This is a genomic window from Actinoplanes sp. TBRC 11911, assembly GCF_012933445.1.
Lineage (GTDB): Bacteria > Actinomycetota > Actinomycetes > Mycobacteriales > Micromonosporaceae > Actinoplanes.
The window spans coordinates 1-57671 of sequence record NZ_JABBNC010000040.1; the positions used below are offsets into that span (position 1 = coordinate 1).

Consider the following 57671-nt stretch of genomic DNA (forward strand, 5'->3'; position numbering starts at 1 on the left):
CGCGGGCCGCCTGGGGTGTGGGGTTTTGTGACGCTGGGGGCGGCGTGGCTGCCCACACTGCACGCGGGCCGCCTGGGGTGTGGGGTTTTGTGACGCTGGAGGCGGCGTGGCTGCCCACAGTTCGTGTGCGGGGGCTGGGGTGTGGGGTTTTGTGATGCTGGGGGCGGCGTGGCTGCCCACACTGCACGCGGGCCGCCTGGGGTGTGGGGTTTTGTGATGCTGGGGGCGGCGTGGCTGCCCACAGTTCGTGTGCGGGGCCTGGGGTGTGGGGTTTTGTGATGCTGGGGGCGGCGCGGTTCCCCACACCTCGCGCGCTTGGGGAGGTGGGGCGCCCGGCGGGGGTTGGTCTTTGGGGCTGGCCCTGCCGGTCGTGGGGCAACGGGCGTGAGGGCGCAGCTGGCTGGCTCTCCGAGGCCCGGAGCCCTGGCCGTCGCGTACCGGCGAATGGTTTAGAGGGGTGTTCCTGGCTCGGCTATGCACGCCGTGCCGATGCGGCGGAAGCCGACCTTTGTGTAGAGGCGGGCCGCGTCGTCGTCGCCGGCCGAGAGGAAGATCAGGCTGACGCCCTCGGTCAGGGCGCGGCGGGCTAACGCGGCGGTGATCTGGGACGCGTAACCGCGGCGGCGGGCCGACGGGAGGGTTGCGACGCCGGCGATCTCGGCGACGTCGCCGGAGCGCATCAGACCGCCGGTGGCCAGGATGCCCTCGGTGGCGGAGTCGATCACCGCGGTGGCGTGCGCGCCGGATGCTGCCCGCTTGCGGAACGAGGCCACCAAACCGTCGCTGAGCTCGGCCGTCGCGGCGTCGCGCTGGGCCGGACCGGCGACCTCGACGATCAGTGCGCCGTCCGCGGTCGCGGACACCGGGGCGGGGGTGCCGAACGCCAGGTTCGCCACCGTGCGCGACACGGCCAGGTCGGTAGGGAACGTGTCGGCGCCGGGGTCGAGCACACGGAGTGCGCCGCCGTCGACGGGCAGGTCGGGGACGAGCGCCGCCGGGTCCAGCACCAGCAGCGGCGCGAGCAGGACCTCCAGGCCGGCGGAGCGGGCGACGGCCAGCAGATCGGGGGTCGTCTCGTGGACCCACTCGAACGCCTCGGGTGCGCCCAGATCTCGTTGACGTCGGCGAACGGCAGTAATATCGGCGGCGGACGGGGTGTCCGCGCCGATCACCGGGCGGGCATAGTAGGGCCAGCCCTCGCCCTCGCGGACGAAGAGCACCAGGGGCCCGAAATCCTCGGAGCGTGCCCACGGTCGGGGGAGAGCGTCGTAGAAACGCTCGAGTCTGACGAAGACGTCGTTGTCCGGTTGCGCCACGGCGCGAGAGTACCCAATCACCCCGGGCGTCCGGCGACTCAATTTATGAGCTAAGTGTGATCCATCTGAACGGGCGCCTAAGTGGCGGAGATCGGCACTCCTTAACGTAGACTCTAGGGACTTTGCAGGGCCGACGTCGTCCCGACCTTGATCTGTAACACAGAGACGACAGGAGGCCCGGTGGCATATCCGCACCCTCAGGGGCTTTATGACCCGGCGCAGGAGCGCGACGCCTGCGGGGTGGCCTTCGTGGCCGACCTGCACGGCCGGCGCTCCCACGACGTGGTCGCCCAGGGCCTCTCGGCGCTGATCCGTCTCGACCACCGGGGCGCCCGCGGCGCCGAGTACAACACCGGCGACGGCGCCGGGATCATGATTCAGGTGCCGGACGCGTTCTACCGGTCGCTGCTGACGTTGCCGCCGGCCGGCTCGTACGCCACCGGCCTCGTCTTCCTGCCGCATGAGCCCTCGGCGGCCGCGGCAGCCATCAAGATTATCGAGAAGTACGCCCTGGTCGAGGGCGGCGAGGTGCTCGGCTGGCGCGACCTGCCCGTGCGGCCGGACGGTCTCGGTCAGACCGCCGAGGAGGCGCGTCCCGCGATCCGGCAGCTGTTCCTGGCCGCGCGGCGGCTCAGCGACTCGCCGGCCGGGAAGGCGGGTGAGCCGCTGCGCGACATGGACCTGGACCGGGTCATGTTCACCATCCGCAAGCAGGCCGAGCGGGAAACCTCCCAGCGTGACGTCGCCGCTTACTTCCCGTCGCTGAGCTCGCGCACCATCACCTACAAGGGCATGCTCACCCCGGATCAGCTGCCCGAGTTCTTCCCGGACCTGCTCGACGAGCGAGTATCCAGCGCGATCGCGCTGGTCCACTCCCGCTTCTCGACGAACACGTTCCCGTCCTGGCCGCTCGCGCACCCGTACCGGTTCATCGCGCACAACGGTGAGATCAACACGATCCGCGGCAACAAGAACTGGATGGCCGCCCGCGAGGCGCTGCTGCGCTCGCGGGTGCTGCCCGGCAGCCTCAAGCGGCTGTTCCCGATCAACACGCCCGGCGCGTCCGACTCGGCCAGCTTCGACGAGGTGCTCGAGCTGCTGCACATGGCCGGGCGCAGCCTGCCGCACGCGGTGCTCATGATGATCCCGGAGGCGTGGGAGAACGACCCGGGGATGGAGCCGAAGCGGCGTGCGTTCTACCGCTTCCACGCCAGCCTGATGGAGCCGTGGGACGGGCCGGCGTCGGTCGCGTTCACCGACGGCACGATCATCGGCGCGGTGCTGGACCGCAACGGTCTGCGCCCGGGGCGCTGGTGGCACACGTCGGACGGGCTCGTCGTGATGGGTTCCGAGGCCGGCGTGCTGGACATTTCACCAGAAAAAGTGGTCGCCAAGGGCCGACTACAGCCGGGGAAGATGTTCCTGGTCGACACGGCCGCCGGGCGCATCGTGCACGACGACGAGATCAAGGCGTCGCTGGCGGCCGACCAGCCGTACGAGGACTGGCTGCACGCCGGCCTGATCAACCTGGGTGACCTGCCGCCGCGCGAGCACGTGATCTACACGCACGACTCGGTGACCCGCCGCCAGCAGGTGTTCGGCTACACCGAGGAAGAGCTGAAGATCCTGGTGGCGCCGATGGCCCGTACCGGATCGGAACCGCTCGGCTCGATGGGCACGGACACGCCGATCTCGCCGCTGTCCACCCGGCCGCGGCTGCTGTTCGACTACTTCCATCAGCTGTTCGCGCAGGTCACCAACCCGCCGCTGGACGCGATCCGGGAAGAGCTCGTCACCAGCCTCTCGTCGACGATCGGGCCGGAGAGCAATCTGCTGGAGCCGGGCCCGGCGTCCTGCCGCCAGATCGTCCTGCCCTACCCGATCATCGACAACGACGAGCTGGCCAAGCTGCTGTCCGTGGACGAGGACGGCGACCTGCCCGGGTTCAAGGCGGTCCGGGTCTCCGGCCTCTACCCGCTGCGCGACGGCGGCGCCGGGATCAAGGCACGGCTCACCCAGATCTGCCGGCACGTGTCCGAGGCGATCGAGGACGGCGTGCGGATCCTGGTGCTCTCCGACCGGGACGCCAACGCGGATCTCGCGCCGATCCCGTCGCTGCTGCTGACCGCCGCGGTCCACCAGCATCTCGTACGCGAACAGACCCGCACCCAGGTCGCGCTGGTGGTCGAGTCCGGCGACGCGCGCGAGGTGCACCACGCGGCGGTGCTGATCGGCTTCGGGGCCGCGGCGGTGAACCCGTACCTGGCGTTCGAGACGGTCGACGACCTGATCGCCACCGGGTCGCTGGCCGGGATGGACAGTCAGACCGCGGTGCGCAACTACGTGAAGGCGCTCGGCAAGGGCGTCCTGAAGATCATGTCCAAGATGGGCATCTCGACCGTGTCGTCCTACTGCGGGGCGCAGGTGTTCGAGGCGGTCGGGCTGGACAACCGGTTGCTGCAGCGCTATTTCCACGGGACCAGCGGACGGATCGGTGGGGCCGGGCTCGCGGACATCCACGCCGAGGTGGCGGCGCGGCACGAGAAGGCGTACCCGGCCAATCCCGCCGAGCGCACGCATCGGCGGCTCGAGGTCGGCGGGGAGTATCAGTGGCGCCGGGAAGGGGAGTTGCATCTCTTCAACCCGGAGACGGTTTTCTTGTTGCAGCACGCTACGCGCTCGAAGCAGTATTCCGTTTTCCAGAAATATACGGAAAAAGTGGACATGCTGGCCGCGGCCAGCGGCTCGTTGCGTGGGCTGTTCGAGTTTCGGACAAATCGGGCGCCGGTGCCGCTCGACGAAGTCGAGCCGGTGTCCGCGATCGTGAAGCGCTTCGCCACCGGTGCCATGTCGTACGGGTCGATCTCGGCGGAGTCGCACGAGACGCTCGCGATCGCGATGAACAACCTGGGCGGCCGGTCCAACACCGGCGAGGGCGGCGAGGACACCGAGCGCCTCTACGACCCGTCGCGGCGCTCCGCGGTCAAGCAGATCGCCTCCGGTCGCTTCGGTGTCACCAGCGAATACCTGGTCAACGCCGACGACCTGCAGATCAAGATGGCGCAGGGCGCGAAGCCCGGCGAGGGCGGCCAGCTCCCCGGCAACAAGGTGTGGCCGTGGATCGCGAAGACCCGGCACGCCACCCCCGGCGTCGGCCTGATCTCGCCGCCGCCGCACCACGACATCTACTCCATCGAGGACCTCGCGCAGCTCGTGCACGACCTCAAGATGGTCAACCCGCGCTCGCGTGTGCACGTCAAGCTGGTCAGCGAGATCGGCGTCGGCACCGTTGCGGCCGGCGTCGCAAAGCTCAAGGCCGACGTCATCCTCATCTCCGGCCACGACGGCGGCACCGGCGCGTCCCCGCTGAACTCGCTCAAGCACGCCGGCTCGCCGTGGGAGCTGGGCCTGGCCGAGGCGCAGCAGACGCTGCTGCTGAACAAGCTGCGCGACCGGGTCACCGTGCAGGTCGACGGCCAGCTCAAGACCGGCCGGGACGTGATCGTCGCGGCCCTGCTCGGCGCCGAGGAGTTCGGCTTCGCGACCGCGCCGCTGATCGTCTCCGGTTGCGTCATGATGCGGGTCTGTCACCTCGACACCTGCCCGGTCGGCATCGCCACCCAGAACCCGGTGCTGCGCGAACGCTTCACCGGCAAGCCGGAGTTCGTCGAGAACTTCTTCCTGTTCCTGGCCGAAGAGGTCCGCACATACCTGGCGCAACTCGGCTTCCGCTCGATCGACGAGGCCATCGGGCACGCCGAGGTCCTGGACGTACGCCCGGCCGTGGACCACTGGAAGGCCAAGGGACTCGACCTTTCGTCCGTCCTGTACGTCCCGTCGCTGCCCGACGGCGCCGCCCGCCGCGGGGTCGTCCCGCAGGACCACGGCCTGGAGAAGGCGCTCGACAACAAGCTCATCGAGCTGGCCCAGCCGGCCCTGCAGGACGGCGTGGCGGTCCGCGAGGAACTAGCCGTGCGCAACGACCACCGCAGCGTGGGCGCGATGCTCGGCGGCGAGGTCACCCGCCGCTACGGCGGTGCCGGCCTGCCCGAGGACACCATCTCGTTCACCCTGCGCGGCACCGGCGGCCAGTCGTTCGGCGCGTTCCTGCCGCGCGGCGTCACGCTGCGCCTGATCGGCGACACCAACGACTACGTCGCCAAGGGACTCTCCGGCGGCCGGGTGTCGGTACGCCCCGCCGAGGACGCGCCGTTCGTGGCCGAGGACAACATCATCGCCGGGAACACCATCCTGTACGGGGCTACCAGCGGCGCGCTGTTCCTGCGTGGACGGGTCGGGGAGCGGTTCGCGGTGCGCAATTCCGGCGCGTCCGCGGTCGTCGAGGGCGTGGGCGACCACGGCTGCGAGTACATGACCGGCGGCACCGTCGTGGTGCTCGGCCCGACCGGGCGCAACTTCGCCGCGGGCATGAGCGGCGGCACGGCGTTCGTGCTCGACCTGGTGCCGGCCCGGATCAACCCGGAGCTGGTCGACCTGACCCCGCTCAACGACGAGGAGCAGTCCTCGTTGCGGGCCCTGGTCGAGGAGCACTTCGACCAGACCCGGTCGGTGGTCGCCGAGAAGCTGCTGGCGGACTGGCCCGCGGCGGTGGACCGGTTCACCGCCGTGGTGCCGCGCGACTACAAGCGTGTGATGGAAGTGATCAGGACCGCCGAAGCCGCCGGTCGCAACGTGGACGAGGCGGTCATGGGGGGTATCGGTGCCTGATCCCAACGGTTTCCTGCGCTACGAACGGCAGCTGCCCAAGCGGCGGCCCGTTCCGGTACGCATCCGGGACTGGCGCGAGGTGTATCCGCCGGCCGGCGAGGACCTGATCCGCGACCAGGCCACCCGCTGCATGGACTGCGGCATCCCGTTCTGTCACGAGGGCTGCCCGCTCGGCAACCGCATCCCGGACTGGAACGACCTGGTCCGCACCGGCGCGTGGCAGTCGGCCGCGGAGGCGCTGCACGCGACCAACAACTTCCCCGAGTTCACCGGGCGGTTGTGCCCGGCGCCCTGCGAGGCGGCGTGTGTGCTCGGCATCGCCGACGACCCGGTGACCATCAAGCAGGTCGAGGTGGAGATCGCCAACCACGCGTTCGACCTCGGCTACGTCCGGCCGCAGCCGGCGCCCCTGCTGTCCGGCAAGCGCGTCGCGGTGGTCGGCTCCGGCCCGGCCGGGCTCGCGGCCGCCCAGCAGCTGGCCCGCGCCGGACACGCGGTGACGGTGTACGAGCGCGACGACCGCATCGGCGGGCTGCTGCGCTACGGCATCCCCGACTTCAAGATCGAGAAGTCCGTGGTGGACGCCCGGCTCGCCCAGATGTCCGCCGAGGGCGTCGTCTTCGAGACCGGCGTCGACGTCGGCACCGACATCACCGTCGACGACCTGCGCGAGCGGTTCGACGCGGTGCTGCTGGCCACCGGCGCCCTGGCCAGCCGGGACGTCCCGGCGACTCCCGGACGTTCGTTGAACGGCGTGCACCTGGCGATGGAACACCTCGTACCGGCGAACCGGGTGGTCGCCGGCCTGCAGGCGTCGACGCCGATCGACGCGGCCGGCAAGCACGTGATCATCATCGGCGGCGGCGACACCGGCGCGGACTGCCTCGGCGTCGCCCACCGGCAGGGCGCGGCGTCGGTGGTGCAGCTCGACCAGTACCCGCTGCCGCCGGACGCGCGGGCCGCCGAACAGCACCCGTGGCCCACCTGGCCGGTCATCCTGCGCAACTACCCGGCCCACGAGGAGGGCGGCGAACGCGTCTTCGGCGTGGCCGTCGAGGAGTTCGTCGACGACGGCGCCGGCAACGTGGCGGCCATCCGCATCGCCGATGTGGTCGTCGAGCGAGTCAACGGCGTACGGACGGTCACCGAGACCCCCGGGTCGTCGCGTGAGTTGCGCGCCGACCTGGTGTTGCTGGCGATCGGCTTCGACGGCACCGAGGAGCAGCCCGTGCTGTCCCAGTTCGGGATCTCGCGGAACGCGCGCGGGGTGCTGGACGCGGGGGCCGACTGGCAGACCTCGGCGCCCGGGGTGTTCGTGGCCGGTGACGCGCATCGCGGTGCGTCCCTGATCGTCTGGGCCATCGCCGAGGGGCGCTCGGCCGCGGCGGCAATCCACGACTATCTGGGCGCGGCCGGTGAGCTGCCGGCGCCGGTGCAGGCGTCCGCTCAGCCCCTTTCGGTCTGACCGCGCGTCACAGCCTAGGCAATTCAGCACCACCCTGGTCTCTGACCTGCGGGTTAGCGTGGCCGCATGAATCGAGAGCTGGGTGACTTCCTGCGGTCGCGTCGTGCGCGGCTCACCCCGGCCGAGGTGGGGCTGCCCGAGCGCGGCCCGCGCCGGGTGGCCGGCCTGCGTCGCGAGGAGGTCGCCCAGCTGGCCGGCCTCAGCACCGACTACTACGTGCGTCTGGAGCAGGGCCGCGGCCCGCACGTCAGCGACCAGGTCCTGACCGCGCTGGGCCGGGCGCTGCGGCTGGACCAGGACGAGCTGGCCCACCTGCGCGCCCTGGTGCTGCCGGAACCGGCCACGGTGCGCCGCACCCATCCGGCCGGACCGCGCCCGGTCCGCGCCAGCCTGCGCCGGATGCTCGACGACATGGCCGGCGCGGCGATCATCACGGACTACACGATGACCGTGTGGGCGGAGAACGCGCTGGCCCGCGCCGTCTTTCAGATCACCGATGACCCCCGCACCCGGGACCGGGCCCGGCGGTTCTTTCTCGACGAACCCCGGTCGCGCGAGTTCTACCCGGACTGGGCGCGTGACGCCGAGTCGATGGTGGCCGACCTTCGCGTCCAGGTCGGCAAGCGACCCGGCGACCCGCATCTGACCGAGCTGATCGGTGAGCTCAGCATTCGCAGCGCGCGGTTCCGCGAGCTGTGGGCAAGCCACCCGGTGCGCGACAAGACGCACGGGCCGAAGGTTCTCAACCACCCCCTGGTCGGCCGTCTCGACCTCGCGTTCGACCGCATGACGCTGACCGACGACGTGGACTCCGCGATGTACGTCTTCACCGCCGAACCCGGCTCGCCCACCTCGGACCGGCTGGCGTTACTGGCCAGCTGGTCCGCCGACGCCACGCCGGTCGCCGCCGACGACTTCTCGGACATCAACCCGGAAGGACGGCCATGATGTCTCGCTACCTGGGACCCGGCAAACTGGAAGTAGGACCGATCGGCTTCGGCGCGATGGCCGAACTGGTCGCCGAGGGCCCGCCGCTGCACGCCCGATGAGCGCCGCCATACAACCCGACTGGCACGTCATCGAGGCCGTTTGCACCGAGCTGTACCACGAGTCCGCGGAACTCAGCGCACGGATCGTGGCGCGGATCCACACCGAGATTCCGGGGAACTATCACGAGGTGCTCAGCGACACGGAGCTGCGTTCCGCGGTCTTCCGGGAGTGCCGCAACCTGTTCGGCGGCCTGATCGAGCGCCGCCCGCCGAGCCCCGCCGAGGCCGACGACGGCCGGCTGCTCGGGCGGCTCCGGGCCGAGCAGGGCCTTCGCCTGGAAACCGTGATCGGCGCCTATCACGTCGGCTACCGGATGGTGTGGGAGGAACTGCGCGTACGCCTGCTCGCCGGCGACCACGAGGAGCAACTGCTCCCGGTGACGAGCGTCTTCTGGTCGTGGCTGCGCAGCAGCGTCAGCGCCGTGGCCGACGGCTACGCGACCGCGGGCGACGTTCGCGAGGAGTCGCGGGACGCCCTCGCGCGGACTCTGATCGCCGGGCTGGCGGGTGGGCCGCCCGCCGGGTCTGCCGCCCGCGGCCTCGGCTTCGATCCCGACGGCTGGTTCCAGGTGATCTGCGCCCCGGCCGCCGACTGGCCCGCTGACCGGGTGCGCGGCCTGCGCCGCGAGCTGGGCCACCGGGCGCTGCGGGCGGCCGCCCACACGCACGGCGCTGTCCTGGCTCTGGTGTCCCAGGACGCCCGGCCGGAACCCGCACTCGCCCTACTCGGGGACCATCCGGTCGCCGGGGTGGGACTGCGCCGCGCGGGCCTCGGCGGTGCGGCGGAGAGCCTGACCGACGCCGAACGCGCGCTGGTCCTGGCGCGGGCGCGGGCCGGCCCGGTCCACTTCGAGCGGGACTGGGTGATCGCCACCCTCGTGGCACAACTACCCCGACTGCAGCCGCTGATCACTCCGGGCTCCGGATTGTCACGCGCACATCTGACCGAAAGTGTCGCGGCGTTCGTCGGCAACCGGTTCTCCATCGCCGGCGCCGCCGCCGCATTGCACATCCACCCGAATACCCTGCGATACCGGCTCGACCGCTGGGAAAGGGTCACCGGCTGGGATGTGCACACGCTGGACGGCCTGCTCCGGTCGGCCCTGAACATCGCCATGGAACCCATCGCACAGCCGGGTTGACTCATCCCCGCGCGTGCGCCTCGAGCAGCAGCGCGAGCGACTCGGTCACCCGGTACGCGTAGGCGAGGTTCAACGATTCGTCCCGGGCGTGCGTGTTCGAGTCCGGGCCGGCCGCGCCGGTCACCACGTGACGCGCGTCCGGGTATCGGCGGGCCAGCATGTCCGCCGGCCCGCCGCCCCCGTCGGCGCCGGCCACCCCGCACGGCCTGCCGAACACGCGGGCCCCGATCCCGGCGAGCGCCGGGAGGAGCCACGAGTCCGGCGTGGCCCGTGTGGTCAGCCACCACCGCTCATAGCCGGCCGCGGCCCCGTCCAACCCGATGACCAGGGAAACGTCGCCGAGCCGGCCGGCCAGCGCCGTCAGATAGACGTCGAGATCGGGGCTGCCGGACTCCGCACCCGTCTCCAGCAGCAGCACCGTGCGCTCGTGGTCGCGGCTCACGGCCAGCGCGGTGACCGCGGCATACCCCGCGTAGCCGTCGTCGGCCGCACCACGCCCGTAGAGCCGGCCGTCGCGCAGCACCGCCCGCCACCGGCCGAACCCCGGGGACGGCACGGTGTCAAGGTGTCCGTAGACGACGACGGTGCCCCGGTCGTCGCGGCCACCCGCCTCGGCGACCACCAGCGGCGTACGACCCGGAAGCTGAACGACCTCGGCCACCATGCCGTGGCGCGCGATCCACTCGCGCACGTGATCGGCCGCGTCCCACAGCTCGTCCCTCTCAAACCAATTGCTGTCGTACGCCGGGGAGACCGCCCGAATCCGGATCAGCTCCATCAAGCTCGGCAGCACGTCGTACGCCCAGCGCCGAGCGATGACGCCGCGTACCCGGTTCTCGAACACCACCCGCCGAGAATCCTGCGCCCAGCCTCCCGCGCCTTCGTCGAACAGGAGAAATACGGTTCCGAAATCCGGTGGAGCACACCGTGACCGTCGTCACGCGACTCAGATCACCGCCCGGACAGTCCTACCGGCGTACGGGAGAGGGGTTGCCCCCAACACAGCGTGAGTGACCACTAGTCTGTCTGCGCGGTCACCGAAGCCCGCCTCACGGCGCTGGTCAACCGCCCACGCCGTTCATCCCGCCGACGGGGGTCGGCCATTCGGCCGATGAGGAAGAGAGACTAGCCTGATGGCCGTGACACGCCGCGTAAAAATCGTCTGCACCATGGGCCCGGCCACCGCGTCACCGGAGCGGATGCTCGGTCTCGTCGAGGCGGGGATGGACGTGGCCCGCATGAACTTCAGCCACGGCACCCACGAGGACCACCAGCAGATCTACGAGCTGGTGCGCACCTCCGCCGAGCAGGCCGGTCGCGCCGTCGCCGTCCTCGCCGACCTGCAGGGGCCGAAGATCAGGCTCGGCAAGTTCGCCGACGGGCCGCACGTGTGGAACACCGGCGACCTCGTCACCATCACCGGCGACGACATCCTCGGCACCGCCGACCGCGTCTCCTGCACATATACGCGGCTCCCGCAGGAGGTCAAGGTCGGCGACCGCCTCCTCATCGACGACGGCAAGGTCGCCGTCGAGGTCGCCGCGGTCACCGGCAACGACATCCGCTGCCTGGTCGTCGAGGGCGGCCCGGTCAGCAACAACAAGGGCGTGTCACTGCCCAACGTGGCCGTCAGCGTCCCCGCCCTCAGCGACAAGGACGCCGACGACCTGCGCTTCGCCCTCGGCCTCGGCGTCGACCTGGTCGCGCTCTCGTTCGTCCGCTCGCCCGACGACATCAAGCTCGTCCGCGAGATCATGGCGGAGGAGGGCCGGTTCGTCCCGGTCATCGCCAAAGTGGAGAAGCCCGAGGCGGTCGACCAGCTCGAGGCCATCGTGCTCGCCTTCGACGGCATCATGGTCGCCCGCGGTGACCTCGGCGTCGAGCTGCCCCTCGACCAGGTGCCGCTGGTGCAGAAGCGCGCCGTGCAGCTCTGCCGGGAGAACGCGAAGCCGGTCATCGTCGCGACCCAGATGCTCGACTCCATGATCGAAAACTCGCGCCCGACCCGCGCCGAGGCGTCCGACGTCGCCAACGCGGTCCTCGACGGCACCGACGCGGTCATGCTCTCCGGCGAAACCTCGGTCGGCAAATACCCGGTCCTCACCGTCAGCACCATGGCCAAGATCGTCGCGACCACCGAGGGCGGCTCCATCCCGGTGCCCGCCATGCAGCACGCCCCCCGCACCCACGGCGGCGCGCTCACCATCGCGGCCTCCCAGATCGCCATGAACATCGGCGCCAAGGCCCTGGTCGCCTTCTCCCAGACTGGCGACACCGTGCGGCGTCTCGCACGCCTGCACTGCGAGCTCCCCCTGTACGCCTTCACCCCGGTGCCCGAGGTCCGCGACCAGCTCGCCCTGAGCTGGGGCGTGGAAACGTTCCTCACCGACTTCGTGCAGCACACCGACGACATGTTCAAGCAGGTCGACGGCATGATGCTCGGCCTCGGCCTGGCCCGCCCCGGCGACTTCGTGGTCGTCGTGGCCGGCTCCCCGCCGAACGCGCCCGGCTCGACCAACACCCTGCGCGTGCACCAGCTCGGCTCCCTAGCCAAGATCTAGTGCCACCGCTGAGCGGGCAAGCCGCCGTCGACCAGCTGCTCGAGATCCTCGACCTCGAGCAGCGGGACGACGCGACCTTCGTCGGGCAGAGCCCGCAGACCGGCGCCCAGCGCGTGTTCGGCGGCCAAGCCGCCGCGCAGGCGCTGGTCGCCGCCGGCCGCACCGTCGAACCCGACCGCACCGTCCACTCCCTGCACGGCTACTTCGTGCGCACCGGCGACCCGACCCAGCCCATCGAGTTCCAGGTCGAGACCATCCGAGACGGCAGATCCTTCTCCGTACGCCGGTCCACCGCCCAACAACACGGCAAAACGATCTTCTTCATGTCCGCCTCCTTCCAGGTCCACGAGGAAGGACTCGACCACCACGCGCCGGCCCCCACGGGCGTACCCGGGCCCGAGGAAGTTCCCAGCATCGCCGACTGGATCACCCGGTACCCGTCGCGCGCCAAGTCCTTCGCGGCCGCGCCCCGGGCCGTCGACCTGCGCTACGTCGGCACCCCCGGCTGGGTGCCGCCCGGCGACCGCGCCCCGCGCGAGCAGCAACGCGCCTGGATGCGCATCGACGGCAAGCTGCCCGACGACCCGCTGGTGCACGCCTGCGCCCTGACCTACGCCTCCGACCTGGCACTGCTCGACTCGGTGCTCAACGTGCACGGCGAGGTGTGGGGGCCGGGCGGCATCATCGGCGCCAGCCTGGACCACGCGCTGTGGTTCCACCGCCCGTTCCGGGCCGACGAGTGGTTCTTGTACGACTGCGAGAGCCCGTCGGCCAGTGGTGCCCGGGGGCTGGCGACCGGCCGGATGTTCACCCGGGACGGGCGGCACATCGCGAGCGCGGTGCAGGAGGGATTGTTGCGCCGCGTGGGCGGCTGACCCCGTCCGCTCCGGTGGCTACGGCCGCTGCCGCTCGGTCATCTCCTCCGGCGAATCCGGGACGAGCGGAAGATTCTCCGGCACGCGCGTGGCACCCGCGACGGTGCCGGTCACGCCGGCATCCGCGATCTTGGCATCCAGATCCTTCGTGGTCCGGACCACCTCTTCGTGGAACGACCCCGGCTGATAGACAGGCTTCACTCCGGTCGGCGTTTCCGCACCGTCCGCCTCGTCCAAGCCGCCCGCTCGGTGGCGGGCCCCCTGAGCCACGTCCTCGAGACCCGCCGCATATCCCGCGACCCCCTCGGCCCGCTCCGGCGACAGATCCAGCACGTCATGCCGGGCCGCCGAAACCTCCCGCAGCCGCAACGCCGTCACCAGATCCGCCACGCCCCGCAACAACGCCAGCCCACCCAGCGTCACAATCGTCAGATCCGCCGACCGGAACAACGGCCCGGCCGCGAAATACCCCAGCCCGGCCTGCACGACACCCAGCGACAGCACCAAACCCCAGGTGCGGTCCACCCCCCGGTTCATCGTGGACACCGCGACGTCCAGGGCACCGCGCACCATCAGAAACCAGCCCACCAGCGATGCCGTGGTCGCAAACGTCGCATCGGCATCGACCACCACGATCGTCCCGATACCGGTGAACAGCACCGCCAGCCCCGCGTTCAACCACCACGTCCGCATGCCCGCCAGCGCCCGCACGCCTTCACAGAGCGCCCCGAAAAAGACCATCGCCCCCGCGACGACCACCACATCCGCCGGCTCCAGCCGCAGCACACTCCAGGCGATCGCCAGCCACGCCACCCCCGCGAACAGCAGAAAACCCCAGATCGAGTCACGCAGAGCGGACCTGGACGACGAACCGGACCACAACATGAGCCCTCCAGCCGACAGGGTGTCCCTGCCATGACAACATCCGCGCCGCACGAGGTCCGGCGGTTCGCCCAGATTCACCGCGCCCAGCCACCGTGCCTGGATGGGGAGGGTGGCGGTTCGCGGACGTTCGATCGCGTCGGCACATGATGCTGACCACAAGCACGACTCGCGCCGCACCCCGCACCCTTCGGCCCTCTCATAGCCCATACGCAATTCGGCGAACGGCGCATTCGGGCCTGAATCCGGCACCCCTGCCGGGTTGCGCATTACATCGGCCCGTCGGCGCGGTCCTTATGACCGATCCAGTGAGGACGCTGCCCACGAACTGAGCGACGTCCGCTGTCGGCCGCAACTAGTCATCGAGGTTGCATCACGCTCCGTGATACTCCGTCGCAATCCGTGCGCTGGGCGCAATCACCTAACGTCACCGATTGAACCCGGGTCGACCGGTTCCTTACGGAGCGCTAACCCCGGCCAGGACCGTTCGGGCCACCTGGCGGTGGGCCGACGGGCATAAACCGATCACCACTTCGGCCCGACAAACTCATCCAGCCGCGCCACCGCCTCCCGCCGCGCCACGGACAGCATGTTCGGCCGGCACATCCGCCAGCTGATTCCCAGTCGATCCAAAGATTCTTGACAGAGCCGCATGATGTCGACGGACTCGTTCGAGAAGTTGTATCGCGGATAATCGTATATTTTGGCTCCGTGCCGGACCCGATTTGTCGCACGGCAACCGTCCGAGTGGAATAGGCCGCGGAGCAAACTCTCCGGATGTTCGTGCACGACAATCTGTTGCCAATCGGCAAGAATGATCGGTCGCTCATGCTTCTTACCCGGCCCATGCTGCGGAAAAAAGCAGGGCCAATGAACCGAGGAGCTTCCGACGACCACGCATCCGTTGCGCGTTACACGATGGACCTTTCGCGCCAGCGCCCTCAGCATCGCCTCCTCGCACGCTTCGACCAGCCCTGGCCAAGCCGCGGTGCAGTAGACGCGAAGCACCGGGACCTTCGTCGAAGTAACGAGATGGCCGTCGCCGAGGTAGAGACCGAGGAGATACGCATACGACGCGGCGTCGGGTGGATCGCGCGGTGGATCAGCGCATCGAGCACACCGCGGCTTCGTTGCTTCGCGCTCGGCGCGGCGCCGTGGCCGGTCGCCGTAAAACCAGTTGCCGACGGTTCTTCGCGGCAGGCCAAGAACGCGGCATATCTCGCCGAAGGGAATGCCGTCAGCTCGGAGCTTGAGCGCCCGCTCGCGAAACTCGGGAGGATGCATGACCGAGATTATCGAACACCGGTACGACATTTTCTGTTGTTGTGCCGGGGACGGGATTCGAACCCGCATGTCCTTTCAGACAAAGCATTTTGAGTGCTCCGTGTCAACCGATTGCACCACCCCGGCGCGCCTGGGCCGCCGCCTGACAAGGTCACGCTGGCCCGAGCACGGCACAGCTTACCCACTAGGCTTGGGGAGGCGACACCCACATACCGGGGTGTCGTGACTTCGGGAATGTTGGGGGTAGGGGTTCCGTGGCCGACACGCAGGCTGGTGCCGAGCGCAAGCGGGTTCTCATCGCGGAGGACGAGGCCCTTATTCGGCTCGACCTGGCGGAGATGCTCGTCGAGGAGGGCTACGACGTCGTCGGTGAGGCCGGGGACGGCGAGACCGCCGTACGCCTGGCCGAGGAGCTGCGCCCGGACCTCGTCATTCTCGACATCAAGATGCCGATCATGGATGGGCTGGCGGCCGCGGAGCGGATCGCCGGCGGGCACATCGCGCCGGTGGTGATCCTGACGGCGTTCAGCCAGCGGGATCTGGTGGAGCGGGCGCGCGCCGCGGGGGCGATGGCCTATCTGGTGAAGCCGTTCCAGAAGTCGGACCTGGTTCCGGCGATCGAGGTCGCTTTGTCCCGCTATGCGGAGATTGCGGCTCTGGAGGCCGAGGTGGCCAGCCTGACCGACCGGCTGGAGACGCGGAAGTCCGTCGAGCGCGCCAAGGGCGAGCTGATGACGAAGTACCAGATGACCGAGCCGCAGGCGTTCAAGTGGATTCAGCGGACGGCGATGGACCACCGGATGACGATGCGTGAGGTGGCCGATCGCATCCTGGCGGAGGGTCAGGAGGCGGGGGGCGCGCAGCCCGCCACCAGTTGATCTTCAATACTCAGAGGTTGTAACACCCTCCCGTGTCGTGGCGTCACCGGACGTAACGGTTCGGTCAAAGCCCGATCGAAGGCTTACCGCAGGCAGCGAACCTGGGATAGCGTCCCGGCCCATGACGGGCTCGGCGTCGCCGATTGCGTGCGCAAGCGCCAATCGGCGTCCGGTGGCTCGGTGGGTTCGGTATGGAGGAGGGGTTCCAACCTTGAGGCAGGTTCTCGCACGAGCTATCGGCGGGGTGGCCATCATCGGGCTCATCGCCGGCGCCGCCGCATGTAACAAGTCCTCGGACACGGGCGGCGACACGGCGAGCGGTTCGAACTGCGGCTACAAGCTCGCGTTCTTCGGCGCACTCACCGGCTCGGCCGCCAACCTCGGTGTCAACATCGAGCAGGGCTTCGAGCTGGCTGTCGATCAGTACAACCAGAAGAAGGGGTCGACCTGTATCGAGGTCGCCAAGTTCGACTCGCAGGGTGAGGCTTCGGTCGCCCCTGGTGTCGCGCGTAACCTCGTTGCGGACAAGAAGATCATCGGCATTGTCGGCCCGCCGTTCTCCGGCGAGTCGGAGGCCGCGGACCCGATCTTCGAGTCGGCCGGTATTCCGACTATCACGCCGTCGGCGACGCGGACCTCGCTGTCGACGAAGGGCTGGAAGACGTTCCACCGCGCGGTGGCCAACGACGACTCGCAGGGGCCGGCGGCCGCTGCGTACATCAAGGACAACATGAAGGCGACGAAGGTCTTCGTCGCCGATGACCAGTCCGCGTACGGCGCGGGTCTGGCCGATGTGGTCAAGCAGAAGCTGGGTCCGCTGGTGGTCGGCTCGGACAAGACCGAGGGCGACGGCAAGCAGACCGACTTCTCGGCTCTCGTGCAGAAGGTCAACTCGAGCGGCGCGACCGCGCTGTTCTACGGTGGCTACTACACGAACGGCGGCATCATCCGTAAGCAGCTCACGGCGGCCGGTTGGAAGGGCACGCTGCTGGGCGGCGACGGCATGAAGGACCCGGGCCTGTCGAAGGCGTCGGGTAACGCGGCCGCGATCGGCACCGTGGTGACGTGCCCGTGTTCTCCGCCGGAGCAGGCGGGTGGCACGTTCAACAACGATTACAAGACCAAGTGGGGCGTCGCGGCCGGTACGTACTCGGACGTGGCCTTCGACGCGGCGAACGTGTTCCTGCAGGGCATCGACGCGGGTAACACCACGCCGGACAAGCTGAACACGTTCCTCTCGACGGTCAACTACAAGGGCATCGCGAACACCTACAAGTTCACGCCGGCCGGCGAGCTGGACCCGACGCTGATCAAGGTGTGGGCGTTCAAGTTCGACGAGTCGGGCGACACGAAGGCGGACGTGGAGATCAAGACTTCCGCCTGATCGGATCGCGCGGTTACTTTGCGGTAGGGCCGGTGTGGCCGGGGTTAGCGCTCCGGCCACACCGACCTCGTCTTTTGGAGCCCCTCTGTGAACTTTTCCGGTCTGATCAACGATTTCGGGCCGCTCACCGTCACCGGCCTGGCGCAGGGCGCGATCATCGCGCTGTTCGCGTTGGGCTACACCCTGGTGTACGGCGTGCTGCGGCTGATCAACTTCGCGCATTCCGAGGTTTTCATGATCGGCACGTTCGCGTGCCTGATCGTCTGGGGCTGGTTCGGTCTGGACCAGAACTCGGCGGTGCCGTCGTTCGGCGGCATGTTGGTTTACATGGTGATCGGCTTAGTGGTCGCCATCATCGCGTCGGGTCTTACGGCGTTGTTCGTGGAGTTGGTCGCCTATCGGCCGTTGCGGCAGCGTAATGCTCCGCCCCTGGCGTTCCTGATCACGGCGATCGGTGCTTCGCTGGCGATCTCCGAGATCGTCGGTGTGGCGACCCACCGCAATCAGCGCGGTGTCCCGCCGGTCATCTCGGCGCGGACGGTCATCACCATCGGGGACACGCACATCACGAATCTGCAGATCCTGATCGTGGTGCTGGCGCTGGTGATGATGTTCGCGCTGGATCGTTTCATCAACGGCACGCGGCTGGGCCGGGGTATCCGCGCGGTGGCGCAGAATCCGGACAGCGCCGCTTTGATGGGCGTGAACAAGTCCCGGGTCATCTCGCTGGTGTTCCTGCTAGGTGGCCTGATGGCCGGTATCGCCGCGGTCATGTACGACCTTAAGATCGGGGTCACCCGGTACGACGCCGGGTTCATGCTCGGTATCGACGCTTTCACGGCGGCGGTGCTGGGTGGTATCGGTAATTTGCGCGGCGCGCTTCTGGGTGGGTTCCTGCTGGGCGTTCTGCAGAATTACGCGGCGGGTCTTTTCGGGTCGGAATGGTTGCACGCGGCGGCGTTCGTACTGCTGATTCTGATCCTGCTGTTCCGTCCCACGGGCCTGCTGGGCGAGTCGCTGGGGAGGGCACGAGCATGACCGAGGTGGCTGTGACTTCCGAGAAGCCGCCGGCGCCGAAGAAGCAGGCGTCTCGAGGCGGCGGCGGGGTGCGGGGCTGGTTCGGCCGGCAGCCGGTGTGGGTGCGGGCGGTGGTGGTCCTGGCGGCCACGGCGGCCGCGTTCCTGCTGCCGTACGTGGGTGACGTCCCGGTGATCGGGCCGCAGATCGTCACCAACGGCGTGGACTGGACGAGCGCTCTGTTCAACATGTCCTACTACGTGTTGCTGGCGCTGGGCCTGAACGTCGTGGTCGGCTACGCGGGTCTGCTCGACCTCGGTTACGTCGGTTTCTTCGCCGTCGGTGCGTACGGGACGGCCTTGCTGACCTCGCCGGACAGCATTCTGTATTCGCACACCGGGTGGGCGTGGCTGGCGGCGGCGCCGTTCGCGCTGGCGCTCACGATGCTGGCGGGCCTGATCCTGGGCTGGCCGACGCTGCGGTTGCGCGGTGACTATCTGGCGATCGTGACGCTGGGCTTCGCGGAGATCATCCGGATCGTCGCGACCAGTACCGATACGTTGCGCGGTGACCGGGGCTTCACCTCGATCCCGCACCCGCCGGGATCGTATTCGGACGGCTCCCCGATCTTCGGGGTCCGCGACGCGACGCCGTATTTCTGGCTCGGTCTCGTGGTGATCATCCTGGTGATTCTCGGGGTTCGTAATCTCGACCGGTCCCGGGTGGGCCGTTCGTGGCTGGCGATCCGGGAGGACGAAGAGGCCGCCGAGGTGATGGGCGTGCGGACCACGAAGTACAAGTTGTGGGCGTTCGCGATCGGCGCGTTCATCGGTGGTCTGGGCGGTGTCATGTTCGCCGGCGAGCAGAGCTTCATCAATTCGCAGACGTTCGTGCTGCAGTTCTCCATCCTGGTTCTGGCCGGTGTCGTCATGGGCGGTTCGGGCAATATCGCCGGCGCGATTCTGGGTGGTGCGCTGATCTCGTACATCCCGGACCGTCTGCGTGGTATTTCGTTCGGCGGCACGGACCTGTACGAGTACCGGTTCGCATTGTTCGGCATCGTCATCATCGTGATCATGATCTTGCGGCCGCAGGGTCTGATTCCGAGTCGCCGGCGCGCGATGGAGCTGAAGGACCGCGAGAAGGAGGTGGCTCCGAGTGAGTGAGCCGCATATCGAGACGAATGAGGAGCTCGATAACGAGAACGCGCGGCCGGTGGACCGGGCCGCGCCGACCGGCTCGCGTCAAGCCGAAGCCGCCGGTACGCCTTCGGCAGACGTACGGGATGGGGATGTTCTTCTCGAGGTTGATGACGTCACCCTGCGGTTCGGTGGTGTCGTGGCATTGGATCAGGTGAGTTTCGCCCTGCGTAAAGGCGAGATCTTCGGTCTGATCGGGCCGAACGGCGCGGGGAAGACGACGTGCTTCAACGCGATGACCGGGGTCTATCGGCCGACGTCCGGCGGGATCCGGTTCATGGGCCAGTCGATCGTCGGGAAGAAGAAGCACGAGATCACCCGGGGTGGTATCGCGCGGACCTTCCAGAACGTGCGGTTGTTCCCGGAGATGACGGCGCTGGAGAACGTCATGGTGGGCGCCGACGCGCACCACAAGACGAGCGTGATCAGCGCGCTGTTCCGGTTGCCGCGGTTCTGGCAGGAGGAACGCAGCGGCCGGGCCCGGTCGATGGAGCTGCTGCGTTTCGTCGGTATCGCGAATCGTGCCGGTGAGGTCAGCCGGAACCTGTCGTACGGCGAGCAGCGGCGTCTGGAGATCGCGCGGGCGCTGGCCACCAACCCGACCCTGCTCTGCCTGGACGAGCCCGCCGCGGGCTTCAACCCGGCCGAGAAGGAGGATCTGCTGGCGCTGATCCGCAAGATCCGCGACACCGGCGTCACGGTGCTGCTGATCGAGCACGACATGCGCCTGGTCATGGGCGTCACCGACCGGATCGTGGTGCTGGAGTTCGGCAAGAAGATCGCCGAGGGGACGCCCGCCGAGGTGCGGGACAACCCGAAGGTCATCGCGGCGTATCTGGGGGTTCCGGCCGATGCTGCTTGAGTTGGACAACATCACGTTGGCGTACGGGCGTATCCAGGCCCTGCACGGCATCAGCCTGACCGTCGGCGAGGGTGAGATCGTCGCGTTGATCGGCGCGAACGGTGCCGGCAAGTCGACGACCATGCGGGCCATCTCCGGATTGCGTCCGGTGGCGCAGGGCAAGATCCGGTTCGACGGCGCCGACATCACCAAGATGCGGGCCGATCTGCGGGTGGTCCGCGGCGTCTCCCAGTCACCGGAGGGCCGGGGCATCTTCCCCGGCATGACGGTCCGGGAGAACCTCGAGATGGGCGCGTACACGCGACGCAACCGCACCGAGATCGATCAGGACATGCAGCGGGTGTTCGACCTGTTCCCGCGTCTCAAGGAGCGCGAGAAACAGGCCGGTGGCACGCTGTCCGGCGGCGAGCAGCAGATGCTCGCGGTGGGCCGGGCCCTGATGAGCCGGCCGAAGCTGCTGTTGCTGGACGAGCCCTCGATGGGTCTGGCGCCCATGCTCATCCAGCAGATCTTCGACATCATCGTGGAGATCAACCAGCAGGGCACGACGGTGCTGCTTGTGGAGCAGAACGCTCAGCAGGCCCTGTCGCGCGCCCACCGGGCTTATGTTCTGGAGACCGGCCGGATCGTCAAAGAGGGCACCGGAAACGATCTCTTAACAGACCCTGCCGTGAAGGACGCCTACTTGGGCGTAGCCTGACTGATTTTGTAGATCAATTAGGAGTCATCATGTTCCGCACCACCCCTGGCCGGCGGGCGATCCTCGGCCTGGCCGCCGCGGTTGCGATGGCGTTATCGACGGCCGCGTGCGGTTCGGAGTCCGGTGACACGGGCTCCGGCTCCGGGCCCGCGCCCAGCGCCTCCGCCGACACGTCGTTGGCCGACAAGGTCCCGGCCGACATCAAGGCCGCGGGCAAGCTCGCCATCGGCACCGACTCGACGTACGCGCCGAACGAGTTCCTGGACGCCGACGGCAAGACGGTCGTGGGCTTCGACGTCGACCTGTTCGACGCGGTCGCGCAGAAGCTGGGCCTGACCACCGAGTGGCAGTCCGCGACGTTCGACAGCATCATCCCGGGCGTGACGACGAAGAAGTACAACGTCGGCGTCTCCTCGTTCACGATCAACGCGGATCGGCTCAAGGAGGTCAACATGGTCTCCTACTTCTCGGCCGGTACGCAGTGGGGTGCCAAGGCCGGCGCGACGATCAACCCGGACGACGCGTGCGGGAAGAAGATCGCCGTGCAGACCGCCACCGTGCAGGTCGACGACCTGAACGCGCGGTCGAAGAAGTGCACCGACGGCGGCAAGGCGAAGATCACGATCGACCAGTACCAGAAGCAGTCGGACGCGACCAACGCCGTGATCACCGGTAAGGATGAGGCCATGCTCGCCGACTCGCCCATCGTGGCGTACGCGGTGAAGCAGACCAACGGGCAGCTGGCCCTGGTCGGCGACATCTACGACTCGGCGCCGTACGGCTACGTGGTGGCCAAGGACCAGACCGACTTCGCCCAGCTGATCGCCCAGGCGGTGCAGTCGCTCATCGCCGACGGCACCTACAAGACGATCCTCGACAAGTGGGGTGTGACGGCGGGAGCGATCACCACGCCCGCGGTCAACCCGGCGGTGTGACGAGCTCAGCACCATGACGACGGAACAGCAAGAGACCGAGCGGGCACGGCCGGAACCGATCAAGGCCGTGCCCGTACGGCACCCGGGGCGTTGGGTGTTGATCGCGGTGCTCGCGATCCTCGCCGCCATGTTCATCCACCTGCTGGTCACCAACGACCGGTTCCGGTGGTCCTTCATCTTCCTGCACTACCAGGACGGCAAGCGCGGGGTGATGTTCACCGAGCCGGTCCTGGAGGGCCTGCGCGGCACCATCCTGCTGACCATCACGTCGATGGTCATCGGCATCGTGCTCGGCGTCATCATCGCGATCATGCGGTTGTCCCCCAACCGCATCCTGTCGTCAGTGGCGTGGATCTACACGTGGTTCTTCCGCGCCGTGCCGCGTCTGGTGCTCGCGGTCCTGTTCGGAAACCTGAACATCCTGTGGGACCGGATCGGGTTCGGTCTGCCGTTCGACCATCAGATCGGCAAACTGTTCGGGATCAACGACCTGAACGCGCAGTTCTACAGCATCAAGGCGAGCGACCTGCTGGCCGGTTTCGTGGCCGGCATGCTGGCGTTGGGGCTGTCCGAGGGCGCGTACATGGCGGAGATCGTCCGGGCCGGCATCCAGTCGATCGACCCCGGGCAGGCGGAGGCGGCGCACGCGCTGGGCATGTCCCGTCAGCTGGTGCTGCGCCGGGTCGTGCTGCCGCAGGCGATGCGCGTGATCGTGCCGCCGACCGGCAACGAGGTCATCGCGATGGTCAAGGACACCTCGCTGGTGGCGTTCGTACCGGTCACGTTCGAGCTGTTCTTCCAGCTCAACCAGATCTCCGCCCGTACGTTCGTGGTCCTTCCGGTGCTGGTCGCCGCGCTGATCTGGTATCTGATCATCTGCAGTGTGCTGATGGTCGGTCAGTTCTTTGTCGAGAGACACTTCAGTCGCGGGTACGGCTCCACCGGCCGGGCCCGTCAGCGCCTGCGTGACATCGAGGTCGAACAGGGCGGCCGGATCACAGGGGAGGCGTCATGACCGAGATGGTGCGGGCCGACAACGTGCACAAGGCGTTCGGCAGTCTCGAGGTGCTCAAGGGCATCGACTTGGTCGTCCAGCAGGGCGAGGTGTGCTGTGTGCTCGGCCCGTCCGGCTCCGGCAAGTCGACGTTCCTGCGCTGCATCAACCACCTGGAGAAGATCAACGCGGGCCGGATCCTGGTGGACGGCGACCTGATCGGCTACCAGGAACGCGGCGGCAAACTGCACGAACTGGGCGAGAAGGACGTCGCCCGGCAGCGTCAGTCGATCGGCATGGTGTTCCAGCGGTTCAACCTGTTCCCGCACATGACGGTTCTGCAGAACGTCATGGAGGCGCCCTGCCGGGTGAAAAGCGAGAACAAGTCGGTCGTACGCGACCGGGCCGTCTCCCTGCTCGACCAGGTGGGCCTGGGTGCGAAGAAAGAGAACTACCCGGGTCAGCTCTCCGGTGGTCAGCAGCAGCGTGTCGCGATCGCCCGGGCACTGGCGATGCGGCCCAAGCTGATGCTGTTCGACGAGCCGACCAGCGCGCTCGACCCGGAGCTCGTCGGCGAGGTCCTGGACACGATGAAGGACCTGGCCCGCGACGGCATGACCATGGTCGTGGTGACGCATGAGATCGGGTTCGCCCGCGAGGTGGGCGACAGCCTGATCTTCATGGACGGCGGGGTCGTGGTCGAGCAGGGGCCGCCGCGGGAGGTCATCGCGAATCCGCGCGAGACACGAACCAAGGCATTCCTGAGCAAAGTCCTCTAAACCAGGCGGGGCGGTCCGGAAACTTGTCAGACCCCACGACTAGAGTTCGCCAGGTGAGCGACGAAGCCCAGACCCCCCGTTTGCTATTGCTCGACGGCCACTCCCTGGCCTACCGGGCATACTTCGCGCTGCCGGTGGAGAACTTCAGCACCCAGACCGGCCAGGCGACGAACGCGGTGTTCGGCTTCACGTCGATGCTGATCAACATGCTGCGCGACGAGAAGCCGACCCACGTCGTGGTCTCGTTCGACCTGTCCCGCAAGAGCTTCCGCACCGAGCGCTATGCGGAATACAAGGCCGGCCGGTCGGAGACGCCGACGCCGTTCGTGGGCCAGGTGCCGTTGATCAAGGAAATTCTCACCGCGCTGCGCATCCCGGTCGTCGAGAAGGACAACTACGAGGCCGACGACGTGATCGCCACCCTCGCCACCCAGGCCCGCGACGCCGGCATGGAGGTGGTCATCTCGTCCGGCGACCGGGACGCGTTCCAGCTCGCCGGCGAGCACACCACGATCCTGTATCCGGTGCGCGGCGTCTCCGAGGTCTGGCGGATGACCCCGGACGCGATCGAGGCGAAGTATTTCGTGCGCCCCGAGCGATACCGCGACAAGGCCGCCTTGGTCGGCGAGACCAGCGACAACCTGACCGGCGTCCCCGGCGTGGGCGACAAGACCGCGGCCAAGTGGATCAACGAGTACGGCGGTCTCGACGGCGTCATCGCGAACGCCGACAAGATCAAGGGCAAGGCCGGTGAGAGCCTGCGCGCGCACCTGGCCGAGGTGATGCGCAACTACGACCTCAACGCCCTGGTCACCGACCTGGAGCTGCCGCTGGCCCCGCAGGACGTGCGCTGGCACGGCTGGGACCGCGAGGCCGTCCACCAGGTGTTCGACGCCCTCGAGTTCCGGGTGCTGCGCGAGCGGCTGTATTCCTACCTCGACGCCGTCGAGCCCGAGGCCGAGGCCGGCTTCGACCTGGCCGGCGAGATCCTCGGCGCGGGCCGGGTGGGCGCGTGGCTCGCGCGGCACGCCACCGAGGCACCCGTCGGGGTGGCGGTGACCGGCACGTTCGGGCGCGGCACCGGCACGCTCACCGGCATCGCGGTGGCCACCGGCGACGGACCCGCCGCCTGGTTCGACCCGGCCGCGCTCGACGAAAGCGACGAGCAGGCCGTCGCCGCGTGGCTGGCCGACCCCGACCGGCCCAAGATCGTGCATGACGCCAAGCCGGCGTCGCTGGCGATGCGCGCCCACGGCTGGACCCTGACCGGCGTGCGGGTCGACACCGCGCTCGCGGCCTACCTGGCCAAACCCGACCAGCGGGCGTACGACCTGACCGACCTGGCCCTGCGCTACCTCAAGCGCGAGCTGCGCGTCGAGGAACCCAAGGACGGGCAGCTCGACCTGCTCGACGGGCTCGAGGGGCACGGCGAGCAGGGCGTCGCGGAACAGAACGTGATGCTGCGCGCCCGCGCCACCCTCGACCTGGGCGACGTGCTCACCGAGGAGTTGTCGCGCGACGACGGCGCCTCGCAGCACCTGCTGATGGAGGTCGAGCAGCCGCTGTCCGGGGTGCTCGCCGAGATGGAACACCTCGGCATCGCCGCCGACACCGAATACCTGTCCGAGCTGGAGGCGCACTTCGCCGCCGAGGTCAAGGCCGCCCAGCAGGCCGCGCACGAGGTGGTCGGCCGCGAGTTCAACCTCGGCTCACCCAAGCAGTTGCAGGAGATCCTGTTCAACGAGCGGGGCCTGCCGAAGACCAAGCGGATCAAGTCCGGTTACACGACCGACGCCGACGCTTTGCAAAACCTGTTCCTGCAGACCGAGGACCCGCTGCTGCGCCACCTGCTGCGGCACCGCGACGTCGCCAAGCTGAAGTCCACAGTCGACGGTCTGCTCAAGTCCGTGTCCGACGACGGCCGCATCCACACCACGTTCAACCAGACCGTGGCCGCGACCGGCCGGCTGTCGTCGACCGACCCGAACCTGCAGAACATCCCGATCCGCACCGAGGAGGGCCGGCGCATCCGGCGCGCCTTCATCGTCGGCGAGGGCTTCGAGCAGCTGATGACCGCCGACTACAGCCAGATCGAGATGCGCATCATGGCGCACCTGTCCGGCGACGAGGCGCTGATCGCCGCGTTCAACTCGGCGTTCGACTTCCACGCGGCGACCGCGTCGTCGGTCTTCCACGTCCCGGTCGAGGAGGTCGTCCCCGACCAGCGCCGCAAGATCAAGGCGATGAACTACGGCCTGGCGTACGGGTTGAGCGCGTTCGGCCTGTCGAACCAGCTCACCATCGGCGTGGACGAGGCCCGCGCCCTGATGGAGGAGTATTTCGAACGCTTCGGCGGCGTCCGCGACTACTTGCAGGCCGTCGTGCGTCGCGCCGTGCAGGACGGTTACACCGCCACGATCCTCGGCCGCCGGCGCTACCTGCCCGACCTGTCCAGCGACAACCGGCAGCGGCGCGAGATGGCCGAGCGGATGGCCCTGAACGCGCCGATCCAGGGTTCGGCCGCCGACATCATCAAGGTCGCGATGCTCCGCGTCGATGCCGCGCTGAAAGAGTCCGGGCTGCGCTCGCGCATGCTGCTGCAGGTGCACGACGAGCTGGTGTTCGACGTGGCAGCGGGGGAGCGGGAGCCGCTGGAGGAACTGGTGCGGCGCGAGATGGGCGGCGCGCATCCGCTGTCGGTCCCGATGGAGGTGTCGGTCGGCCACGGCCGCGACTGGAACGGCGCCGACCACTAGGCACGCGACGGCGGGGCCGCGCGGCCCCGCCGTCGTCAGAATTCCGTAATTTGTAAGGCTGTCCCCGCGTGCAAATCATCGCCGCGTTCTGCAAAGCTGATGGCCATGCCGAGCCAATCGACGCCCACCGACGGGGCGGGCACGGGCACGCCGCTCACCGAGGAACCCCTGGAGGTCACCCGGGCAGACGCGCTCGCGCCGATGTTCAAGGCCCTCGGAGATCCGGTCCGCCTCCGGTTACTGTCCATGATCGCCTCCGCGCGCGGCGGCGAGGCCTGCGTCAACGAACTCACCGGCGAGTTCCACCTGAGCGGGCCGACCATCTCGCACCATCTCAAAGTGCTGCGCCAGGCCGGCCTGGTCGACAGCGACCGCCGCGGCACCTGGGTCTACTACCGGCTCATCCCGGCGGCGCTGGGCGTCATGTCCGCGCTGCTCGACGCGGGCACGTTCCTGTCCGGCGGCTGAGCACCCACCGATCGGCTGATCGCGCGGCGGGGGCCCGCCGTCAGCCGGCCGAGTGCCGGGGCTGCCCACCGGCGTACGGGAAGAATCAGGGCAGTTGGGTCACGAAGATGGCCGTGCCGGGGAAAAGACGACCGCGCAGCGGACTCCACTGACCCCAGATCTCCTCGTGACCCTCGGGCCACTCCGGCTCGATCAGGTCGTGCAGCACGAAACCCGCGGCCACCAGTTCCCGGACCCGGTCGCCGAGCGTGCGATGTTGCTCCAGATACGTCGGTGTGCCGTCCTCGTCGGTCTCGACGTACGGGCTGCGGTCGAAATACGAGTTCCGTGCGACCAGCCCGCTCTCGTCCGGCTCGTCCCAGAAGATCCATCGCATCGGGTGTGTGAGCGAGAACACCCAGCGGCCGCCGGGACGCAGAACCCGCGCCACCTCGCGCATCGCCGCAGCCGAGTCGGCCACGAAAGGTATCGCGCCGAACGCCGTGCAGACGATGTCGAATACGCTGTCCGCGAACGGCAGGGCCAGCGCGTCCGCTTGCACCAGCGGCACCCGTACGCCCGTACGCCGCTCGCCGGCCCGCGCATGCCGCAACATACCCGCCGAGAGATCGAGGGCGGTCACTTCCGCGCCCTGCTGGTGAAGCCACCGCGACCCCGCCGCGGCGCCCGCACCGAGCTCCAGAACCCGCTTCCCGCGTACGTCTCCGAGCAGTCCCGCATCCGCCTCGCGCACCCCCTCGGGACACCAGACGAAGTCGAGATCGCCCAGGAAGGAGCCGTGTTCGGCCTGGTACTCGTCGGCGTCGAGATCCCACCAGGCACGGCTGGCACGGCGGCTCTCCGCGTCGGTCACCGATCGATGGGGCGCTGCCGTCTGAGCAGGCGATGGGATGTCGATCACGCGAGCAACGGTACGACAGCACGCACGCGTGAACGGATTCGGCACATTCCGGGCATGCCGCACGCGTTCCGCCGAACATTGTGCAGCGGTCCTCAGGAGGGCTTGCAACCTGTGGTAATGCGCACGGTAAGCTAGTCGATGCGCTCGCGGATCGTGTGCCTCGGCAGGGAGCAGGCTCCGTGGTCGTCGGTCTCGGCATGATCGACTGCATCGATCCTGACTTACCCGTCAAGATCCTTACGCTCGTTCGTGCCGTGCCCGCCGGCAGTTCCGTGGGGCGCGAGAGACACCACAATCCATCCGTTCGGAGCAACTGTCCACATGACGAGCAGCATCGAGGCCACCTCGAGCGCCAACAAGGTCACCGTCGACGACCTCGGTTCCGAGGAGGCTTTCCTCGCAGCCATCGACGAGACCATCAAGTACTTCAACGACGGCGACATTGTCGAAGGCACCGTCGTCAAGGTCGATCGGGACGAGGTCCTGCTCGACATCGGCTACAAGACCGAGGGCGTGATCCCCTCGCGTGAGTTGTCGATCAAGCATGACGTGGACCCCGCGGAAGTGGTGTCGGTCGGTGACCACATCGAAGCCCTCGTCCTCACCAAGGAGGACAAGGAAGGCCGTCTGATCCTCTCGAAGAAGCGCGCTCAGTACGAGCGGGCCTGGGGAACCATCGAGAAGATCAAGGAGGACGACGGCGTCGTTCGCGGCTCGGTCATCGAGGTCGTCAAGGGTGGTCTCATCCTCGACATCGGTCTCCGGGGCTTCCTGCCCGCTTCGCTCGTCGAGATGCGCCGCGTGCGCGACCTGCAGCCGTACGTCGGCCGCGAGCTCGAGGCGAAGATCATCGAGCTGGACAAGAACCGCAACAACGTGGTCCTGTCCCGCCGTGCGTGGCTGGAGCAGACGCAGTCCGAGGTCCGCACCGAGTTCCTCAACAAGCTGCAGAAGGGCCAGGTCCGCAAGGGCGTCGTGTCCTCGATCGTCAACTTCGGCGCGTTCGTCGACCTGGGCGGCGTGGACGGCCTGGTGCACGTCTCCGAGCTTTCCTGGAAGCACATCGACCACCCCTCCGAGGTCGTCGAGGTCGGCCAGGAGGTCGAGGTCGAGGTGCTCGACGTCGATCTGGACCGCGAGCGTGTCTCGCTGTCGCTGAAGGCGACCCAGGAAGACCCGTGGCGCCAGTTCGCCCGCACCCACGCGATCAACCAGATCGTCCCGGGTAAGGTCACCAAGCTGGTTCCGTTCGGTGCGTTCGTCCGGGTGGACGACGGCATCGAGGGTCTGGTGCACATCTCCGAGCTGGCCGAGCGGCACGTCGAGCTGCCCGAGCAGGTCGTGCAGGTGGGCTCCGACGTCCTGGTCAAGGTCATCGACATCGACCTGGAGCGCCGCCGGATCTCGCTGTCGCTCAAGCAGGCCAACGAGGGCTTCGTCGAGGGCGAGGAGCACTTCGACCCGACCCTCTACGGCATGGCCGCGACGTACGACGCCGAGGGCAACTACATCTACCCCGAGGGCTTCGACCCGGAGACCGGGGAGTGGCTCGAGGGCTTCGAGAAGCAGCGCGAGACGTGGGAGAAGCAGTACGCCGACGCCCGCGAGCGCTGGGAGGCGCACACCAAGCAGGTGCAGGCGTCCCGCGACGCCGACGCCGAGGCCGCGCTCAACCCGGCTCCGGCCGGCGGCGTGACCACCTCCACCTCGGCTCCGGCCAGCTCGCAGTCGTCGTCGAGCGCCCCGGCTCGCGCCGAGGAGCCGGCCGGCACGCTGGCCACCGACGAGGCGCTCGCCGCCCTGCGCGAGAAGCTCGCCGGCGGCAAGAACTGACCCGGTAAGCAGCAGTAGTAGGCAAAGGCCGTCCCGGAGCTCCCTCCGGGGCGGCCTTCGTCGTCCCGCCGCTGACCGATGCGGCCGTCGCCGTCATAATGGGCGCGTGCTGAAGGTGGGACTGACCGGCGGGATCGGGGCGGGCAAAAGCGAGGTCGCGCGACGGCTGGCCCATCACGGTGCGGTGATCATCGATGCCGACGTGCTGTCCCGCGAGGTCGTGGCCCCCGGAACGCCCGGCCTGGACGAGATCGTCGAGGCGTTCGGCCCTGCGGTGCTCACCGCCGACGGCGCGCTCGACCGACCGGCCCTGGGCGCCAAGGTCTTCGGCGACGACGAGGCCCGGCGCCGCCTCGAAAAGATCGTCCACCCGCGGGTACGGGCCCGGACCGCCGAGCTGACCCGCACGGCGCCCCACGACGCGATCGTGGTCAACGACGTGCCGCTGCTGGTCGAGACGGGACTGGCACCGGCGTACCACCTGGTCATCGTGGTGGAAGCGGCACCCGACGCGCGCATCGCCCGGCTGGTCGCCACCCGCGGCATGACCGAGGCCCAGGCCGCCGCCCGGATTGCCGCCCAGGCCGACGACGCCGCCCGGCACGCCGCCGCCGACATGCTGCTGCCCAACGAAGGCGACCTCGACGACCTGCACGCCCAGGTCGACGCCCTGTTCCGCGACCGCCTGCGCCCGTTCGAGGCCAACGTCCGGCACGGCCTGTCCGCCCCCATCGACAGCCACCTGCGCATCGTCGGCCCCGACCCGTCCTGGCCCGCCGAGGCGTCCCGCCTGATCGCGCGCATCGAGCACGCGTTGCGCGCCCACCCGGACGCGCACGCCCACCACATCGGCTCCACGGCGGTCCCCGGCCTGCCCGCGAAGGACATCATCGACCTGATGCTGGGCGTCCGCACCCTGACCGCGGCCGACGCCCTGGCCGACCTCCTGGTCTCGGCCGGCTTCCCGCGCCGCCCCGGCGAGTGGGCCGACAACGCCCGCGGCATCCCCGGCGAGACGTGGCCGAAGCGCATGCACGGCAACGCCGACCCGGCCCGCCCGGTAAACCTGCACGTCCGCGTGATCGGCTCCCCGGGCTGGCGTTTCGCCCTGCTGATGCGCGACCACCTGCGCGCGGCCCCCGACGCGCGCGAGGGTTACGCCGCCGCGAAGGCCGCCCTGGTCGCCCGCCTGGGCGACGACCGCTTCGCCTACGCCGACGCGAAGGAGCCGTGGTTCGACGAGGAGGCCCGCGCGGCCGACGACTGGGCCGAGCAGACGGGCTGGCAGCCAGACCTTTAAACCGCCGCCCGGGTACGCCGAGGCCCAGCCCCCACCCGCACCACCCACCGACCCCGCCTTCGGCGGCTGCCGCCGCGACCAGCTGCACCCGCACGCCACTGCCGCGCCCGCCGGGCGCAGAGCCGGACCTCGCGCTCGCCAGTCGGGGGTGAAAAGCGTCCGCGCGGTTGTCGCACGTGTCCGTTCGGCACGCCGAAGCCCAGCCCCACCGGCACCCACCCGCCGACCCCGCCTCCGGCGGCTGCCGCGACGAGCTGCGCCCGGCCATCCTGCATCATCCGGTTGGCGGTTGGCGGTTGGCGGCTGCACCCACGTGCCATTGGCGCCGCGATGCACCGAGCCCCGCCTCACGCGCGCCCGGCCTTCGGCTGCGGCGCTGTCGCGCGCGCCATCTCGACGGCGGGCCGCGGCGTGACGGCGTACGGGAGCCTTGGGGTTGGGGGTCGCCGAGGCGTACCGGAAATAAGGGACGCTCGCGGCGGCTGCGTCAGCGCTCAGCGCGACCCAGCGTGGGTGCGGCCTCCAGATGGGCTGGGGCGCATCGACCACGGGCCGGACCGCTGGATCGTGTGGTGATCCGGGGCGGTGCCGGGTAGCCGCCGCGAGCGGCCTACCTGACCAGGTTAGGCGAGGCCCGCAACGTGGAACAATGCCGTTTACGGGGGCTGATTGTGCACCCTCCGCACGCCCCTCCGCGTCGGCGCGGGCAAAACTTGTCGTACCCCCGACGTACGGTTGTTCCCATGGCGCTCGACATCCCAGTGCTCGACGGCCGCTTCGAGGTCGTCAGCGAATTCCAGCCCGCCGGTGACCAGCCGGCGGCCATCGATGAGCTGGAGCGACGGGTCCGGGGCGGCGACCTTCACACGGTGCTGCTCGGCGCGACCGGCACCGGCAAGAGTGCCACCACCGCGTGGCTGATCGAGAGACTTCAGCGGCCGGCCCTGGTGCTGGCCCCCAACAAGACGCTGTGCGCGCAGCTCGCCAAGGAGCTCCGCGAGCTCCTGCCGAACAACGCGGTCGAATACTTCGTCAGCTACTACGACTATTACCAGCCTGAGGCGTATATCGCTCAGACCGACACATACATCGAGAAGGACTCCTCGGTCAACGAGGAGGTCGAACGGCTGCGACACTCCGCCACGATGTCCCTGCTCACCCGGCGTGACGTGGTCGTGGTCGCCACGGTGAGCGCGATCTACGGCCTGGGCACCCCCCAGGAGTATGTGGATCGTGCCGTCAAGGTCGAGGTCGGCGGCGAGATCGATCGCGACAAGCTGCTGCGCCGGCTGGTCGACATTCAGTATTCGCGTAACGACATGTCCTTCCAGCGAGGCACGTTCCGGGTCCGTGGCGACACCCTGGAGATCATTCCGGCGTACGAGGAATTGGCCGTCCGGATCGAGCTCTTCGGTGACGAGGTCGAAAAGCTGTACTACCTGCACCCGCTGACCGGCGAGGTGGTCCGCGAGGTCGACGAGCTGATCATCTTCCCGGCGACGCACTACGTGGCCGGCCCGGAGCGGATGGAGCGGGCGATCCGCGACATCGAGGCCGAACTGGCCGAGCGGCTGGCCGAGCTGGAGCGGCAGGGCAAGCTGCTCGAGGCGCAGCGGCTGCGGATGCGCACGACCTACGACGTCGAGATGATGCGCCAGGTCGGGTTCTGCAACGGCATCGAGAACTATTCGATGCACATGGACGGCCGCACGTACGGGGAGCCGTCGTTCACCCTGCTGGACTACTTCCCGGACGACTACCTCACCGTCATCGACGAGTCGCACGTGACGATTCCGCAGATCGGCGGCATGTATGAGGGCGACGCCTCCCGCAAGCGGGTGCTGATCGAGCACGGCTTCCGGCTGCCGAGCGCCGCCGACAACCGGCCGCTGCGCTTCGACGAGTTCACCGAGCGCGTCGGCCAGATGGTCTTCCTGTCGGCGACCCCGGGCCCGTGGGAGATGCAGCAGGCCCACGGCTCGTTCGTCGAGCAGGTGATCCGGCCGACCGGTCTGGTCGACCCGCAGGTCGTGGTGAAACCGACAAAGGGCCAGATCGACGACCTGATGCACGAGATCCAGTTGCGTACCGAGCGGGACGAGCGCGTCCTGGTCACCACGCTCACCAAGAAGATGGCCGAGGATCTCACCGACTATCTGCTGGAGAACGGCATCCGGGTGCGATATCTGCACTCCGAGGTGGACACGCTGCGCCGCGTCGAGCTGCTGAAGGAGCTGCGCAAGGGCGACTACGACGTGCTGGTCGGCATCAACCTGCTGCGCGAGGGTCTCGACCTGCCCGAGGTGTCGCTGGTCGCGATTCTCGACGCCGACAAGGAGGGCTTCCTGCGCAGCGGGCGCTCGCTGATCCAGACGATCGGCCGGGCCGCCCGTAATGTCTCCGGCGAGGTCCATATGTACGCGGACAAGATGACCCCGTCGATGCGTGACGCGATCGACGAGACCAACCGCCGCCGCGACAAGCAGATCGCCCACAACGAGGCCAACGGCATCACGCCGACGGCCCTCCGCAAGAAGATCCACGACATCCTGGACGACATCTACCGCGAGGCCGAGGACACCGACGCCGCGGTCGCCGGCCCGATGGTCGGCGGCGGCGGGCGGCAGATGTCCCGTGGCAAGGGCCCGGTCCCCGAGACCAGGTCGAAGGGCCGCGGCTCGGCCGGCCCGGCCCGCGCGGGCATGGCCCGTGCCGAACTGGCCCAGCTCATCCAGGACCTGAACGAGCAGATGCTGGCCGCGGCGCGCGAGCTGCAGTTCGAGCTGGCCGCCCGCATCCGCGACGAGATGTCCGAGCTGAAGAAGGAGCTGCGCGGCATGGACCTGGCCGGCGTGAAGTAGCCCCACCCGCGCCGGCCCCGCCGCCGCGGGTCGGCCGCACCGGGCACCGGCGCTCTGCCGCACCGGCGCTCTGCCGCGGGCCGGCGCTGGGCGGGTCGGCGCATACGTCTTGGCTTCGTGTGACGCCGGACCACGCGGGGTGGCGGCCCCGCTAGGTGGACTCGCCACTCCGCCTGGCGGCCTGACCCCGGCCGGTGGCCTGACCCCGGCCGGTGGCCTGACCCCGGCCGGTGGCCTGACCCGCCCGGTGGCCTGACCCTGGCCGGTGGCCTGACTCCGCCCGGCGGAACCGACGCCCCGTCCTCGGCCGTCACGGTCACCCCGCACCCAGGCCGCCGCGACGCCGACCCGCGCCAACGTGCCGGTCTGGCGCTGGCGCGGTGCGGACCTTGGCCGGCGCGGTGCCGTTCTGGCCGACACGGTGCAATCGTTTCGGGCGCGCGGCCGTCGTGCCAGGCCCGGGCTTGCAACATGCTTCTGGCCAGTGCCCGTCTCATCATTCGGACGCAAACGTCTACATCATGGGCGACCATCCGAATAGGACGATCGTTTTGCACGGACAAGCGGCTTTTGTGGCCGTCGTTCGGAGGCCGATTTCGAGACCTTGGAGAGTTGCGCCCACATACGAGCCATAACTCTCCAAGGTCTCGAAAATCCCGCTCGACGCCTGCCCAATGGCCGACTCAGCAAGCCAAGGCCCGACCGGCAGGGCCCGACCGGCAGGGCCCGACCAGCAAGCCATCAAACTAGCCTCCTAGGATGCACAGGTGCGGGAACCATTCACTCGCGCGAGCCTCCAACCAGCGGAAACCCCCAACCGATGGAGACGAATGAAAATCTCATAACTCCCAAAACATCCCCAACACCACAGGGCCTGCCGGGGCCCTCCGGGTAACATGTAATGAGCAACCAGGCGAGCAGCACATGACTCACCATTGACAACACATGGAGAGCCACTTCACGCTTTGCCGGGGTGCCCTGCCGCTGAGTCCCGGGATGGGACACAATGGCTAGCCGTAGGAGGGGAGTATTCCCTCGCGCAGGTCTCGTCAGCACGGAACGCCAACGGTTGGCGAACCCGGGGCCTGCGGTCACCCGCTCACGGGTGGCGGAAGAGACCTCCGACAGCCGCACGTCGCTGTGCCGCCTTCGTTGAGCGGACGCAGCGCCGAACCGTGTCTGCCGGAGGTCCTCGTTGAACGTTTCCGCTTGGGTGTGGATCGCCACCCTTCTCGCCCTGGGCGCCGTGCTCGCCGTCGATCTGCTGATCATCGGCCGGCGCCCGCACGAGCCTTCCATGAAGGAGTCGGGCGGATGGGTCGCGTTTTACATCGGTCTCGCCCTGCTGTTCGGGATCGGGCTCTGGACGGTCGCCGACGGACGTTCCGCGGTTGAGTTCTACACCGGCTGGCTCACCGAATACTCATTGAGCGTCGACAATCTGTTCGTCTTCATGATTATCATGGCCCGGTTCGCGGTGCCGCGGCGTCTGCAGCAGAAGGTCCTGCTCATCGGCATCGTGGCTGCCCTGGTCATGCGCGGCGCGTTCATCGCCGCCGGCGCCGCCCTCATCGCGCAGTTCTCCTGGGTGTTCTACCTGTTCGGCGCATTCCTGGTCTACACCGCGATCTCCCTCCTCCGGGAAGGCGAGAACGACGCGGACGACTTCAAGGAAAACATCCTGATCCGCTGGTCGAAGCGCGCGCTCCCGGTGAGTTCCTCATTCGGCGACGGAAAGATGACCGTCATCGCCGAAACGGGCAAGCGCCTTTTCACCCCGATGCTCATCGTGATGATCGCCATCGGCACCACCGACCTGCTGTTCGCGCTCGATTCAATTCCGGCGATCTTCGGCATCACCAAAGAGCCATACCTCGTCTTCACCGCGAACGTCTTCGCCCTGATGGGCCTGCGCCAGCTCTACTTCCTGCTGGGCGGCCTGCTGGAACGCATGGTCTACCTGAACATCGGCTTGTCCGCGGTCCTGGCATTCATCGGCGTCAAGCTTTTCCTTGAGGCCCTGCACACCAACAGCGTCCCGTTCATCAACAACGGCGACGGCGTCCACTGGGCCCCGGAAATCCCGATCTGGCTCTCCTTGCTGGTCATCATCGGCACCCTCGGCATCGCCACCGCCGCGAGCATCGCGAAATCCTCCAGAGACCGCAAAAAAGAGCTAGCCCACACCTAAAAACCATTCCCCGGTACGCCTCGACACCCACCCAACCGCACCACCACCACTCGCCTCCGGCGCTGCCGCCGCGACCTGACTCGCGGCGCCCGCTCCGTGCCGCGCGCCCCGGCCGGTTCAGGGGCCAGACTTAAACCGGGATTCCACACACCCGTGCCAGGCATGGGCAAGCACGACGCGCAGTGTGTGGGTAGCCCTGACGCTCGGGGCGGCGCAGATCCCCACACCCTGGGCGTGAGGCGCGGGGTGTGGGCAGCGGTAACGCTCGGGGTGGCGCAGGTCCCCACAGCCCGGGCGTGAGGCGCGGGGTGTGGGCAGCGGTAACGCTCGGGGCGGCGCAGGTCCCCACAGCCCGGGCGTGAGGCGCGGGGTGTGGGCAGCGGTAACGCTCGGGGCGGCGCAAGTCCCCACACCCTGGGCGTGAGGCGCGGGGTGTGGGGAGGCGCTTTGCGGGGCGGGCCCGGAGCGGGGTTACTGCGCGTGCTTGCGCCGGGCCGCCTGGCGGCCGCGGGTCTGCTGGTCGAGGATGACCTTGCGGATGCGGATCGCGACCGGGGTCACCTCGACGCACTCGTCCTCGCGGCAGAACTCCAGGGCCTGCTCCAGGGACAGCTTGCGCGGCGGGATCAGCTTCTCGGTCTCGTCGGAGGTCGACGCCCGCATGTTCGTGAGCTTCTTCTCCTTGGTGATGTTGACGTCCATGTCGTCGTTGCGGGAGTTCTCGCCGACGATCATGCCCTCGTACACCTCGGTGGTGGGCTCGACGAACAGCTGGCCGCGCTCCTGCAGGTTGGTCATGGCGAACGGGGTCACCACGCCGGCGCGGTCGGCCACCAGCGAACCGTTGTTGCGGGTGCGCAGCTCGCCGAACCACGGCTCGTAGTCCTCGAACAGGTGGTGCATGATGCCGGTGCCGCGGGTCTCGGTGAGGAACTCGGTGCGGAAGCCGATCAGGCCGCGGGCCGGGACGAGCCACTCCATGCGCAGCCAGCCGGTGCCGTGGTTGATCAGCTGCTCCATGCGGCCCTTGCGGGTGGACAGGAGCTGGGTGATCGCGCCCATGAACTCGTCCGGCGCGTCGATGGTGAGGCGCTCGACCGGCTCGTAGAGCTTGCCGTCGATGGTCTTGGTGACCACCTGGGGCTTGCCGACGGTCAGCTCGTACGACTCGCGGCGCATCTGCTCGACCAGGATGGCCAGCGCGAGCTCACCGCGGCCCTGGACCTCCCACGCGTCGGGGCGGTCCGTGTTGATCACCCGGAGGGAGACGTTGCCGATCAGTTCGCGGTCCAGGCGGTCCTTCACCATGCGGGCGGTGACCTTGCTGCCCTTGGCGCGGCCGACCAGCGGCGACGTGTTCGTGCCGAGGGTCATCGAGATGGCCGGCTCGTCGACGGTGATCAGGGGCAGCGGGACCGGGTTCTCGGCGTCGGCGAGGGTCTCGCCGATCATGATCTCGGGGATGCCCGCGACGGCCATGATGTCGCCGGGGCCGGCGCTTTCGGCGGGCTTGCGGTCGAGGCCCTCGGTCAGCAGCAGCTCGGAGATCCGGACCCGCTCGACCGTGCCGTCGGTGCGGCACCAGGCGACCGTCTGGCCCTTGCGGATCGTGCCCTCGTGCACGCGGCACAGGGCGAGCCGGCCCAGGAAGGGCGAGGCGTCCAGGTTGACGACGTGCGCCTGCAACGGCGCGTCCTCGTGGTACGTCGGCGCGGGGATGGTCTCGAGGATCGTGGTGAACAGGGACTCGAGGTTGTCGCTGTCCTGCGGGACGGTGCCGTCCGCGGGCTGGGTCAGCGACGCGATGCCGTCACGCGCACACGCGTACACGATGGGGAACTCGATCTGGGAGTCCTCGGCGTCGAGGTCGAAGAACAGGGCGTAGGTGTCGTCGACGACCTCCTTGATCCGGGCGTCCGGGCGGTCCACCTTGTTGATCACCAGGATGATCGGCAGGCGGGCCTGGAGGGCCTTGCGCAGCACGAAGCGGGTCTGTGGGAGCGGCCCCTCGGAGGCGTCGACCAGGAGAACCACCCCGTCGACCATGGTGAGGCCGCGCTCGACCTCACCGCCGAAGTCGGCGTGGCCGGGGGTGTCGATGATGTTGATGGTCACGGGTTTGCCGTCGACCGGCTGGTAGCTGATCGCCGTGTTCTTGGCGAGAATGGTGATGCCCTTTTCCCGCTCCAGGTCCATCGAGTCCATGGCACGGTCGGTCATCTCGCCGCGTGCGTGGGACTGTCCGCCCTGCCGCAGCATGGCGTCGACCAGGGTTGTCTTGCCATGGTCGACGTGAGCGATGATGGCGACGTTGCGGAGGTCGGTGCGGGTCTGCATACCTCTATTGTCCCCGGTCTTCGCGGGGCGCGGCGGGGGAGGGGTCGAAGGCCGGTGGATGCGCCGTTTGTCCGAATCCTCGGGGCACATTAGGGGATGCATGAGACGAATCTTGGGGCTGCGGAGGCGATTCCCGACCTGTTAGCGTGCGCCCGGTCCACGCGCACGGGGGAAGGAATTCGATGTCCAAAAAGCGGCATTTGGGATTAGTTGCGCTGGTGGTGCTCTTCGTTGCGGCGGGGTGCGGGGTGGTCGGCGGGAACGCGGCCGGGCAGGTGCAACCCAACTTCGTCGCCGCGTCGCCGACCGACACCGGCCCGGCGTTCGAGCCGATCACCGATCCGCCGACGACCGAGCCCGCGCCCAAGCCGTCCAGCAGCAAGCCCAAGCCGAAGCCGAGCAAGACGACGACGAAGCCGACGCCGACCGAGGACCCGAACAACTTCCAGCCGCCGGCCTGCGCACACTACGAGGGCAAGGCGGTCTCCAAGGCGAAGGCCAAGGCGGCCCTGAACGCCGCGGCGGCCCAGCACTACTGGCCGGGCTCGGCGCCCACGCTGGTCGTCTCCTCGGATCTGGTCCGGGCCATCTCGTGGAACGAGAGCGGCTGGCAGTCCAACATCGTGAACTGCGACGGCGGGTACGGGCTGATGCAGGTCATGCCGGACACGGTCGACATGATGAACACCCGGTTCGAGAAGACGTACGACTCGCACGTCTATCAGCAGAACGCGGAGATCGGGGCGAACTACCTGGCGTGGCTGACCCGCAACATCGGCGACAATCACTTCGGCGGGGATTACAGCCTGAGCACCTCGAAGTGCAAGTCGACCACGTCGTGGTGCCTGCTCAACGCCGTGATCGCCGCGTACCACGCCGGGGTGGGCACGATCGACTCGGCCGCGAGCAGCAAGAAGCTGCCAGCCACCGATTACGTGTACGTCGTACGGTCGCTGATGTCCTCGTGTTATTGCGACAGGTACTGACGCGCTACACTTGCGATACCCCGGGATGAGTGCGCGTGCTCGCGCTGTAGTAATCTCTCGGGGTTGTCTTGTGTTGATGATGCTGGCGAGCTGCACCGGACTTGCTAGGAAACCGGAAGCTTGTGCAGCTCACCCTAAGGAGCCCTACGCAATGCCGCCCAAGAAGAAGACCCATGAGGTAACCCTCGCGCTTGAGGCGGGTAACGCCGCGATGGTCGACCTCGGCAAGATGCTTGGTCCGACCGGGGCCAACATGCGTGCTGTCAAGGTCGAGTACGACGAGGCGACGTCGAAGAACCGCGGCGAGATCATTCCGGTCATCGTCTCGGTCTACGAGGACCGCAGCCACTCGCTGACCTACAAGACGCCGCCGACCAGCTTCCTGATCCGCAAGGCTCTGGGCATCCAGTCGGGCGCGTCCAACCCGCTGACCCAGACGGTGGGCACGCTCAGCCAGCAGCAGGTCAAGGAAATCGCCGAGCGCAAGCTTCCCGACCTCAACGCGAACGACTTGGACGCCGCGATCAAGGTCGTCTCCGGCACCGCCCGTTCCATGGGTGTCAAGGTCGCCTGACAAAAAGCGTCGAAAAGGCGGGCCCTCGAAAGAGGGCCCGCCTTTCGCATCAAAACCGGGAAGATCACGCCTTCCCGACGATCTCCTGAATCAGGCCGTACTCCAAGGCCTCCGGCGCGGTCAGGCTGCGCCCGTTGTGCATGTCGTCCTCGATCCGGCTGCGCGCCTGACCGGTGACCTCGACCAGCCGCAACGTGACCTCCTCGAGCTCGCGCAGATGCTGCCCGGCGGCCCGCGCCACCTCGTCGGCGGTGCCGGTCACCCCGGTCGCCCGCGGCTCGGTCAGCCGGAAGCGCGCGTGCCGGTACGCCGAGCGTTTCTCCGCCGCGGCCAGCACCCCGACCACGGCGCCGGCCGCCTGGGACGTGACCAGCGCGTGCACCGGCGAGATCATCGAGTCGAGCACGTCGAGCACGGCCAGCGCCGCGGTCAGCTCACCGCCGTCGCTGGCGATGTGCAGCTGCACCGGGGACGGGCCGGCCGCGTCCAGCGTGAGCAGGGCCGCCGCGACGCCGGACGCCGCGTCGCCGGTGAGCGGGCCGCGGATCATGACGATCCGCTGGTCGAACAGGCGTTCCTCGAGCCAGTCGGGCACTCCGGGTGCAACAGGCGCGGCCGGTTGCCGCCAGGGTTCGGGGGATTGCGGGGGCTGCCCCCATCGAAGGTGCACCGATACCTCCCAGCCGGAACGGCGAGCCGGAAAAAGCCAGCCTATCCACAGCGTCGCGCATCGACAGTCGCTTCCGCTCTGGGCAGACTGGGCTACGGGTGACGAGAGCCACAGGAGGCAGAGATGGAACTGGACCCGGCCAAGACCGCGCTTGTCCTGATCGAATACCAGAACGAGTTCACCAGCGACGGCGGCGTCCTGCACGGCGCGGTGGCCCCGGTGATGGAGAAGACCGGGATGCTGGCCAAGACGGCGGCACTGGTCGCGGCGGCCCGGGAGAAGGGCGTGACGATCATGCACGCGCCGATCACGTTCCAGGCCGGCTTCGGCGAGCTGTCGCGTCATCCGTACGGGATCCTCAAAGGGGTGGTCGACGGCAACGCGTTCGTGAAGGGCACCTGGGGTGCGGCGATCGTGGACGAGCTGACCCCCGCCGCCGGCGACATCGTGATCGAGGGTAAGCGCGGGCTGGACACGTTCGCCAGCACGAACCTCGACTTCATCCTGCGTAGCAAGGGCATCGAGACGGTCATTCTGGGTGGCTTCCTGACGAACTGCTGCGTCGAGTCGACGATGCGCAGCGCGTACGAGAACGGCTATCGGGTGATCACGGTGACCGACTGCATGGCGGCGACCTCGCCGGAGGAGCACGACAACGCCATCGCGTACGACTTCCCGATGTTCTCGCACCCGATGGAGTCCGCGAAGGTGATGGAGAACCTGTAGGTCAGGAATCAAGAAGCGCCGGCCCTCGGTTCGCCCGTAGCGTCGTTCCCGTACCCGCAAGGAACGACGGAGGGAATGATCATGACCGGAACCGAGGGCGCCAAAACCATCCTGTTCGCCGTCTCCGACCTGGCCAAGGCCAAGGAGACGTACACGGCCCTGCTCGGCATCGCACCGCAGACGGATTCCGACTACTACGTCGGCTTCGACGTCGCGGGCCAGCACATCGGGCTGGCGCCCGGCGGCGGGCCGTCCCCGGTGGCGTACTGGCACGTCGAGGACATCGAGACAAAGCTCGCCGAGCTGACCGCCGCGGGTGGCACCGTGAAGGATGCCCCGAAGCACGTGGGCGCCGGCCGCACCATCGCGACCGTGACCGACCGGGACGGTAACGTGCTGGGACTTGTCCAGGATCGATGAGCGTAGGAGAGACGATGAGCGCGCCCACCAGGACGCGGACGACCGCGCCGCACCGAGCCGACAGCCACGACCTGATCCGGGTCCACGGCGCCCGCGAGAACAACCTCAAGGACGTCAGCATCGAGATCCCGAAGCGGCGCCTCACGGTGTTCACCGGCGTCTCCGGCTCGGGCAAGAGCTCGCTCGTGTTCGACACGATCGCCGCCGAGTCCCAGCGGCTGATCAACGAGACGTACAGCGCGTTCGTGCAGGGCTTCATGCCGAACCTGGGCCGGCCCGACGTCGACGTGCTGGACGGGCTCACCACCGCGATCATCGTCGACCAGCAGCGGATGGGTGCCGACCCGCGGTCCACGGTCGGCACCGCCACCGACGCCAACGCGATGCTGCGGATCCTGTTCAGCCGGCTCGGCAAACCGCACATCGGCTCGTCGCAGGCGTTCTCGTTCAACGTGGCGTCGATCTCCGGCGCCGGCGCGGTCACCATCGAAAAGGCCGGCCAGACGATGAAGGAGCGGCGCAGCTTCAGCATCACCGGCGGCATGTGCCCGCGCTGCGAGGGCCGCGGCTCGGTCACCGACTTCGACCTGTCCGCCCTGTACGACGACACGAAGTCGCTCAACGAGGGCGCGCTGACCATCCCCGGCTACAGCATGGACGGCTGGTACGGGCGGATCTTCCGGCAGGGCGGGTTCTTCGACCCGGACAAGCCGATCCGCAAGTACACCAAGAAGGAAATGAACGACCTGCTCTACAAGGAACCGACCAAGATCAAGGTCGAGGGGATCAACCTGACGTACCAGGGGCTGATCCCGCAGATCCAGAAGTCGATGCTGTCCAAGGACGTCGACGCGATGCAGCCGCACATCCGCGCGTTCGTGGAGCGGGTGGTCACCTTCACCGTGTGCCCCGAATGCGCCGGCACCCGGCTCAGCGAGGCGGCCCGATCCTCGAAGATCAACGGGATCAGCATCGCGGACGCCTGTGCCATGCAGATCAGCGACCTCGCCGACTGGGTGCGCGGCCTGCGCGACCGGTCGGTGGCGCCGCTGCTGGACTCGCTGCGGCACACCCTGGACTCGTTCGTCGAGATCGGCCTCGGCTACCTCAGCCTGGAACGGCCGGCCGGCACGCTCTCCGGCGGCGAGGCGCAGCGGACCAAGATGATCCGCCACCTCGGCTCGTCGCTCACCGACGTCACGTACGTGTTCGACGAACCCACCATCGGCCTGCACCCGCACGACATCCAGCGGATGAACGAGCTGCTGCTGCAACTGCGCGACAAAGGCAACACGGTGCTGGTGGTGGAGCACAAGCCCGAGATGATCGCGATCGCCGACCACGTGGTCGACCTGGGCCCCGGTGCCGGGACGGGCGGCGGCGAGGTGGTCTTCGAGGGCACACTGGCGGGCCTGCGCAAGAGCGGCACCCTCACCGGCCGGCATCTCGACGACAAGGCAAACCTCAAACCTTCCTCCCGTACGCCTGGAGGTGCGCTCGAAGTACGCGGCGCCGACACCCACAACTTGCGCAACGTCGACGTCGACATCCCGCTCGGCGTGCTGGTGGTCGTCACCGGGGTGGCCGGCTCGGGCAAGAGCTCGCTGATCCACGGCTCGGTGGTGGCCGGACACTCCGATGTGGTCGCGGTCGACCAGACCCCGATCCGCGGGTCCCGGCGAAGCAACCCGGCGACGTACACGGGAATGCTGGAACCGATCCGCAAAGCCTTCGCCAAGGCCAACGGGGTCAAGCCGGCGCTGTTCAGCGCCAACTCCGAGGGTGCCTGCCCGAACTGCAACGGCGCCGGTGTCATCTACACCGACCTGGCCATGATGGCCGGCGTCGCCACCACCTGCGAGCTGTGCGAGGGCAAACGGTTCGACGCGTCGGTGCTGGACTACCACTTCGAGGGCAAGGACATCAGCGAGGTGCTGGCCATGCCGGTGGCCGAGGCGGAAGAGTTCTTCCGCGGCCGCGTCCCGGCCGCGCACGCCATCCTCGACCGGCTCGCCGACGTCGGCCTCGGCTACCTGAGCCTCGGGCAGCCGCTGACCACCCTGTCCGGCGGCGAACGGCAGCGGCTCAAGATGGCCACCCACATGGGCGGCAAGGGCGGCGTGCTGGTGCTCGACGAGCCCACCACCGGCCTGCACCTGGCCGACGTGGAACAGCTCCTGGCATTGCTCGACCGGCTCGTCGACGCCGGGAAATCGGTCATCGTCATCGAGCACCACCAGGCGGTCATGGCACACGCCGACTGGATCATCGACCTCGGCCCGGGCGCCGGGCACGACGGCGGGCGCATCGTCTTCGAGGGCACCCCGAGCGAACTGGTAGCCACGCGCAAGACCCTGACCGGCGAACACCTGGCGGCGTACGTGGGGAATTGATGGTTGGGGCATGCCACTAGTGGTCGCCGGCCGCTACCACTCGATCCCGCTGCGCGGGCGGGGCGGCACGGGCGTGGTGTTCCCAGGACCGATCCGGTCATCCAACGCATGGATCCGCCGCCGAAGAGCTCTCGCATCCTGGAGTGGCAGCACGCGCAACACGCGCTCCAAGACTTCGCGGTCGGCCCGTGGATCCGGGCAACAGCCCGCATGTCCGTAGAAGAGCTTGTCCGCACGCTCATCGTCCGAAGCACGAGCGAACGCCTGCCAGGCCTTCAATGCTGCGGCCACAGCCCCGGGACCAAAATCAGTCCGCTCCAGCCACGCAATACGGCCGAGTCCTCTTGCGGACACACCATCGACAAGGGCGATTCGCGCACCAGGTTCCCGCCGCCGAGGCAGGTTGGCGCGGACGTGCCCTGGAGACCTACGCCCCATGGCTCCCGAAAGTGATCGTCATGCCGCCGATTGTTCCATGCGGCTCGACCCGCAGCCATCCCCTGCGAGCGGTTGGCTGTGGCTCGTCGAGTTGCTGCGGGCTGTGAGGATCCGGCGGAGGAGTCGTCGCGGGTACCTCCACTTCGGAAAGCTCTGCAGTGAAATTGGCCGGCGCGAAATGCAACCCCGGAGGCCCGCCAATCGTCAGGGGCGTGTGAGAGCGAAGGAGGGCCCGTGAAGCGAGAGCGTGACGAGCAGTTCCACAGCTTCGTGCTCGGCCACCGCGCCGGGCTGGTGCGGACGGCGACGCTGCTGACTGCGGGTGACGGACACCTGGCCGAGGATCTGGTCCAGTCCACCCTGACGAAGCTGTACGTCGCCTGGCCGGCGTTCCGGCGGGCCGACAATCCGGAGGGTTACCTGCGCCGGACGCTGGTGAACGCGCTGACCGACGAACGTCGTCGGTGGTGGCGTCGCCACGAGCGTCCAGTGGCCGTGCTTCCGGATCGGCCCGGGTTTGTGCCGGACACCGACCCGGAGGACGACACCGATGGGATCCGGGCGGCGCTGCGTGAGCTGCCGCCGAAGATGCGCGCCACGTTGGTGTTCCGCTACTTCTACGACCTGAACGTCGCCGACACCGCCGACGCCCTCGGGTGCTCCGAGGGCACGGTGAAGAGTCAAACGGCCCGGGCGCTGGAGCGGCTCCGGGCCGTGCTGGCCGAGACCCGCATTCCCCTGACAGGAGTCATCCGATGATGGATCTGCACGAGCGTCTGTCCCGCATCGCCGGCGCGGCCGGCGATACCTCGGCCGAGCAGGCGGACGCGGACGTGAAGCGCGGCCGCCGCGCGTTGCGCCACCGCCGTGCCGCCCGCGGAGCTGGTGCGTCGGTCTTCGTCGCGGCCGCTCTGGTGGCCGCGGTCACCTACGGCACCTCGACGTTGTCTCAGCCGGCGTCGACGCCCACCATCGCGTCCGCACACCTGGTTGCCTACCAGGGCGAACAGCCGAAGGGCTTCACGATCGACAAGGTACCGGCGAGCTGGGTGGTGCAGGGCGTCGACGCGGGCGTACTGACGATCGCCCCGGTCGACGCCGCGGACAAGAACCCGAACGTCTTCCTCGGCAAGATCGCCATCATGCTGCAGTCGGTGGACGACCACTCCACACCGACCGGCAAGGCGCTCACTGTGGCCAGCAAGCCGGGCGTCATCAGCGAGGCCGAGGGCACCGGCTACGGCAAGAACCTGTGGGTGAAGCAGCCAAACGGGATCTGGATGCAGGTCCAGGTCTGGGATGCCCGCGGCTGGACCGAGGCCGATCTGGTCGAGTTCGCCGGCGGCATCCACGTGCTGAAGGATGCCGTTCAGGGCCGCGGCTGACCTGGGGTCGCCCTGCGGTTCGCTGTCCTCATGTCTGCCCGCCTGCACGTGGCCGAGCGGGATCCGGGGTAGTGGCCGGCTGCGCGAGATGACTTGTGCTGTGGTCGAGGGTGGAGCCAAGCCGGACCAACCCTCGTCGATACGAACGCCACCCGGCCAGTCGCCGGGTGGCGTTACGACCGTTCCAGGTCGGCTACGTCGCCCACGTGGACCGGCGTTCGCTCGCGACCAGTTCCACGCGGGTCGCCTCGGTATCTCGACAGTGTGTCAGAGGATCTGGAATCGCGTGATCCGTACGCGGGGACTGATACTGTCGCAGGTGCCGTAGTAGGTGTACTGGTCCGGATAGCCGGTAACCGCCCAGACGGTGTTGTTGTAGCCGCCACAGACCTGCCAGACGTTGTAGATCAGCACGGCCATCGAACCGGCATTTGCGAAGCAAAGAACGCCCTCGTTTTTCACCTGGGCGTAGTCGGCACGCGGGCAGCCGCTGGTAACTCGGTTGATTGCCTGAGCACCGGTCGACGGCAGCGCACTGAAAATCAATCCAGTCGCAGCCAGGCCGATGGCGGCCCGCTTGAGCATTCTGCGCAGCATGAAAGAACCCTCCAACCAGAGTAATGAATACACGGTCGGGGAAGACCGCACGCCCAGTCGGCGGACCCCGTCCACAAAGGACGCTATTACGTATATCGATGTCTGCGTGTCCTAGGCGGAGCCGTCGGCGTGCGTGCGGTCCGCTGCATTGCGTAGCGATGATACTCGATGTCTGCGTCGCCGGGCGCCGGTCGCGCCGCGGACGGGGTGGCGTTCGATCCGCGCGAGAATTCCCAGCATGTGCCGGGTGTGGCCGGGCGGCCCGTCCCGTTTCGGCCGCGACCGTCGGAGCCGAACCAGTGTCCGCACCGGGGTGGCAGGCTATCGATGGGCTCGGATGCGCTGTAGCGTCTCCGGTGCCGGAGGGGCGCGCCCGCTGCGGGGTAGCCCACTCGTCGCGGTCTCTGTTAGCGTGTCCCCGTCCGAGGCTGATCGATCGGTTCCCGCATTTCTTGTCCGGCCATGTGGATTCAGCGCCGATATTGCGACGAAGGCGATAGGTAAAGGGTGAGAGATCATCTCGCACGCATTGTTCACGGCGGAGCAATGAGCACTCTGCTGGCATTGTCGATGTTGCTCGCCGCGTGTCAGGATCAGGGTGCGTCGGCTTCGTCCGCCGCCGAGACACCCGCAGTTCCGGCGGCGGTGCCGGTCGACCCGCCGGTCTCCGGCTACGCGGCTTCGCTCAAGGCGCCGTTAGCGGCCTATGATCTCTCGTCGAAACAGGCGGCGTCATTGTGGACGGCCATGCGGCTGCTGCGGATTTCGTGCATGCAGAAAAAGGGATACACAGAATACGTCGGGCAAGACATGGAACCGGTGGACGAAGCCGAGGCAAGCTCCAACGACGCTTTCAAGCAGCCGGCCGGTCCGTGGGGATATCTGGGTGCGGAGACCGCCGCCCAGCGAGGATTCCTGAACAGCGTGATCGACAACAAGAAGCTGACCAAGGTGGACCTCCCGGAGACCACGTTGACGGCCTCGCGAGCCTGCTACGACGACGCGTCTGCGAAGCTCACGCGTCCGACAGCCGGAGCGGACCTGGTCCGGCAACTGACTCAGGCCGCGTCGATAAACACCGAACGCGACAGCAGAGTCGTGGCGGCGCGCGAGACCTGGCGTGGCTGCATGGCGAAGGAGGGTTTTCAGACGGCACACCCGCAGGAACTCGTCGAGAAGCAATGGCGAGCGAGGCCGGATGATCCACCGGCCGGGGACGAGATCCAGGCCGCTCGAACAGACGAGAAGTGCACCAGGTCGTCGGGGCTGGCTCGCATCTATTTCCCGGTCGAATGGGCCTACCAGCGGGCGCTGATCGACCAGAATCTGCAGGTGCTCACCGAGTACCAGAAGCAAGTCCAGGCCAGGCTGGCGGAAGCCGCCCGGATCGCGGCGACCGGCGCTTCGTCGTAGCGGCATGGTGAGCGTCAACAGTGCTTCGCGGGCCCGCACGGCGATCATCGTGATCGTCGTCTCCGCTCTTGTCTCGACCGGCGGGGTTTTCGCGACACGGTTCGTGCGCTCCCCGGCACAACTCGCGGCGGACACCGCGGAACCGGCGCCCGCACAGCTGACAGCGCCCGTGGAGAGCCGTCGTCTGGCCGTCACGGAGGTCGTACGCGGCAAGGTCTATCCAGGGGTCGAATATCGGATCACCCCGGCGGCATCCTCGCCCAGGATCACGGGTCTCTATGTCTCGGCCATGGGCGTCGCGCCCGGCGACAGGATCAAGGACGGCGCATTCGTGGCGGCGGTGTCGGGACGGCCCATCTTCGTCCTGCGCGGCCCGGTCCCCGCCTACCGTAACCTCACGGTCGGTGACAGCGGCGACGACGTGCGCCAACTCCAGCAAGCGATGGCGGAACTGGGCTACCGGAGGGGTTCCGACAAGCGAGGCGCCTTCGGTCTAGGGACGGCGAAGGCAGTCGCATCGTTTTACCGCGATCGCGGATACGAGCCGATGACGACCACCGCATCGCCGGCGCCCACCGGCAACGCGGCGGCGAATGGCGCCGCGGGCGGGTCGCAGCAAGTGCAAGTACCCAGCGGCGAGCTTGTCTTCCTACCCGCGCTTCCGGCGACCGTTATCGATGTGACAGGCGCGGTGGGCCGATCGGTGAGCGGGCCGTTGATCAAGCTCAGCACCGGGACGATGGTGGCCACCGGCCAGCTTTCCCCGGACAAGAGAGACCTGGTTCGTAAGAAGATGGCAGCTCGGATCACCGACGACAGGTCCGGCACCACCATCACCGGCACGGTCACCTCGATCGGTGCTCCCACCAGCGAACCCTTGGGCAGCACCGTGGTCTCCATCGGCGGCGCCGAACCCGGCGCGGCTGATCAGGGCGCCGAGCCGAGCCCGGACGGCGGCGCGACCCCGTATGTGCCGGTGACCGTGGAATCGAGCAAGCCGATTCCGCCGAGCATGATCGGTGCCGACGTGCGTATAGCTATCGACACACAAGTGTCGGCCAGCAAGGCGACCGTCGTGCCGATCTCGGCGGTGACGACGTCGGCAGACGGCACCACCCAGGTGACGATCGTAGGCGCCGCGGGAAAAACGACCCCGGTGACGGTGACGACCGGGCTTTCCGCTGAGGGCATGGTGGAGATACAGGTGCTGGCGGGTGACCTGAATCCGGGTGACCGCGTGCTGGTCGGACACCAGTGACGGCATACGAGGTCCGGCGGGAGCCTGTTCTGCGGCTCATCGGACTAGGTCGCCACTTCCCCGGGCCGCCGCCCGTGCAAGCGTTGTATCCCAGTGACCTGGCCGTCTTCGCCGGTGAGTATCTCGCGGTAACCGGTCCATCGGGTTCCGGAAAATCGACGCTCTTGCACATCCTCGGCTTGCTGGACCGCCCGACCTCGGGCCAGTACCTCCTCGACGGCGACGACACCGCACGGCTGCCGGAACGCGATCGCTCGTCGCTGCGCGCCAATCGGATCGGCTTCGTCTTCCAGTCGTTCCACCTGTTGCCGCACCGGAGCGTCGTGGAGAACGTCGCCCTCGCGATGCTCTACAACCGCAGTCGCCGGTCGTCGCGGCGGCCTGCCGCCGAGGCCGCACTCCGTCAAGTCGGTCTCGACCACCGCCTTGATGCCCGGCCCACCACACTGTCCGGTGGCGAGCGACAGCGCGTGGCGATCGCACGTGCTCTGGTGAATAGTCCAAGTCTCCTGCTGTGCGACGAACCCACCGGCAATCTGGACAGCACCAATTCGCGGAGCGTGCTGGACCACCTCGGGGAACTGAGCGCGAATGGATACACCATCATCGTGATCACACATGATCCGTCCGTAGCGGCCCGAGCCGAGCGCGTCGTGGAGATCAGGGACGGCCGCCTGGTCGAGACCGGTGCGGCAATCCGGTGACCTCGCGGGAGCCCGCCCGATTCCCGGCCACCCGGCTCGGTGTCCGCGACGCTGTCATCGAGGCCCTGGCAGGTAGTCTGCAGCGGCCCGGACGCGCGATCCTTACCATGCTGGGCACCATCCTGGGCGTCGGCGCCTTTGTCGCGGTGCTGGGCCTTACCTCCACCGCCACCGGGCAAATCTCCACCCAGTTCACCGTCCTGCAGGCCACCACCGTCAACGTTGTCGACCGAGCGTCGGCCGACGGGGCAAACCGGCCGGAGAATGCCGGTGACCCCAGCGCGGCGCGGCCACCGATCAGCTTTCCCAGCGATGCCGGCGAGCGGATCGAACGGCTCAACGGCGTCCAAGCCGCCGGCCTGTGGTGGATCGCTCCGTTGGGCAGAACCGGCATCAGCTCGAACCCCAACGGTGCCGGTGACGGCGAAGGCCTCAAGGTTTACGCCGCCGCCCCCGGGGCGATCGCCGCTATGGAAGTGACACTGGTTACCGGCGCCACATTGGATCCCTTCGTGGAACAGCACCACGAGCGGGCGATCATGCTGAGCGCCGCGGCCGCGGCCCGGCTCGGTGTCCGCGATCTGACGGCGCGACCGGCGGTCTTCCTGGGGGATCTCGCCTACACCGTCGTCGGAATCTATTCGGACAGCCGGCGAAATCCCGAGGTTTCGCTCGGAGCGCTGATTCCGGCGAGTACCGCGCTCCGGGACTTCGGGAATCCCGACCCCGGCGAGATGCCGGCGACATTGGTGATCGCTACCCGGGTCGGCGCGGCGCAACTGGTCGCCCGGCAGGCGCCCTTGGCGCTGCGACCGGATGAGCCAGACAGTCTGGTGGCCATCGCCCCACCGGACCCGCATACGCTTCGGGACAAGGTGTCGGGCGATCTTACCGGACTGTTTCTGGCACTCGCCGGCGTTTCGCTGACCATCGGAACCGTCGGAATCGCCAACACGACCCTGGTGTCCGTGCTGGAGCGGGTGGGCGAGATCGGTCTGCGCCGATCGTTGGGGGCACGGCCTCGGCACATCGCCGCCCAGTTCCTCATCGAGTCATTGCTGACGGGCACGATCGGTGGCCTCGTCGGCACGAGTTTGGGCGTCGTCGCGGTGATCATGGTTGCTGCCGCCCGCCACTGGACAGCGGTCATCGATCCGGCAGTGACGTTGCCCGCGCCTGTCCTGGGCAGCGTCGTCGGGCTTCTCGCGGGACTTTATCCGGCGTTGCGAGCCGCGAACATCGACCCGATCACCGCGCTGCGGTCATGACCGAGCCGCACCGGCGCCTGGACATGGGGTGAAGAAGCCCTTTGGCGTAGTCACCGGCTGCACGTGTATGTCGACAACGACCCTCTCGTCCTGACGGATGCCCGTGCCCTGCTGGCCAGCAGTCCCCAGGGTGCCACCGCGTATATCGACGTCGACCTGTACGACCCGGCGCGCATCCTGGGCGAGGCGGCGCAGACCCTCGACTTCGGCAAGCCGGTGGCGTTGATGCTGATGGGCATTCTGGGCCACGTCGAGTCGGACGACGAGGCCAGGTCGATCATCGAGCGGTTGATGTCGGTCTTCCCGGCGGGCAGCTACGTGGCGATGTACGACGGCGGCGACACGGATCCGGACGTCGTCGAGGCGACGCGCATCTGGAACGTGTCCGCCAACCCGAAATATCACCTGCGCAGCCCCGTACGCCTCGCCGCGCTGCTGAGCGGTCTGGAAATGGTCGATCCTGGTGTGGCATCGGTGACTCGGTGGAAGCCGGACGCCGAGGCGCCCGCGCAGCCCGAGATCGCTCAGTTCGCCGCCGTGGCCCTTAGGCGTAGCGTGCGGATGTGCGATGGTGATGACGATATTGTGGAGTTCGCCGACGGCGTCCACGTACAGCCGGGAGGGGTCCGGGGCCGCGGCTGAGCCCCCAGCCGGCGAGGTGCCGAGGAACCGCACCTCGCGTCCTCCCGGCGAGTGAAAGCTCGCAACGAAACGGCTGACGGCTCAACACCGACGCGTTCGCGCGGCCGTCCTGCGCCATGATGAGCCGGTGACCGACGACGTCCTGAGTCAGATTCTCTCGTTGCGGGAACGTGGTAGCACGCCCAAGCAGATCGCCAAGGCACTCGGGCTGCGGCCCGCGGTCGTCGCCCCGCTCATCCGCCAAGCTGCCGAGGCCCATCAGGGCGGCGTCGACCCGGCCGAGCGGTCGCTGATGGGTTGCTGGATCAGCCCCGGCTGGAGCGCCGGCCTGGGACTCGACGACGTACCGCAATGGGCTGCCGCCGATCCGATTGGTGCCGCCGATCCCGACGCGGGTGGCCTCGCGAAGATTCTCATCGTCCGTCGAGAGCGCGCCAGCCGCGTCACAGTCTGCGGCTACCTAGTTGATGTGTACTGCTTGGGCGTCAAAGACAGCATCGGCCCGCAACTCATCGGCTCTGGCTCCGTCGACGCGTACCGCCATAATTTTTTCGAGGCATTCAATACTCCTGCTCTTCCCGCTCCTGTGGAGCTCGCCCAGGATCTAATCCACGGTGCCGTCGCCTACGCCCGCGGCCTTGGCTTCGAGCCGGCGGCCAATTTCGCCTTGACCGCCCCGTACCTCGGTACGTCGACCGGACCCACGGCGATCCGCTTCGGCCGCGAGGGCAAGCCGTTCTACATCTCCGGCCCGTACGACAACCCCCGCGCTGTTATCGCAACCCTCGAGACCACCGCAGGGCCCGGCAACTACCACTACCTCACGCACCTGCGGTAACCAAGGATCCCCGGGATCCGTTACTGGTGATCACCACAATCACTACCGGCGAGGGTTAATCGCGGCGGGGTCGCCGAACGAGATGCCGCCCTGGACATCCCGGGCCTGCACCACATTTCCCTCGACCGAGCCGGAGACGTTGTTGATGACGCCGCCGGTTCCCGCCGTCAGCGCGGGCGCCAGGTCTCGCCAAAGGCGCCGGAGTTCCTGATCAAACCTTGGGTCCTCGGCCGCAGCCCGTGCGAGTTCCTCGCGAAGCGACTCAATTCGGGTGTCGTCCGCAGGATCAGCCTCGGCCTCGACGAGTGCCGCCTGCGCCGAGCCACGTCCCCGGAACCGCCGTTTGATCAGCCCAGCGAGCGCGGCGAACGCAGCCTTCCCGCCCTCGGTCAGCGCTTCGGCCGCATTCGTCGCCAACGTAAGCGCGACCGCGGCAAAGATATCCTCGCCCGCCATCGTCACTCCCAGTTCCTCAGGTCGGACCGGCATGCCGACCGAGTCGACGTGCCCGATGCACGGAACCACAGACATGCGTGAGCATAGATGCACATCTACCGCCGCGGATGGTCCGGTCAACATCCCGACGCCGCGCCGCCGGCTTCGGTTCTTGCCTCCGGATCTTGGTGGGGTGATCGTCTGACATTACACAGCGAGTAGCGATTGAGATTGGAGAGTCCGCGCCATCCTCGCTGCCCCGCGCGCGGTCGATCAACCACTGAAACGCTGGATCACCTTGATTGGACAGTGAAAGTCCATTCACATGAGCGCGTCGCTGTCGGCGCGTTTGACCCCCAACATGGGTCATGATATCGTCACGCAGAGTTACATTGCCTCTCGGGTAGTGAGGAAAGTATGACTCGACAGTGGAAAGCTGACTCATCGGCGTCATTCTTTCGGCGGTTGGGGAAGTCCTCTCACGAGCTTGCGCAAACCTCTGGTGACGGCAGTTGCCCGGATGTCTGGGAACTCGACAACGGCGACGTGGTGGTAATCGGGACGGATCTGACCGCGTCGTACGAGTCCAGGCTCCCTGACGGTGTCACCATCGACCCTGGCGAGCGCCTCGTCGTGATACCACGTGCAACGATCCTGGCGGCCAAGGCGGATATTCCCGATGCGTGATCTTCTTGATGGCGCGGTGGGCGAGCTTATGGAGCTTGACGCCTATCGCGCGGACTTTGAAGAGAACTTCTGGACGACGACCGCGCCAGGATTCTGGAAACTCGAACGCCAGCAATTCTTCCAAGAGCCCGGAAACAAGAGCTGGGAAGCCTTCGCGCAAGGTGACTGGCAGGAGTCGCTACGCATTATCGACGCCGACCGGCCCGAGATGATCGAATATTATCGGAAGGTCGAGGCGCGTGGGTTCGTCACTCGACGTGTCCGCGTCGTCGAGCAACCCATCATTCCCTACCTTCAGTGGGAACTGCGGGTCCTGCGGATGCGGGATCAGTACGGCGGGAGTGTACGGATCGTCACCGGCGAGCAGGTCGCGGAGTTTGAGCGCGAAGGCCCGCTGCCGGAGATCTACACCCACGGGACTACCGTGATGTATCAGGCCGTCTATGGCGACGACGGGGTCCTGGAGTCCGCGCGCCGGTTCATTGACCGTGACCTTGTCGTGCGCTGCCAGCGCGTCATTCAGGACCTTTACGCGATCGGACAGCCGTTGGGGCCGTTCTTCGCCGAGCACGTCGCGGCCCTAACGCCGCCCCTGCCGTAACCGCCGACGCGTGTGATCGGATCGCTACGATGCCTACCGACGAGCCCGCCGACGATGCGCTGTGGCATGGCAATCGCCTCGGAGCGTCCGGGCCCACGGGCGACGTCGTTCAAGCCCGCGACGTGCAGGGCGGCGTGCACTTCCATCACTCGGAGCCCAGGAACGACGCCACATTCGCGGTTACGCCGTCGCAGCTTCCTGGTGATGTTCGCGGGTTCGTCAATCGGCACAGCGAGTTGGCAGACCTCTCCGGCGCACTGACCGGTGAGCCCGACGAGCCCCTGGCCGCGGCGGTCTCGGTGATCACTGGCACGGCCGGGGTTGGCAAGACCTCCTTGGCGCTGCACTGGGCACACCGCGTCCGCCACCAGTTCCCGGACGGCCAGTTATATGTGAACCTGCGCGGCTACGATCCTGGCACGCCCGCCGCACCCGAGCAGGTGCTTGACCGGTTCCTGCGCGACCTCGGCGTCCCGGTCACGGCTATCCCGGTCCACTTGGAGGACCGGGCGTCGCTGTATCGGTCGTTGCTGGCCGATCGCCGAGTGATGGTGGTCCTCGACAACGCCGCGACCGTCGGCCAGGTGCGGCCGCTGCTCCCTGGGACATCCAGTGCTCTGGCCCTGGTGACCAGCCGCAACCGGCTCTCGGGTCTGATCGCCCGGCACGGGGCCCTGCGGGTCGGTGTGGACATTCTGCGGGAGGACGACGCCGTTGATTTGCTGGGAACTGTGACCGCGCGGTACCGAGTCGACGATCAACGCCACGAACTGGTGGAGTTGGCCCGGCTTTGCGCCAGGCTGCCATTGGCGCTGCGCATCGCTGCCGAACGCGCTGCCAGCCGTCCCATGATGCGACTTGACGAACTCATCGCCGACCTGCGCGACGAGTCGGGGCTCTGGGACGCGCTCAGCGCCGACGGTGACGATGACACGGATGCCGTACGTACGGTGTTCGCATGGTCGTACCGAGCTCTGCCCGAACCTGCCGCGCGCCTGTTCCACCTGCTCGGCTTGCACCCTGGCAACGATTTCAGCCTGCCGGCAACGGCTGCCCTCGCAGGATCTGACACCAAACGGGTGCGACAGCAACTGGACGTGCTGGTTGGCGCACACCTGCTCGAACAACCGGTGCCTGGCCGATATCAGTTCCACGATCTGCTGCGTGCGTACGCGCTCGATCAGGTCCGGCTCCATGAGACTCCTGATACCCAGCGTGCCGTGCTGCGTCGAGTCCTCGGCTGGTACCTGCACACCGCGGACGGCGCTCAGACGCGTATCGCTCCCTTCGACAGGTATCACCTGACCGAACCCATCGCCGCTGACGTGCATCCACTCGCCTTCGACAGCTACGAGGCCGCGCTGCGTTGGTACCAGGTGGAGGCGACGAACCTCGTCGGTGCGACCCGGGCCGCTGCCGAAGCACAGCTGCATACGCTGGCCTGGCAACTCGCCGCTGTGCTGCGAGCCATCTACCTTCACCAGAACGCCTTCGACGACTGGCTGATCACCGGCCGCATCGGTGTCGACTCCGCGGCCCACGCCGGCGACCGAGCCGGGCAGGCCGAAGCGTCTGAAAGCCTCGGGAAGGCATACTTCCAGTCCCGCCGGCTCGATGAAGCCGAGAGCAGTCATCGCTCCGCCTTGGCCATCCGCCAGGATATCGGCGACCAGTTCGGGGTCGCCAAATCAACCAATGCACTGGGATTGATTGCTCTGCGCCACCGTCGGCTTACCGACGCCCGGTCATTCTTCGACCAAAGCCGTATGATCTTCCACGATCTTGGCGAACGCCGTTGGGAAGCGCTCATGCGCAGCAACCTCGCTGAGACGCTGTGCGAACTACAGCATGCGCAGGCCGCCGCTGTGATCCTTGATGAGGCGCTGGCAGTGTTCCGGGAGCTCGGTGACCGTTTCGGCGTGGGTAACGCGTTGTTCCTGCTCAGCTGGGCGCGGCGAGAGCTCGGTGATGTCGTCGGCGCACGTGCCGCCATCGATGATGCCCTCGCGATTGCCGAGGAAGACGAGAACCCGGTGTGGCAGGCGCATTGGCTCGTCGAACTGGGCAAAGTCCAGCGCACCGCGGCGCAACCCGCCGACGCGTTGACCTCCTATCAGCATGCCGCCTCTATCCAGCGCCGACTTGGCGACCGCAGCCGTGAAGCCTTCGCGATCGAGGGCGCCGGTCAGGCGTACGAGCAGATGGGTCGCGTTGACGAGGCGGTCGACTTCTATCGGGTCGCCGCCGAGACATACCGCGACCTCGACGACCAGTGGAGCCTAGCCCAATGCCTGCAACACCTGGCCGGCGCCATTGACCAGCAGGGCTCGCCGGAGCAGGCCAGATCCTGCCGGGAACAGGCGCTTACCGTGCTCGCCGAGTTCGACGACCCCGAGGCAACAGCGTTGCATCAGCGCGTCGTCCAGGCGCTCAGCGATGGATAGCGGGCCGTTGTGCCGGTGCCGACTCGACAATCCAGATCGGGCCGTCAGCGCACTCCACACGAATCCCGTCCGCAGGCTCCAGCCGCGTTCGTAACACCTTCAGCCATCGGCCACCGACCTCAGCGACCGGAGCGTGATCCGGTCCCATGAACCGGAACATGCGCACCTGGTTGTGCACCTGTGCCGCGGTCCGCGACCAGTCCACGGCGGAGAACTCGGGCTCGACGAAGCCCGCATAGGACGCGTCGGCATCATCTTGCGGCACTCCGGGAAAGCCTTTCGTCACCTGGTCCAGCGCGATGGTAAGAACCTCGTCGAGAATGGGACGAAGCCGCTGCCACAACCGTGGTGGCGTGACGTCGTCATCCAGCGGGATACCACCGCGTTGAGCAAGGATGGGACCGGTGTCGAACTGTTCATCCATGCGGTGAACCGTCAACCCGATCTCCGCGTCACCGTTCCGGATCGCCCACAACACCGGCGCCGGACCCCGAT

The 57671-nt window shown here is 68.0% G+C and carries 47 protein-coding genes and 1 tRNA gene (1 of these 48 running past the window's edge); 37 read left to right on the forward strand and 11 right to left on the reverse strand.

From position 1 onward, the window contains the following. Nucleotides 1-449: 449 nt before the first annotated feature. Nucleotides 450-1316 (reverse strand): GNAT family N-acetyltransferase, encoded by an 867-nt coding sequence (locus HH310_RS36515; RefSeq protein WP_169180309.1) that lies wholly within the window; start codon nt 1314-1316, stop codon nt 450-452. Nucleotides 1317-1496: 180 nt separating this feature from the next. Between HH310_RS36515 and gltB the strand changes: the two genes are divergently transcribed. From gltB to HH310_RS36535, 4 genes are all read left to right on the forward strand, one after another. After that, nucleotides 1497-6044: a glutamate synthase large subunit gene (gltB, locus tag HH310_RS36520; RefSeq protein ID WP_396027564.1), complete on the forward strand. Its 4548-nt coding sequence runs from the start codon at nt 1497-1499 to the stop codon at nt 6042-6044. Next, nucleotides 6037-7509 carry a glutamate synthase subunit beta gene (locus HH310_RS36525; protein ID WP_169180311.1) on the forward strand — a complete coding sequence of 491 codons (1473 nt, stop codon included), beginning with the start codon at nt 6037-6039 and terminating at the stop codon, nt 7507-7509. Before gltB ends, HH310_RS36525 begins: the two co-directional genes overlap by 8 nt. Before the next feature lie 66 nt (nt 7510-7575). Beyond that, nucleotides 7576-8457, forward strand: coding sequence for a helix-turn-helix transcriptional regulator (locus HH310_RS36530; protein WP_169180312.1), 882 nt, complete (start codon nt 7576-7578; stop codon nt 8455-8457). A gap of 97 nt (nt 8458-8554) precedes the next feature. Next, entirely contained in the window at nt 8555-9700 is a 1146-nt protein-coding gene (locus HH310_RS36535; RefSeq protein WP_169180313.1) for a CdaR family transcriptional regulator, read from the forward strand. 1 nt (nt 9701) lies between these two features. On the opposite strand, the gene HH310_RS36540 is transcribed toward HH310_RS36535, so the two are convergent. Further along, a complete protein-coding gene (locus HH310_RS36540) occupies nt 9702-10547 on the reverse strand; it encodes a M20/M25/M40 family metallo-hydrolase (RefSeq protein ID WP_312034561.1) in 846 nt (281 codons plus the stop codon). 286 nt (nt 10548-10833) lie between these two features. Between HH310_RS36540 and pyk the strand changes: the two genes are divergently transcribed. Together pyk and HH310_RS36550 are read left to right on the forward strand one after the other, a co-directional pair. Beyond that, complete coding sequence (pyk, locus tag HH310_RS36545) at nt 10834-12261, forward strand: pyruvate kinase (protein ID WP_169180314.1); 1428 nt, start codon at nt 10834-10836, stop codon at nt 12259-12261. Continuing rightward, nucleotides 12261-13136: an acyl-CoA thioesterase II gene (locus HH310_RS36550; RefSeq protein ID WP_169180315.1), complete on the forward strand. Its 876-nt coding sequence runs from the start codon at nt 12261-12263 to the stop codon at nt 13134-13136. Before pyk ends, HH310_RS36550 begins: the two co-directional genes overlap by 1 nt. 18 nt (nt 13137-13154) lie before the next feature. On the opposite strand, the gene HH310_RS36555 is transcribed toward HH310_RS36550, so the two are convergent. From HH310_RS36555 to HH310_RS36565, 3 genes are all read right to left on the reverse strand, one after another. Further along, nucleotides 13155-14021, reverse strand: coding sequence for an HdeD family acid-resistance protein (locus HH310_RS36555; protein ID WP_211193075.1), 867 nt, complete (start codon nt 14019-14021; stop codon nt 13155-13157). Between the two features lie 522 nt (nt 14022-14543). After that, complete coding sequence (locus HH310_RS36560; RefSeq protein ID WP_169180316.1) at nt 14544-15302, reverse strand: helix-turn-helix domain-containing protein; 759 nt, start codon at nt 15300-15302, stop codon at nt 14544-14546. Nucleotides 15303-15344: 42 nt separating this feature from the next. Continuing rightward, a tRNA-Leu gene (locus tag HH310_RS36565) sits at nt 15345-15428 on the reverse strand. 128 nt (nt 15429-15556) lie between these two features. Between HH310_RS36565 and HH310_RS36570 the strand changes: the two genes are divergently transcribed. From HH310_RS36570 to HH310_RS36620, 11 genes are all read left to right on the forward strand, one after another. After that, nucleotides 15557-16180 (forward strand): ANTAR domain-containing response regulator, encoded by a 624-nt coding sequence (locus HH310_RS36570; protein ID WP_169180317.1) that lies wholly within the window; start codon nt 15557-15559, stop codon nt 16178-16180. Between the two features lie 211 nt (nt 16181-16391). Further along, complete coding sequence (locus HH310_RS36575; protein WP_169180318.1) at nt 16392-17564, forward strand: branched-chain amino acid ABC transporter substrate-binding protein; 1173 nt, start codon at nt 16392-16394, stop codon at nt 17562-17564. Between the two features lie 87 nt (nt 17565-17651). Beyond that, on the forward strand, nt 17652-18602 hold the full coding sequence (locus HH310_RS36580) for a branched-chain amino acid ABC transporter permease (protein ID WP_169180319.1): 951 nt from the start codon (nt 17652-17654) through the stop codon (nt 18600-18602). Beyond that, nucleotides 18599-19747: a branched-chain amino acid ABC transporter permease gene (locus tag HH310_RS36585; RefSeq protein ID WP_169180320.1), complete on the forward strand. Its 1149-nt coding sequence runs from the start codon at nt 18599-18601 to the stop codon at nt 19745-19747. The genes HH310_RS36580 and HH310_RS36585 overlap by 4 nt, the downstream gene beginning before the upstream one ends. 49 nt (nt 19748-19796) lie before the next feature. Continuing rightward, nucleotides 19797-20642 carry an ABC transporter ATP-binding protein gene (locus tag HH310_RS36590; protein WP_396027565.1) on the forward strand — a complete coding sequence of 282 codons (846 nt, stop codon included), beginning with the start codon at nt 19797-19799 and terminating at the stop codon, nt 20640-20642. Next, nucleotides 20632-21342: an ABC transporter ATP-binding protein gene (locus HH310_RS36595; RefSeq protein ID WP_169180321.1), complete on the forward strand. Its 711-nt coding sequence runs from the start codon at nt 20632-20634 to the stop codon at nt 21340-21342. The genes HH310_RS36590 and HH310_RS36595 overlap by 11 nt, the downstream gene beginning before the upstream one ends. 29 nt (nt 21343-21371) lie before the next feature. Continuing rightward, nucleotides 21372-22277, forward strand: coding sequence for an ABC transporter substrate-binding protein (locus HH310_RS36600; RefSeq protein ID WP_169180322.1), 906 nt, complete (start codon nt 21372-21374; stop codon nt 22275-22277). A 13-nt stretch (nt 22278-22290) separates the two neighbouring features. Further along, a complete protein-coding gene (locus HH310_RS36605) occupies nt 22291-23292 on the forward strand; it encodes an amino acid ABC transporter permease (RefSeq protein ID WP_169180323.1) in 1002 nt (333 codons plus the stop codon). Further along, on the forward strand, nt 23289-24050 hold the full coding sequence (locus HH310_RS36610; protein WP_282438632.1) for an amino acid ABC transporter ATP-binding protein: 762 nt from the start codon (nt 23289-23291) through the stop codon (nt 24048-24050). Before HH310_RS36605 ends, HH310_RS36610 begins: the two co-directional genes overlap by 4 nt. Nucleotides 24051-24103: 53 nt before the next feature. Continuing rightward, a complete protein-coding gene (gene polA, locus HH310_RS36615; protein ID WP_169180324.1) occupies nt 24104-26806 on the forward strand; it encodes a DNA polymerase I in 2703 nt (900 codons plus the stop codon). Between the two features lie 105 nt (nt 26807-26911). Next, nucleotides 26912-27274, forward strand: a complete 363-nt coding sequence (locus tag HH310_RS36620) for a helix-turn-helix transcriptional regulator (protein ID WP_248294783.1) — start codon at nt 26912-26914, stop codon at nt 27272-27274. 85 nt (nt 27275-27359) lie between these two features. Here the strand turns inward: HH310_RS36620 and HH310_RS36625 are convergent, their stop codons facing one another. Next, the gene (locus HH310_RS36625) at nt 27360-28175 is read right to left on the reverse strand and encodes a class I SAM-dependent methyltransferase (RefSeq protein ID WP_312034564.1); all 816 of its coding nucleotides are present in this window, start codon (nt 28173-28175) and stop codon (nt 27360-27362) included. Between the two features lie 321 nt (nt 28176-28496). On the opposite strand from HH310_RS36625, the gene rpsA reads away from it, so the two are divergent. The 4 genes from rpsA (at nt 28497) to HH310_RS36645 (ending at nt 36360) form a co-directional block, all read left to right on the forward strand. Continuing rightward, on the forward strand, nt 28497-30008 hold the full coding sequence (gene rpsA / locus HH310_RS36630) for a 30S ribosomal protein S1 (RefSeq protein WP_169180327.1): 1512 nt from the start codon (nt 28497-28499) through the stop codon (nt 30006-30008). 106 nt (nt 30009-30114) lie between these two features. Beyond that, complete coding sequence (gene coaE / locus HH310_RS36635; protein WP_169180328.1) at nt 30115-31308, forward strand: dephospho-CoA kinase; 1194 nt, start codon at nt 30115-30117, stop codon at nt 31306-31308. 743 nt (nt 31309-32051) lie between these two features. Further along, nucleotides 32052-34169: an excinuclease ABC subunit UvrB gene (gene uvrB, locus HH310_RS36640; RefSeq protein ID WP_169180329.1), complete on the forward strand. Its 2118-nt coding sequence runs from the start codon at nt 32052-32054 to the stop codon at nt 34167-34169. Nucleotides 34170-35364: 1195 nt separating this feature from the next. Further along, nucleotides 35365-36360, forward strand: a complete 996-nt coding sequence (locus HH310_RS36645) for a TerC family protein (protein ID WP_169180330.1) — start codon at nt 35365-35367, stop codon at nt 36358-36360. Nucleotides 36361-36831: 471 nt separating this feature from the next. Here HH310_RS36645 and typA read toward each other — a convergent pair whose 3' ends face one another. Continuing rightward, nucleotides 36832-38697, reverse strand: a complete 1866-nt coding sequence (gene typA / locus HH310_RS36650) for a translational GTPase TypA (RefSeq protein WP_169180331.1) — start codon at nt 38695-38697, stop codon at nt 36832-36834. A gap of 182 nt (nt 38698-38879) precedes the next feature. On the opposite strand from typA, the gene HH310_RS36655 reads away from it, so the two are divergent. Together HH310_RS36655 and HH310_RS36660 are read left to right on the forward strand one after the other, a co-directional pair. After that, nucleotides 38880-39683: a lytic transglycosylase domain-containing protein gene (locus HH310_RS36655; RefSeq protein WP_169180332.1), complete on the forward strand. Its 804-nt coding sequence runs from the start codon at nt 38880-38882 to the stop codon at nt 39681-39683. Nucleotides 39684-39834: 151 nt separating this feature from the next. After that, nucleotides 39835-40257, forward strand: a complete 423-nt coding sequence (locus HH310_RS36660) for an uL11 family ribosomal protein (protein WP_169180333.1) — start codon at nt 39835-39837, stop codon at nt 40255-40257. Nucleotides 40258-40321: 64 nt separating this feature from the next. Here HH310_RS36660 and HH310_RS36665 read toward each other — a convergent pair whose 3' ends face one another. After that, complete coding sequence (locus HH310_RS36665; RefSeq protein WP_312034565.1) at nt 40322-40852, reverse strand: ATP-dependent Clp protease proteolytic subunit; 531 nt, start codon at nt 40850-40852, stop codon at nt 40322-40324. A gap of 198 nt (nt 40853-41050) precedes the next feature. Between HH310_RS36665 and HH310_RS36670 the strand changes: the two genes are divergently transcribed. The 5 genes from HH310_RS36670 (at nt 41051) to HH310_RS36690 (ending at nt 46289) form a co-directional block, all read left to right on the forward strand. Beyond that, nucleotides 41051-41653, forward strand: a complete 603-nt coding sequence (locus HH310_RS36670) for a cysteine hydrolase (RefSeq protein ID WP_169180335.1) — start codon at nt 41051-41053, stop codon at nt 41651-41653. Between the two features lie 81 nt (nt 41654-41734). Beyond that, nucleotides 41735-42073, forward strand: a complete 339-nt coding sequence (locus HH310_RS36675; protein WP_169180336.1) for a VOC family protein — start codon at nt 41735-41737, stop codon at nt 42071-42073. Nucleotides 42074-42087: 14 nt separating this feature from the next. Beyond that, entirely contained in the window at nt 42088-44466 is a 2379-nt protein-coding gene (locus tag HH310_RS36680) for an excinuclease ABC subunit UvrA (RefSeq protein ID WP_169180337.1), read from the forward strand. Nucleotides 44467-45138: 672 nt separating this feature from the next. Next, nucleotides 45139-45663 (forward strand): SigE family RNA polymerase sigma factor, encoded by a 525-nt coding sequence (locus tag HH310_RS36685; RefSeq protein ID WP_169180338.1) that lies wholly within the window; start codon nt 45139-45141, stop codon nt 45661-45663. Next, nucleotides 45660-46289: a hypothetical protein gene (locus HH310_RS36690; protein ID WP_169180339.1), complete on the forward strand. Its 630-nt coding sequence runs from the start codon at nt 45660-45662 to the stop codon at nt 46287-46289. Before HH310_RS36685 ends, HH310_RS36690 begins: the two co-directional genes overlap by 4 nt. Before the next feature lie 267 nt (nt 46290-46556). Here HH310_RS36690 and HH310_RS36695 read toward each other — a convergent pair whose 3' ends face one another. Continuing rightward, on the reverse strand, nt 46557-46886 hold the full coding sequence (locus tag HH310_RS36695) for a beta/gamma crystallin domain-containing protein (protein ID WP_169180340.1): 330 nt from the start codon (nt 46884-46886) through the stop codon (nt 46557-46559). A gap of 507 nt (nt 46887-47393) precedes the next feature. Between HH310_RS36695 and HH310_RS36700 the strand changes: the two genes are divergently transcribed. The 6 genes from HH310_RS36700 to HH310_RS36725 all read left to right on the forward strand — a co-directional run bounded on the left by HH310_RS36700 (nt 47394) and on the right by HH310_RS36725 (nt 53009). Then, nucleotides 47394-48299, forward strand: a complete 906-nt coding sequence (locus HH310_RS36700) for a hypothetical protein (RefSeq protein WP_169180341.1) — start codon at nt 47394-47396, stop codon at nt 48297-48299. Between the two features lie 49 nt (nt 48300-48348). Beyond that, nucleotides 48349-49557 carry a peptidoglycan-binding protein gene (locus HH310_RS36705; protein WP_169180342.1) on the forward strand — a complete coding sequence of 403 codons (1209 nt, stop codon included), beginning with the start codon at nt 48349-48351 and terminating at the stop codon, nt 49555-49557. Between the two features lie 74 nt (nt 49558-49631). Then, nucleotides 49632-50261, forward strand: a complete 630-nt coding sequence (locus tag HH310_RS36710; RefSeq protein WP_312034566.1) for an ABC transporter ATP-binding protein — start codon at nt 49632-49634, stop codon at nt 50259-50261. A 107-nt stretch (nt 50262-50368) separates the two neighbouring features. After that, nucleotides 50369-51529, forward strand: a complete 1161-nt coding sequence (locus HH310_RS36715; protein WP_169180344.1) for an ABC transporter permease — start codon at nt 50369-50371, stop codon at nt 51527-51529. Nucleotides 51530-51592: 63 nt separating this feature from the next. After that, nucleotides 51593-52171 (forward strand): SAM-dependent methyltransferase, encoded by a 579-nt coding sequence (locus tag HH310_RS36720; RefSeq protein WP_312034567.1) that lies wholly within the window; start codon nt 51593-51595, stop codon nt 52169-52171. 127 nt (nt 52172-52298) lie between these two features. Beyond that, on the forward strand, nt 52299-53009 hold the full coding sequence (locus HH310_RS36725; RefSeq protein WP_169180345.1) for a hypothetical protein: 711 nt from the start codon (nt 52299-52301) through the stop codon (nt 53007-53009). Nucleotides 53010-53051: 42 nt separating this feature from the next. Here HH310_RS36725 and HH310_RS36730 read toward each other — a convergent pair whose 3' ends face one another. Next, the gene (locus HH310_RS36730) at nt 53052-53540 is read right to left on the reverse strand and encodes a hypothetical protein (RefSeq protein ID WP_169180346.1); all 489 of its coding nucleotides are present in this window, start codon (nt 53538-53540) and stop codon (nt 53052-53054) included. Between the two features lie 321 nt (nt 53541-53861). Here HH310_RS36730 and HH310_RS36735 point away from each other — a divergent pair, with 321 nt between their 5' ends. Genes HH310_RS36735 through HH310_RS36745 form a run of 3 tightly spaced genes read left to right on the forward strand, consistent with a single transcriptional unit; the run spans nt 53862 to nt 57176 of the window. Continuing rightward, nucleotides 53862-54131 carry a hypothetical protein gene (locus tag HH310_RS36735; RefSeq protein ID WP_169180347.1) on the forward strand — a complete coding sequence of 90 codons (270 nt, stop codon included), beginning with the start codon at nt 53862-53864 and terminating at the stop codon, nt 54129-54131. Next, nucleotides 54124-54732 (forward strand): DUF6879 family protein, encoded by a 609-nt coding sequence (locus tag HH310_RS36740; RefSeq protein ID WP_169180348.1) that lies wholly within the window; start codon nt 54124-54126, stop codon nt 54730-54732. Before HH310_RS36735 ends, HH310_RS36740 begins: the two co-directional genes overlap by 8 nt. Nucleotides 54733-54761: 29 nt before the next feature. After that, on the forward strand, nt 54762-57176 hold the full coding sequence (locus HH310_RS36745; protein ID WP_169180349.1) for a tetratricopeptide repeat protein: 2415 nt from the start codon (nt 54762-54764) through the stop codon (nt 57174-57176). Here the strand turns inward: HH310_RS36745 and HH310_RS36750 are convergent. Next, nucleotides 57163-57671 carry the 3' portion of a methionyl-tRNA formyltransferase gene (locus tag HH310_RS36750; protein ID WP_211193077.1) on the reverse strand. Its footprint extends 358 nt past the window's final position, so the window shows 509 of its 867 coding nt (coding positions 359-867); the start codon falls outside the window, past its right edge — the gene reads right to left on this strand; its stop codon occupies nt 57163-57165. The genes HH310_RS36745 and HH310_RS36750 overlap by 14 nt on opposite strands.

Bases quoted from the DNA above. Each gene is read 5' to 3' on its own strand.
- HH310_RS36530 (WP_169180312.1), top strand. From the start codon at position 7,576: ATGAATCGAGAGCTGGGTGACTTCCTGCGGTCGCGTCGTGCGCGGCTC.
- HH310_RS36535 (WP_169180313.1), top strand. From the start codon at position 8,555: ATGAGCGCCGCCATACAACCCGACTGGCACGTCATCGAGGCCGTTTGC.
- pyk (WP_169180314.1), top strand. From the start codon at position 10,834: ATGGCCGTGACACGCCGCGTAAAAATCGTCTGCACCATGGGCCCGGCC.
- HH310_RS36555 (WP_211193075.1), bottom strand. From the start codon at position 14,021: ATGTTGTGGTCCGGTTCGTCGTCCAGGTCCGCTCTGCGTGACTCGATC.
- HH310_RS36560 (WP_169180316.1), bottom strand. From the start codon at position 15,302: ATGCATCCTCCCGAGTTTCGCGAGCGGGCGCTCAAGCTCCGAGCTGAC.
- HH310_RS36585 (WP_169180320.1), top strand. From the start codon at position 18,599: ATGACCGAGGTGGCTGTGACTTCCGAGAAGCCGCCGGCGCCGAAGAAG.
- HH310_RS36595 (WP_169180321.1), top strand. From the start codon at position 20,632: ATGCTGCTTGAGTTGGACAACATCACGTTGGCGTACGGGCGTATCCAG.
- HH310_RS36600 (WP_169180322.1), top strand. From the start codon at position 21,372: ATGTTCCGCACCACCCCTGGCCGGCGGGCGATCCTCGGCCTGGCCGCC.
- HH310_RS36605 (WP_169180323.1), top strand. From the start codon at position 22,291: ATGACGACGGAACAGCAAGAGACCGAGCGGGCACGGCCGGAACCGATC.
- HH310_RS36610 (WP_282438632.1), top strand. From the start codon at position 23,289: ATGACCGAGATGGTGCGGGCCGACAACGTGCACAAGGCGTTCGGCAGT.
- HH310_RS36620 (WP_248294783.1), top strand. From the start codon at position 26,912: ATGCCGAGCCAATCGACGCCCACCGACGGGGCGGGCACGGGCACGCCG.
- rpsA (WP_169180327.1), top strand. From the start codon at position 28,497: ATGACGAGCAGCATCGAGGCCACCTCGAGCGCCAACAAGGTCACCGTC.
- uvrB (WP_169180329.1), top strand. From the start codon at position 32,052: ATGGCGCTCGACATCCCAGTGCTCGACGGCCGCTTCGAGGTCGTCAGC.
- typA (WP_169180331.1), bottom strand. From the start codon at position 38,697: ATGCAGACCCGCACCGACCTCCGCAACGTCGCCATCATCGCTCACGTC.
- HH310_RS36655 (WP_169180332.1), top strand. From the start codon at position 38,880: ATGTCCAAAAAGCGGCATTTGGGATTAGTTGCGCTGGTGGTGCTCTTC.
- HH310_RS36660 (WP_169180333.1), top strand. From the start codon at position 39,835: ATGCCGCCCAAGAAGAAGACCCATGAGGTAACCCTCGCGCTTGAGGCG.
- HH310_RS36670 (WP_169180335.1), top strand. From the start codon at position 41,051: ATGGAACTGGACCCGGCCAAGACCGCGCTTGTCCTGATCGAATACCAG.
- HH310_RS36675 (WP_169180336.1), top strand. From the start codon at position 41,735: ATGACCGGAACCGAGGGCGCCAAAACCATCCTGTTCGCCGTCTCCGAC.
- HH310_RS36680 (WP_169180337.1), top strand. From the start codon at position 42,088: ATGAGCGCGCCCACCAGGACGCGGACGACCGCGCCGCACCGAGCCGAC.
- HH310_RS36690 (WP_169180339.1), top strand. From the start codon at position 45,660: ATGATGGATCTGCACGAGCGTCTGTCCCGCATCGCCGGCGCGGCCGGC.
- HH310_RS36695 (WP_169180340.1), bottom strand. From the start codon at position 46,886: ATGCTGCGCAGAATGCTCAAGCGGGCCGCCATCGGCCTGGCTGCGACT.
- HH310_RS36715 (WP_169180344.1), top strand. From the start codon at position 50,369: ATGCTGGGCACCATCCTGGGCGTCGGCGCCTTTGTCGCGGTGCTGGGC.
- HH310_RS36730 (WP_169180346.1), bottom strand. From the start codon at position 53,540: ATGTCTGTGGTTCCGTGCATCGGGCACGTCGACTCGGTCGGCATGCCG.
- HH310_RS36735 (WP_169180347.1), top strand. From the start codon at position 53,862: ATGACTCGACAGTGGAAAGCTGACTCATCGGCGTCATTCTTTCGGCGG.
- HH310_RS36740 (WP_169180348.1), top strand. From the start codon at position 54,124: ATGCGTGATCTTCTTGATGGCGCGGTGGGCGAGCTTATGGAGCTTGAC.
- HH310_RS36745 (WP_169180349.1), top strand. From the start codon at position 54,762: ATGCCTACCGACGAGCCCGCCGACGATGCGCTGTGGCATGGCAATCGC.